Source organism: Desulfosalsimonas propionicica (assembly GCF_013761005.1).
Classification (GTDB): domain Bacteria; phylum Desulfobacterota; class Desulfobacteria; order Desulfobacterales; family Desulfosalsimonadaceae; genus Desulfosalsimonas; species Desulfosalsimonas propionicica.
The window spans coordinates 228754-286424 of record NZ_JACDUS010000001.1 but is presented as its reverse complement, the minus strand read 5'-3'; the positions used below and the strand labels follow the sequence as shown (position 1 = coordinate 286424).

Sequence of the window (57671 nt, the reverse complement as noted above, 5' to 3'; positions counted from 1 at the left end):
GGTCATGCGGTTCGGATTTGACAGCAACCACCGGTTCCGGGATGTGATGTTTTTCAGCGATATGGTCGATGTGTTTGGCGCCAGGGAAAAGGGGCTGGTGGATGAACTGGCTGCCGAAGACATGCTCATGGAACGGGCCAGACAGGTGGTCTCCCTGTGGATTGACAACCCGGGCCGCCCTTTTATGCGGATGAAGCAGATGCTGCGCGCGGATACGGTGCAGCGGATCCGCAGAAAACTGGCAGAGGAAAACTGGCAGGCGGAACTGAAGAATTTTTTCCGCGATGAGGTTCGTCAGACGTTAGAATTCGTTCAGGCCAGCATGAAATAGATGGCAACCATGATGGCGCCGTAAAAAGTTCAATATCTGCGTTACGCGCAATTTCTCAGAATTTCACGTACGGATAAGTACGCTGCATTCTATGAAATTGCGCAAGCCTTGATCTTGAACTTTTTACGGCGCCATCTATAATCAGACTCTTTACGGGTGCATCAACCATGACTGACCTGAAAATGGGTCCGCTTTTGTCCCTGGTGGAAAAACCCAGCCGGTACATGGGCGGGGAAATCAACGCGATTGTCAAGACCGGCGAAGACATCCGGCTCCGCATGGCTTTGGCCTTTCCGGATACCTACGAGATCGGCATGTCGCATTTCGGCATGCAGATTCTCTATGATCTGGTCAATGCCCGGCCCGAAGCATGTGCCGAACGCGTATTTGCACCGGGCGTTGACATGGCGGAACTGCTCAAATCCCGGCAACTTCCTTTGTTTTCCCTGGAAACCCGACGGCCCCTGGGCGAATTTGACATTGTCGGTTTTAGTCTTCTTTATGAGCTCAATTACACCAATGTGCTCATGATGCTGGATCTGGCCGGGATTCCCTTTTACGCCGACCAGCGGGGCAGCAATCATCCTTTTGTGATTGCCGGGGGACCCTGCACGGTCAACCCCGAACCCGTGGCCCTGTTTTTTGATGCCATGGTGGTGGGCGACGGCGAGGCCGTGCTGCCGGCCATGCTCGATGCCTGGGCCGACTGGAAAGATGCCGGCGCGGAGAATAAAACCGAATTGCTCAAGGCCTGGGCTGCCATTGAAGGCGTTTATGTGCCGGTCTTTTTTGCCGCGGCGTTTGATGCCAGCGGCCGCCAGAAAACCCGGCCCCTTTTGCCCGGATATGACAAGGTGCGCCGGGCCGTGATCCCGGACCTGGACTTGGTGGGCTTTCCGGAAAGTCCGGTGATTCCGTTTGGAAGGCCTGTACATGACCGGCTCAGGCTGGAAATCGCACGGGGCTGCACCCGGGGCTGCCGGTTCTGCCAGGCCGGGATGATCTACCGCCCGGTCCGGGAGCGATCCCCTGACACCCTGGCCGGGCTTGTGGAAAAAAGCCTTGGTTCAACCGGGTATGAGGATCTTTCCCTGCTGTCATTGAGCACGGGCGATTATTCCTGCCTGACCCCGCTGATGAAACATCTGGCTGCGCAATACCGGCGGCGGCACCTGGCTATCTCCATTCCCTCGTTTCGCGCCGGAACCCTGAATCCGGAAATGATGGAGCTGATCCGAAGCGTCCGCAAAACCGGCTTTACCATCGCCCCTGAGGCCGGCAGCCCCCGGCTGCGATCGGTGATCAACAAAAATATCAGCGAAGATGAAATCATTGAGACCGTGTCCACGGCCTTTGATCTGGGCTGGCAGCTGGTCAAGCTTTATTTCATGATCGGGCTGCCCACGGAAACCGATGCGGATATCGAGGCCATTGCCGAACTGGTGCGCCGGCTGCACAAGCTGCGTCCCAAAGGCCGGCGGGGGGGCAATATCAACGTAAGCGTGGCCACCTTTATCCCCAAGCCCCATGTCCCGTTTCAATGGGCCGGCCAGCTCGATGCGGCCACGGCCCGGGACCGGATGCAGTATCTGCGCCGACGGGTAAAGGGTCGCGGGGTGGAATTTAAATGGCAGGATCCGGAAACCAGCCGTTTGGAAGGTGTTTTTGCCCGGGGCGACCGGCGCCTGGCCCCGGTGCTGGCTGCCGCTTACCAAAGAGGATGCCGGTTTGACGGTTGGACCGATTCCTTTGACAAGGCGGCCTGGGATGAAACCTTTACCGCACAGGGCGTGGATCCGGAAGTTTACCTGCAGCCCGTGGACCTGGATGCCCCTCTGCCCTGGGATCATATTGATACCGGTGTTTCCCGGGATTTTCTGGCAGCCGAGCATCAAAAGGCCCTTGACGGTACCCCCACCCCGGACTGCAGGTCCGGGGATTGTCAGGGCTGCGGTGTGTGTGATTTTAAAACATGCCGGCCCATTGAGGCTTTTGAGAAAAAATGCGATGTTTCAGCGCCAGCCGCCCCGGCCCCGCCTTTGGCTGACGCAGAAGGGCCTTTTCACCGCGTCAGGGTGGTTTACAGCAAACTCGGACCGGCCCGGTATTTTGGTCAATTGGAGCTGGTCAGCATTTTTCTCAGAGCCCTGCGCCGGGCCGGGGTGGAGCCGGCGTATTCGGCCGGGTTTCACCCAAAACCCAAGGTGGCGTTTGGCGACGCCCTGCCAGTGGGCATGGAAAGTGAGGCGGAAAGCTTTTTCATGACCATTGCCACGGATTTTCCGTTGGAGCAGATTCCGGCGTCACTTAATCGGCATTTGCCCGAGGGCCTGCTGGCCGTCGGCTGCAGCCCGGCGCAAACCCGGGAGGTGCCGCAACGGCCCGGACCGGCGGTTTATCAGGTTACTTTGCCCTCCGGCAGCCGCTTTGACCACCAGGCATTTGAAGCGTTTACGGCAGCGCCTGCTTTCGAGGTGATGTTTTCCACCCGGAAAAAGGGGGATCAACAGGTGGATCTCAAGGCCGTGGTCACAGAATGCTTCCGGCTGCGCCCGGATCGACTTCAGCTTCGCATGGTTCAGCCTTCCGGGCTTACCCTTCGGCCGGGGCCGGTGGTTGCGTCCATTTTTTCCCTGCCTGATGCGGTTATGCATCAGGCGCGCGTTTTGAAACTGGCTGAACATGCCGGATGTACCGGGGATTTTACAGAACCGGGCAATATTTAAAGAGGTTTTTATGGACAAGGAACTGATCATCAATGCCCTGGGCCCCGAAATCCGGGTGGCGCTTATGGAAAACAACGCACTTGTGGAGATTTATGTGGAGCGCCAGGACGAGGCCAACATCTCCGGCAACATCTACAAGGGGCGGATCCAGCGGGTTCTTCCGGGCATGCAGGCGGCTTTTGTGGAAGCCGGATTAAAGCAGGCCGCCTTTATTTACGTGGATGAAGTGTTAAACGGCCGCAACCCGCCGCCCGAGGGAATGTACATCAAAAATGAGAATGAATATGCCGAGGAAGACGAAAGTCAGGCCGAGGAGGAAAGCGGTCCCATCTCCGGCCGCGGCACCGGCGCCGCCCCGGAGGGACGCCCGCCCATCGAGCAGATGCTCAAGGAAGGCCAGGAACTCTTGGTGCAGGTGGCCCGTTCGCCCATCGGCAGCAAGGGCGCCCGCCTGACCACCTATATATCCCTTCCCGGCCGGTTTCTGGTGCTGATGCCCACGGTGGATCATCTCGGGATTTCCCGCCGGATTGCTGACGAGGCCGAACGCACCCGCCTGCGTGAGCTTGTGGAATCCATGCGGACCCATCCCTACGGCTATATCGTCCGCACCGCTGCAGAAGGGGTTAGCGCAGATGTTCTTGCCCAGGACATGGAGTTTTTAAACAATCTATGGAATGATATTCAACAGCGCTATCAAGAGGTTTCGGCACCGTCCATGCTGCATCAGGAACTCACCGTCACCCTTCGCTGTGTACGGGATCTGCTGGCCCACGAGGCCGACCGGGTCATTATCGACGCGCCTGCGGTATACAAGACGGTTAAGCAGTTTATTCAAAAGTTCATGCCCCGTCTGAAAAACTCCGTGTCCCTGTATACCGGCGAAGAGCCCATATTTGATGCGTATAACCTGGAAGTCGACGTCCAGCGGGCCCTTAAGAAAAAGGTGTGGCTCAAGTGCGGCGGCTATATTGTCATTGAAATCACCGAGGCCCTGGTGGCCATTGATGTCAATACCGGCCGGTATGTGGGCAAACGCAATTTTGCCGAAACCATTCTCAAAACCAATCTTGAGGCGGTCAAGGAGATCGCCTACCAGATCCGGCTGCGCAACCTTGGGGGCATCATTATTCTTGATTTTATTGACATGGAAAGCAAGGCCGACCAGGAAAAGGTTTATAATACCTTAAAAGAAGCCCTGAGCCGTGACAAGGCCAAGACCAATGTGCTGCCCATGTCCGATATGGGGCTGATCCAGATGACGCGCAAACGCGTTGTCAAGTCCCTGCCGCGGATGATGTGCGAGCCCTGTTTTTATTGCGAAGGCGAGGGCATGCTCTTGTCCCGCAGAAGCATTTGTTATAATGTGTTTCGCGATGTCCGCCGCCAGGGCGCTGAAACCCGGCCTTCAAAGATCCAGATCAAGGTCCACCCCGTGATTGCCGATTTGCTGCTCGGCCAGGAAAGCAGCCTGATTTCCGATCTCGAGGAACAGGTCAACCGGCAGATCTGCATTTATCCCCAGCGGGATTATCATCTGGAACAGTACGAAATCACCGAGGTCCTGGAAGACGGATTGAATTGATTTGAATCTTGACAAAAATGGTTGTATTGCGCTAACAACCTTTTGATCCATATTTTTGGGTTTTAAACGGTATTTACGGCACCATCTGAAATCAGATTTTTTACGGTGCCATACGCTGCCATCACGGTATTGGCGCGATAAACACAAAAGATTTGCAAAAAAGGGTAAAAGAATGAAACGAACATATCAGCCAAGCAAAATAAAAAGAGCAAGAAAACACGGATTTTTAAAGCGGATGTCCACCAAGCAGGGTCAGCGTGTGATCAAAAGACGGCGGGCCAGGGGACGGAAGCGCCTGGCCGTTTGATGCAATCCTGCGGCAATGGCTTGCAGAAAACCGACAAACTGCTCAAGCGGGGCCAGTTTGTCTATCTTTCCAGGAAGGCAGACAGTGTTGCGGATCGTTTTTTTGTTGTGGCGTTTTGTGAAAATCACCTTGACCGGCCGCGGCTTGGCATTACTGTGACCCGGAAAATCGGCAATGCCGTCATGCGCAATCGCATTAAACGAATTGTTCGGCAATACTTCCGGACCAACCGCCACCGGTTAGGGGGCAACTTTGATATCAATGTGATTGCCAGAAAATCAGCTGCCGGCGCTTTGTCAAAAGAAATGTTTGCATCGCTGGAAAGGCTGTTTTGCAAGATCAGGGGGAGCTGCCATTAAATATTTTCTGCTGTTTTCCATCAGGCTTTATCAGTGCCTGCTTTCGCCGGTCATCGGTTCATGCTGCCGGTTTTATCCAACCTGTTCCGAGTATGCCTATGAATCCATCCGCCGGTTTGGTGCGATACGCGGCGGATGGCTGGCTTTGAAGCGGCTGGCCAAATGCCACCCCTTTCATCCCGGCGGCATTGACCCGGTTTTGGAGGCAGAAGACCAGACAGCTGCGCCAATCTGCACCGGCGGGCAGCAATCAGATTAATTGCGTTTCCACGGTAACCCGGGGGTTGTCAATGATCACCTGCCAGCCCTCTCTTGCCGCCTTGTAAGTCCTGCTGGACACATTGCCGCCATCTACAAGAGATCCGCAATCCCTTTTACCAGGGACGGGTCAGTCATTTTTTTCAGCCGCCGCGTGCGATTTCAGGAGTTGATATGGAACATATGCGTTTATTGCTGGCCATTTTTCTGACCATTATGGTCTTTGTGCTTTGGGAATTGCTGTTTGTGCCCGGCCAGCCCGTCCAGCCGCCGGAGCCGTCCGGTCAAAGCCGGAGCACAGAAAGCGTTTCCGATGACAGGGCTTCGGAGCCCCGTCCGGATTCCCGCCAATCCGGCAAATCCGACCCAACCCCGGCCGAGCTGCCTTCCCAGAGTTTCGGCTCCATAGTGGTTGAAAACAATCTGTATCGTGCCGAGATTTCAGAAAAAGGCGCTGCTATCAGCCGCTTTGTTTTAAGCCGGTACCGCCAGAGCATGGATGAGGACTCGCCCCGCAAGCAGCTGGTGCCGGAATCCAATTCCGTGGGCACTGCGCTGATCCGCTTTGCCGGCTCCGGCCTGGAGTCTCCTGAACAAGCTGTTTTTACAACCGATTCTGATAGCGATCATCTCCGGGTCACTGACCAGCCGGAAACCCTTTCCTTCTACTGGCAGTCCTCCCAGGGCCTGGTTATTGAAAAGCAGTACGTGTTTTACCCGGACAGCTATAAGATCGGCTTAAATATCCATCTGGTCAACGACGGCAGCGCTCCCCTGGCCCCTGAAATGATACTTGAGATGACCAATCCCCGCCCGGATGGCGGCACTTTTGTATTTGAAGGGCCTTTTGCCTATGTTGACGGCAGCCTTGAGGAGGTCAAACCCAAAAACCTCGATGAAGAGCAGGCTTTTTCCGGTAAAATCCGTTGGGCCGGCATTGAGGACAGGTACTTTATGACCGCGCTGGTTCCGGAAAATCCCGGGGAAAAACGTATCCGCATGAACGAGGATACCGACCGGCAGGTTCTGCGGGTGGGGTATATTGAGCCTATGCAGCGTCTAGGCGCCGGTGCCGGGCAATCCTATGAGTACCACCTGTTCATGGGTCCCAAGCGCATGTCGGAATTAAAGGCCTTTGGCTATGAACTGGACAAAGCCATTAATTTTGGATTTTTTGACATTATTGCCAAACCGTGTTTGTACCTGATGAACAAGATCCATGAATTCGGGGTGGCCAATTACGGGGTGGCCATTATTCTGCTGACCATGCTTTTCAAAATCATTTTCTGGCCCCTTGGCAACAAGAGCTATCGGTCCATGGCTGAGATGAAAAAATTACAGCCGCTTATGGCCGACATCCGGAAGAAGTACAAGGATGACAAGAAGAAAATGAACGAAGAGGTGATGCGGCTTTATAAAACCTATAAAGTCAATCCCATGAGCGGATGTCTGCCCATGGTTGTACAGATCCCCGTTTTTATCGCCTTTTACCGCATGCTTTACGAAGCTATTGAATTGCGGCATGCACCCTTTTTTCTCTGGATCAATGATCTTTCGTCCCCGGACCGGCTATTTCGGTTTGACATTTCCATCCCCCTTATGGCGCCTCCATACGGCATTCCGGTGCTGACCATCATCATGGGTGCCACCATGTTTCTGCAGCAGAAATTGTCGCCGCCTCCCGGAGACCCGTCCCAGGCCAGGATCATGATGATGCTGCCGTTGGTCTTTACCGTAATTTTCGTCAATTTTCCGTCCGGGCTGGTGCTATACTGGTTGACCAATAACGTACTGTCCATTGCCCAGCAGTATTACGTTACACGGAAAACCGTTTAATCGGAGGCGTTGGTTTAATGACTGAATACCATGATTTTGAAGAAAAAAGTGTGGAAAAAGCCGTTGAAAAAGCATGCATCGAACTCAACCGCAACCGGGATGAATTGAAATACGATATTATTTCTTATGGCTCCAGTGGTATCTTCGGGCTTGTAGGAGCCAAAAAAGCGGTGATCCGGGTTTCCGTTTCAGAGGCGGCGGCCGGTCCAATTTCTTCTGGGTCTGACGGGACCCATGATTCCCGGGAAGACAACAATCAGGAGGATGATTCGGTTTCCGCGCTTGTTGATGAGGCCTTTGGGCCTTCTGTGGATAACCGCCGGGAAGCCGTTTCCGAAACAGAAGAATCCGTCACTGAACCGGAGCAAGAGCAAGCCGCAAGCCCGGCAGCCAGTGCTGATCCCAAGGCCGACCCCGGGGTTGTGGCGGATTGGGTTCGGGGGTTTCTTGAGCAGATCATTGTATTGGTTTCCCCGGATTCGGAACTGGATTTGAAGGTTGACGCCGAGCTGATTCGCTTTGATATCAAGGGCGGTGATTCCGCCCGCCTGATCGGTAAGCGCGGGCAGACCCTGGATGCCATCTACTATCTCGTGGAAAAAGGTGTATACAAGCAATTTGGGCATAGTGTTCCCATTGAGATCGACGTGGAAGGCTACCTGGAGAAGCGTCGTTCCGAACTCACCAGCCTGGCTTCCAGGCTGGCACAAAAGGCCATGGACAGCGGAAAGCCCATGGTTATCAACCGGATTAGCGCCCAGGACCGGCGTGTGGTGCACTTAAGCCTGCGCGACAATCGTGAGGTTCGCACCCAGAGCGTGGGAAACGGGGATCTTCGGAAACTGCTGATCATGCCCAGGAAAAAAAACCAGGCCAAAAAATCCCGTCCCCGGTCTGAATAAGGTTTTGCCGGAACACAGATTTCCGTGCAAAAAGGATCAGCAGATGGACACCTCAACTATCGCAGCAGTGGCCACCCCTGAAGGCACTGGCGGTATCGGCATCATAAGGGTTTCCGGCCCGGAGGCTATCGCTGCAGTGACCGCTGTGTTCAGGCGGGCTCCTTTTGGTCAAAAAGCGTCAGGCAGCGATAAAACTGATGCCGGCGGTGGGTTTCAAAGCTGGCGGATGTATCTGGGTCATATTCTTGATCCGCACTCCGGAACCCTTGTAGATGAGGTGATTCTGGCTGTCATGCGTGCCCCGCATTCCTATACCCGTGAGGATGTGGTGGAAATCCAGGCGCATGGCGGATCCAGAGTCCTTGAAAAGATTTTAAACCTTTTGATTTCTCAGGGAATTCGCCCTGCGCAACCCGGCGAATTCACTCGCCGGGCATTTATTAACGGCCGCATGGATCTAACCCAGGCCGAGGCTGTTGCCGATTTGATCAGCGCCCGTTCCGACGCCACCCTGGATATGGCTGTGAGCCAGATGACAGGTCAGCTTTCAGATGTCGTCTCCTCCATCCGCCAATCTCTGGTTTCTGTGCTTGGGTCCCTGGAAGCCGCCATTGACTTTCCTGAAGCCGCAGGTGAAGAATTTGATGGCTCAGGGCAAAGCCTGCATCTTTCAAGAGAAGTTCTTCAACAGGTTAATCAATTGCGGGAAGCTTATGAAAGCGGGCGGTTTTTGCGCCAGGGGGTCCAGAGCGTAATCATCGGCAGGCCCAATGTTGGCAAGTCCAGTCTGATGAATTGCCTGCTCAATCAGCAGCGTGCTATTGTCACTGAAGTCGCCGGCACCACCAGGGACTGCATTGAGGCATATTTGACAACCCGGGGTGTTTCCGTTCTGGTTGCGGATACGGCCGGACTTCGGAAGGACCCGGATCCCATAGAGCGCCTTGGGATTGAAAAAACCCGGGAATACATGGCATCGGCGGATATTGTTTTGCATGTTCTGGATTCCGGCCGGCCTATAGACCATGAAGATGTCGTGATTTACGGGCAACTGACGGACAAATCCGTGGTGCTTGTGAAAAACAAGGCTGATTTGGCGGATCATGAAAAGGTTTTACGGCTACCGCCGGCCATGCAGCAGGCCTTCTGCATTGAGGTTTCTGCCTTACATGGCACCGGTATTGATGCATTAAAACAGCGCGTTGCAGATATGGTCTTTTCATCCGTGGCAAGGGTCGGGCATGGGTTTGTTCCGAACTGGCGGCAGAAATGCCTGCTCGACCAGGCTGCAGAAGCGGTTTCCAAAGTGATTTCCGGGCTGGAAAACTGGCGATTGCCTGAGCTGATTTCCATTGATTTGCATGATGCGCTTTCAGCCATAGATGAAATTACCGGCAAATATGTTGAGACGGATGTGCTTGATGAGATTTTCAGTCGTTATTGTGTGGGCAAGTAAAATTGATGGCGCCATCTGGAAACCGACTTTTTACGAGACCATCAAAATTCAATTGTTTCACGTGAAACAATTGAATCAACTCTGCACCCTGGCTTTTGCTTTTTCATAGATGCGTGCCGGTGTTTTAAAAGGAAGCCTATGGACAAGGTCTGTTCGTAAGCGACAGTGGCTTTTTTTAGAAAAAAATGCTGCAAATCTGAAAACTGTCCGCACCAAAAAAATAGACCCATCACACAGGGGTTGCTTTTTGACAAACATCAAAGGGTGTAAAAAGGTTCCAGGGAAGCCCAAGGGGGCGGTTTTTGCCGCTCAGGAGCAAAAAAAAATGACCCCCCCCTTGGGCTTCCTTCCTGACAAACATTGAACGCGGTAAAAAGTATTTAAGGAGGAGGATATAATAATGAAGTTTGACCCGGGTGAATTTTTTAAAACCTATGAAGGCCTGGCCCAAAAGGCGGATGAGGCTTTTTTGCGGATTAAGCAGGCATATCCGAGTGAAGTCGTTTGCGAGCCCGGATGCACGGACTGTTGTTTTGCGCTTTTTGATTTGACCCTTATAGAGGCCATGTACCTGAATCATCAATTTAACGTTAATTTTTCCGGTGAGGAACGCAGCAAGCTTCTTGAAAAAGCCAATCAGGCTGACCGAAAAATTTACAAGCGCAAGCGGGATGCCTATCGGCAAACGCAGAAAGGCGAAGATGAGACCCGTATTGTTGAAGAAATGGCAAAGGAACGGATTCGCTGCCCTTTGCTCAATGAATCGGATCGTTGTGATCTGTATCCGTATCGGCCCATTGCATGCCGGATTTACGGGGCGCCTTTGTCCATTGGCGGCCAGGGGCGTACCTGCGGAAAGACCGGATTTCAGGCGGGCCAGCAATATACCACCATCAACATGGATGCCATTCATGATCAGCTGATGCGGATTTCCGCGGAAATGGTTAAGGAAATGGGTTCCCGTCATGTGAAAATGGCTGACGTACTGGTGCCGGTTTCCATGGCCCTGATTACAGACTATAATGATGAATACCTGGGGATTGCTTCCGCAGAAGCCGATTCGGAACAGGAAGAATAAAATCGCGATTGGACGGGGAATGTTATGGATCTCAGTGAAAAGGAAAAAGACAGCCTGAAAAAGGCCATATTTGACAGTATGGCGCCAAGGCGCCAGAAACACATCATGAAAAAAGGCTATGAACGGTGGGATCCCTTTGCAGGGCCCAAGGATCCCCTGGACATGCGCATGGATCGCAGCCGCCGCACCATGAATGATTTGGTCCGCGAATTTTTTCAGACATGGGACATTTCCGACCACGGCCATGATTACAGAAAGGGGGCCATGGAGCTATGTCTCGGAATTATCAACGAGGACGAACGCTATCTGGGCATGTTTGATTTTGCATGCTGGTACCGGCAACTGCTGGACAGGGAAGGGTTTGAAAAGCAGAAAGACACCCCGGATATCCCGTAAGGTTTTTGGCCGACAGTGGTACGGGTTATTTCTGAACAAGCCATGCGATCACCGGAAGGCTTAAGGCAAGAAGAATCAGCAGTCCGGGAACGGAAAGATAGGGTGAATACCAGGGTTTTTTGTTAATCTTGGCCTGTTTTACTTCGGATAAAAACCAGTTGCCCAGAATTCCGGCTGCAAGCAGCATGGCCGCAGCTTTGATCAGTCCTGCAACAGTCAATTTGGACCCTCCTGTTTGGTTAAAATGGCTGCCTTTACTCCAAAAGGCAGCCATTTTCATTTAAAGTCCCGCTTTTGTCAAGTTTATTGATAAGGCAGTGGCTGCCTTTGCCAGTCCGGCCTTTTGCCCGTCAGCCGCAAAACGCCCGAAAATTTTTTTGCGAACAGGTATTTGGATTGCGTAAGCAGCCGGGTCAACCCTTGACCGAAAAAAATCAGCATCAGCATAGAAACACCTTGTTGTTTCACGTGGAACAATAACGGGTTTCAGTGTGATCAGATCCGGACGATCAGGAGAGTCATTTTCAGGAAAAGTAAAGTTCAGGAGAAAAAAAGCAATCTATCGAATGATGACCTTTTTGACATAACCGGCCATGAGAGTTTGGAACGCCTCCATGTCATCATCTGAAGAGACGCGCCCTTGTTCGTCAAAAAAACTCGGGTCAAGGACGTTTTTGTTCTGAACATGTTGAAAAGCGTGGAGGTCGGCTCCTGCAACCAATTCAGCAATGGATTTTAGCGTTTCCCGGGTAATCAGAGGGTGGACGCAGGTAGTCCGGAATTCGTGGGCAAGCCCGGATTCAATAATGATTTGAACAGAACTGCGTAGCGCAGCAGCGTCTGCCTGAACTGCTATATACTGGTTATAGAGTTCAGGATCGGTTTTGATATCCATGGCCAGATAATCCACAAGGCTGTTTTTCACAAGCTCCCGAATCACTTCCGGGCGGCTCCCGTTGGTGTCGAGTTTGACAAGAAATCCCATGGACTTGAGATCAGCGCAAAATCCGGCCAGGTCCGGGTGAAGGGTGGGTTCCCCGCCGGAAATGACCGCTCCGTCAAGGTATTTTTTCCGGGTGGCCAGAAAGTCCATGACATGGTTTCGGGAAAGATGCCGGGTGTCGGCGCCGGTGACTGCCAGTTCGGGGTTATGGCAGTACGGGCACCGGAAATTACACCCGGCCGTAAAAATCACGCAGCTGATGTGGGGCGGATAATCGATTAAAGAGTACTTGAGCAGGCCGCCTATATGCATTTCAGCCTCATCCGGTATAGGGCTTGGTTCTGTTTCCAACAAAGGCAATCCTTTTCCAGGTTTCAGGAAGCCACCTGAAAGGTCTGCCGCATGTTGAACTCGCACTGTTTGCCGTTGTTCCACTGGTGCACCGGCCGCAGGTACCCGACTACCCGGGAGTAGACTTCGGCCGGTTGATCACACGTGGGACATTTTTCGTGATAACCGCTGATGTAACCATGGCTCGGGCACACGCTGAAGGTGGGAGAAATGGTAAAATAAGGCATGTGAAAGTTTTCCGTGACCTTGCGCACCAGATTCTTTGCGGATTCAAACTGAACCATCTGCTCGCCGAGGAAAATGTGAAACACAGTTCCGCCGGTGTACCGGGTCTGCAGATCATCCTGGAGTTCCAGTGCTTCAAATACGTCATCTGTATAATTGACCGGCAGCTGGCTGGAGTTGGTGTAAAACGGATCCGCTCCCTGGTTAAATTCGGTTTCATTTGCGCACATCACGTCGGAAAAAGCCTTTTTGTCCAGCATGGCCAGCCGGTAGGCGGTACCCTCGCCGGGGGTTGCCTCAAGGTTGTAGAACTCCCCGGTGTCCTCCTGGAGCTGTTCAATGGTGCCGCGCATGTAATCCAGAACATCGACGGCAAACTGCCGGCCTTCATCAGTGCCGATATCGGTGCCGAGCAGGTTCATGCAGGCCTCGTTCATGCCGATTAACCCAATGGTGGAGAAATGGTTGGTCCAGTAAGATCCGGTTTGATCCTTGATGGCACGCAGATAAAATTTTGAATAAGGATACAGGCTCTGCTCGGTGAATTTTTCCAGAACCTTGCGCTTGATGGTCAGGCTCTGGGCGGCAATCTGCATCTGCTGATAAAGCCGGGAAAGGAAATCCTCCCGGTTTTGGGCAAGGTAGCCGATCCTGGGCAGATTGACCGTGACCACGCCGATGGATCCGGTCAAGGGGTTTGCTCCGAAAAGGCCGCCGCCGCGTTTTTTCAGTTCACGGTTGTCCAGACGGAGCCGACAGCACATGGATCTGGCGTCTTCCGGCGACATATCCGAGTTGACAAAGTTGGAGAAATAGGGAATCCCGTATTTGCCGGTCATTTTCCAGATATTGTCCAGATTGGGATTGTCCCAGTCAAAATCCGCGGTGATGTTGTAAGTGGGGATGGGAAACGTAAACACGCGGCCCTTGGCATCGCCTTCCATCATGACTTCGGCAAAGGCGCGGTTAAACGTGTCCATTTCCTCCTGGAACTGGCCGTATGTTTCCGGCTGCATTTGTCCGCCAAGGATCACGGGGGTGTCTTTTAACATTTTGGGGACGTTTAAGTCCATGGTGATGTTGGTAAACGGGGTTTGAAACCCCACCCGGGTGGGAATGTTGATGTTAAAGACAAATTCCTGAAGCGCCTGCTTGACCTCTCTAAACGACAGGTCATCATATCGGATAAACGGGGCCAGCAAAGTATCGAAATTGGATACGGCCTGGGCGCCGGCCGCCTCACCCTGAAGGGTGTAGAAAAAATTGACCACCTGCCCCAGGGCCGAGCGCAGGTGCTTGGGCGGGGCGCTTTCCACTTTGCCCGGAACGCCCATGAAGCCGACCTGTAAAAGATCCTGCAGATCCCAGCCAACGCAGTAGACCGACAGCAGACTCAGGTCATGAATATGGAGATCTCCGTTTTTGTGGGCATTGCGCACCTCGTGCGGATAAATCCGGTTCAGCCAGTACTCGGCGGTGACATCAGAGGAAATATAGTTGTTGAGCCCCTGGAGGGAGAAGCTCATGTTGCTGTTTTCCTTGATCTTCCAGTCCATTTTCTGGACGTAATTCTCAACGAGTTCCACATTTGCCCGGGTGGTGATATTGCGGATCTGGGCGTGCTGCTCCCGGTATAAGATATAGGCCTTGGCGGATTTGTGAAAAGGCGATTCAATCAGGACCCGTTCAACGATGTCCTGGATTTCCTCAACCTCCGGCGGGGACGGCAGCTGCATTTCATGGGCAAGGGTCAGGACGCGAAGCATTAGCTTCTTTGCCATTGCCTCGTCGAATTCGTCGGTGGCACTGCCGGCCTTGGCAATGGCTGCGGTGATTTTGGATGCATCAAAAGAAGCAACTCTGCCGTTGCGCTTCTTAATGTGTGTGAACATAGGTGATCCCCCTTTATGAATGCTTCGGATACATGAGTGAGCGTTGGTGATTAATAGGAATATATAACAATATATAGTTATGTGTCAAATAAAAAATCTATATATTGTATCTTGGCCGGATAACAGAAGATACACGGATTAATGAGGCGTTTCGGACTTATCAGGAGTGATCCAGATATAATCGGCAGCGCGGAGATCTTCGGCGTCATAGCCGGAAGTCGGCATGACGGTTTTAAATGGCGCAGCGGTGCGTTTAAAAGCGCGGTCCGGGATGCCGAACTTGTGGGTGATATGGCCGTTTCCGGCAAAAACAAGCATGAGCCGGTCTTTTAAGTGCCGGCTGACGGATTCAGCCATCACATCCTCCCAGACACACTGGGCCTGGTAGAAATGTTCAAAAGAATACCGGGTTGCGGCACGGCCGTGTTTGTCAAAAATATCCTGCACGTATTGCCGGTGATCGGAATCATCCAAAAAAATTGATTTCGGCAGGCGGGCGCGGTCATGGGCCAGCAGGGAGTCAATGCCGCCGGCGGCAACCCGGGAAGGGATGTGGAATTCAATGTTTAGGGCGTAAAGCGCAATCCGCTGCTCCCGAATATAATCCAACAGGGCCTTGTACAAATCATAGTCGAATTTCCAGTTGGCATACCAGTGTGTGTCTTCAATAAAGGCGGCCTCAGACAACTTTCCGCTGCTCCAGGCATCAAGGACGGGCTGATAGGGTCTGGAAAACATCTCCATGCCCACGACCAAGTCTGAAATCTGCTGATCAAGAGCTTTTAAAATTTTGAGCTGGGCCCGGTGATCGGCTTTGCGCGTATGCGTTTCACCCACATAGATGACACGGGCGGTTTCAATGTCCCGAATCAATGCTTCAAAGGAAACCGGTTTTCCGGTTTCTGCGGAAATGATGGTGCCGGGAAGATATTGGGATTTCGGCGAGGGCCGCCCGGGGCCACCGGCTGTTTGCGTGCATCCCCCGACGGCCATTGCCAGCAGGAAAACCGCAGCAAACCGGGTGACCATGGCAATCATGGCTTGATCCAGCAGGTCAGATGAGGTAAACGAAATCATATGCAATCCAATCAAAATCCTCTGTTTCGGAAAAACCCGGTGCCCTGGTACCGTAGCCGCGTGTTTTGCCTTGCAGCGGCGACAATCTTTCTTTTGCTCACACTAATGGGCCTTCTGGGCATTGCGGTGGCCCGCAGTCAGCCGGATTTTCATTCTTATGCCTGGGTGCCGGCCCTGCTCAGCGCTGCGGCCGGGCTGCTGTGCGTATTTATGAGCGTTCGTGCCTGGCAGGGGGGCGCCGCCGGCAAAGCGCGCGAACCCAGACGCGACAGTTCTCTTAAATGATATGTTCCAGATTTTCGTTTGGGCACTAGTTGTCCTGCTTTTCCATGAATTCGCCGAAATTCATTGTTTCATAACCATCTGTCTGTACGTATTTGAGCATCTGAACCATCTGTTCCGGTGGGATGTATCCGGGCTGGTTGCCAATGGGTTCGGCGTTGCTGTTTATAAACCAGTTTAACGGGAATTGTTTGACCCTGTAGGATTCGGCCAGATCCTGCTCCTGTTCGGCATTGACCCGCATGGCAATAAAGTTGGCGTTGATATAGCCGGCCACATCGGCATCAGAAAAAGTTTTTTCATCCATTAACCGGCAATAGGAGCACCAATCCGTGTAAAAATGAAGATATCCTTTTTTTTCGCTTTCCCTGATTTTTTTCATGCCGTCTTCATAGGAATACCAGTTGATTTCAGAGCCGCTGTTGCCGGTTTGCTCGGCGCCGGCCGGGATCACCGCCAGGGCAAAAAATCCGGCAATCAGGGCCATCATGCAAAGGGTGTGTATTTGTGTCATGCATTCTCCTTGTGTATTAGAAGCTTGTTTTGCTTGCTTTCAAAGCCGTCCCTGCCGTGTTTAGTGAACCCGGGACAATCGCTGAATCATTTCGTCGGGGTCAATAAATCCGGTTATCCGGTCGGCCTCCTGGCCGGTGTCATCAATGATCAGCACCGTGGGCACACCCTGAACGTTGAAATTACGGCTGGTCTTTCGGGCCTGCCGGTTTTCGGCACTGGTGAGATCTATTTCAAACACCCGGAAGTCATCCATGGCTTCCTGCACCCGGGGATCTGAAAAAGTCTGTTTATCCATTTCCCGGCAAGGCAGGCACCAGTCTGCATGAAATACCATAATCACTTTCCCCTCGTTTGCCAGAGCCTGCCGGAAGGCCGGTTCTGAGAAGGCCGGCCACTGGTCCTTGGCGCTTTCCGGCGGGATTAAGCCCAATAGGCTAAATCCCAGTACCAAAACGGCCAGACCGGTTTTCAGGCGGCGGAAAACAACAGCCGAATTGCCGGCCCGGTCGAAAAACAGCAAGTATCCGCAGGCAAAAATACCAAAAACCGGAAGAGCGTATTCCCGGGTTATGGGCGGCAACAGCGGGGCGGCAAAGTAGACGGCCATGGCCAGCAGAATCAGGCCGAAAATATGTCTGACCCCCTCCATCCAAACCCCGGAACGGGGAAGTTGCCGGATTTTTCCGGCAAACACGGCCAGAAACAGATAGGGAACCCCCAGACCCAGGGAAAGGAAAAAAAAGAGCAGAAATCCGTAAAACGGATCGCCGACAGCGGCCACGTATGCCATAAGTCCAAGCACGAACGGCCCGATACAGGGTGCGGCGATGATCCCCATGGTCAGACCCATGAGCAGGGCGCCGAAAAGACCGGTGCGCGACCCGGATGCCCGGGCTACCCATCGGTCCGGGAGTTTGAAATTATAGCAGCCAAACATGCCCAGGGCCAGAAAAATAAATATTCCGGCAATCGCCGCAATGACCGCAGGCTGCTGGAGCAGGCCTCCGAAAAACGCGCCGGAAAAGGCACTGATGATGCCTATGGCCGAATAGGTCATGGCCATACCCAGAACATAAACAAGTCCCAGGATAAACAGAGAAAATGTGCGGCCCTCGCTCTGGGCGCCAAAATAGCTGATGGTTATGGGAATGATGGGATAAACACAAGGGGTGAGGTTGAGCCCAAGGCCGCCGGCAAAAACCAGCAGCAGGCTGACGGCAAGGCCGGCAGAGGCGATGTCGGCAAAAATACCCGATCCCGCCATTGCGGCACTGCTGTCTGCAGGATCTTTTTTCGTGTTTCCGGCGACATCTGCGTCCAGTCCCTGCTGTTCCGGATTCCGGGCGGCAGACGGCCCGGTGACCTTGACCGTTATAACGTCCCGGGCCCTGGCCGGCGCAGCGCAGGCAGACTCGGAGCAGGCCTGAAAGACCAGCTCCAGGGGCACATCATAGGTTCCGGCTGTCACGGAATTTCGGGCTGCAAGCGTGGCGCTTATGAAAAAGGATTTGCCAAATACGCTCACGGGCTTGTCAGAAAACGCAAAATCGTGCTCTTTGGCCTCTGGATAAAAAATGTTTTCCAGGGCAAACATCCCGCGATGATCGGCCAGATGCAGTGCAGCAGCCACAAAATGGCTTTCACCGGGCTTGTTGGAATGAATATGCCAGTTATCCGCCATTTCAACCGCCAAAGCCACCTCGGTCCGGCCGCCGGCTGAAATTTCAATGGAAGAGCGAAGGGCCTTCGCCGTCAGCACGTCCGGCGCGGCATTTGCCGGGCCGGTGAAAATCAGGGCGGAAACAAGCAGTAATGCGCAAGAGAAGAATCTGGGTTTGAGCAAAATACGGGCCAGTTCCATGGTAAGTGTTGGGCACGGCATTGGAAAGCCGGATGCGTTTTCAAAACAAAGAATCAGTCGTTTCCGGACCGGCTCAGCTGCCGGGAGCGTTGAGCGGCGGCGATGACCGCTGAGACAATGGACCGCCTGACCTGGTGCCGGTCTAAAATCCGGATGGCGGCCTCGGTTGTGCCCCCTGGAGAAGTGACCTTGCTCCGGAGGGTCTCCGGGTCTTCCTTCCGGGCGCGGATCAGGGAAAGCGCACCTGAAACGGCACTTTCGGCCAGATCCGAGGCCGCATCGGCCTGCAGTCCGAGTTCGCAGCCGGCTTCAATCATGGCTTCAAGCAGGTAAAAAGCGTAGGCGGGCCCGGATCCGGACAGGGCCGTGACCGCGTCCATTTGTTCTTCATCCACCACCCTGACGTTTCCCATGGCGGAAAGCAATGTTTGGGCAATTTCCATGTCAGCGGCCCGGGCAGACCTGTTTGCGCACAAACCGGACATGCCGGCACCCACAAGGGCCGGGGTGTTGGGCATAACCCTTAGCACAGGCATGTTCTGGATCTCGGCATCGGTTTTTTGAGCGTAAATAAACTTTTCAATGCGCGCCAGCGGGATTCCGGCGGCAATGGATATAAACAGCCGGCGGCCGGCAGGAGTGTCAAATGCCCGGGCCGCGGCCAGTTCCTGCAAAACCGCGTCAATGACCTGGGGCTTGACGGCAAAGATGACAATGTCGCACCGGGAAACCAGATCCTTATTGTCTGAAGCCGTCTGAAGGCCGTATGCGGACTGCAGCTGCGCCATGCGGTTTTCATCCGGGTCGCTGATGAAAAGATTCCCCGGGATAACCAAACCGGCGCCGAGCACAGCGCCGATCATGGCTTCGGCCATGTTGCCGGCACCAATAAAACCGATTTTTTTTTTGATCTGTTGCATGCGCCTCTCGTTTTCAAAGTGGATCAGTTAACAGGTAAATGCATTTATAAGGGTGTTCCTTGATGTTGTCAATGACCGAAGATTTCGGGAAAGATCTTGACGAATGGTGCATATATATTTACATATGTTTCGGTACGACAAAAAAGTGCAAAAGCGAAAACCAGATCACCTACTTATATAAAGTGTGCGGCAAATGCTTATCTTTGGTAATTTTCTCGTTGGTTTGGCCACAGTTCTGCAGATCGTATTGACTGTATATATGTGGATTATTATCGCCCAGGCGGTGCTGTCATGGGTCAATCCGGACCCGTATAACCCGATTGTGCGGATCATCCGCCAGGTTACCGACCCGGTATTGTTCCAGATTCGCCGGCGCATTCCCACGGTGTTCGGCGGAATCGACTTTTCTCCCATTATTGTTTTGCTGGGCATTATTTTTCTTCAGGAGTTTCTGGTTAAAAGCCTGTTTCAACTGGGACGGATGATGTAGCTGTCCCGGTTTATTTAATTCAAAGGTTCCGGGAGTTTGCATGGCTAAGATTGATGCGTTTTTCAAGCTGATGAATGATCAGGGGGCCTCAGACCTCCACCTGGCGGCCGGCCAGCAGCCCGCCCTGCGCATCCGGGGGGAGATCGAGCGGGTGAAGTACAAGGCATTGAGCAATGATGACCTGCGCGCCATGGTCTATGAAATTACCCCGGAAGACAAGATCAAGGTATTTGAGGAAACCGGGGACATTGATTTTGGCTATGAAATCCCGGGCCTGGCCAGGTACCGGGCCAATATGTTCATGCAGCGAAACGGGGTGGGTGCGGTTTTCCGGCAGATTCCCACCAACATCATGACCGTCGAGCAGCTGGGCCTGCCCTCGGTGGTCTCCAGGCTGGCCACTTTGCCAAGGGGACTGGTGATTGTCACCGGCCCCACGGGCAGCGGAAAATCAACGACACTGGCCGCCATTATTGACGAGGCCAACCGGGTGCGCAAGGATCATATCATCACAGTTGAGGATCCCATCGAATTTGTGCACGAAAGCAAGGGCTGTATCATTAATCAGCGCGAAGTGGGCCAGCACACCAAATCCTTCAGCGCGGCCCTGCGCGGTGCCCTGCGTGAGGACCCGGACGTCATCCTGGTGGGGGAAATGCGGGACCTGGAAACCATTTCACTGGCCATTGAGGCGGCTTCCACCGGACACCTTGTTTTCGGCACCCTGCACACCTCCAGTGCCATGAAAACCGTGGACCGGATTGTTGAAGTTTTTCCGGCCCATCAACAGCCCCAGATTCGATCAACTCTTTCAGACGGTATCCGCGCGGTTCTGGCCCAGGTGCTGTTTAAGCGAATCGACCGCAAAGGCCGGAGCCCGGCCCTGGAGGTCATGATCGCCACCCCTGCGGTACGAAACCTCATCCGCGAGGCCAAAACCCATCAACTGGCTTCGTCCATGCAGACCGGCAAAAAATATGGTATGCAGATTTTAGACGATGCCATCATGGATCTGTACAACAAGGGGTGGATCAGCGGGGAGGACGCCTATGCCAAGTCCAATGAAAAAACCCGGTTCCGGCCGTTGATGAAAAATCCGCCAGCCGATTTTACAGAGGCGTGATACTCCCGGCTGATCTGCGTTACAAAACCAATCACATGAGGAAAAGAGGGTATGCGAAAGCCGGAAATGGATCATATCCTGACCACCATGCTCGATTCGCACCAGAGCGTGTCCGACCTGAATTTTACCGTTGGAAAACCCCTGCAGGTGGAATCCTACGGCGAGCTGGTACCCGTTGACATGAAGCCGCCGCTGCGGCAGCTCACCCCTTTTCAAACCGAGATGGTGGCCTTAAACCTCATCGGCAACAACCGGAGACTCACCGAAACCCTGATCCGGGAAGGCTCCTGCGACCTGTCCTATTCCCTGCCCGGCAAGGCGCGGTTTCGTGTCAATGTTTTTTCCCAGTCAGGTCACTACTCGGTGGTGCTGCGCCAGTTGGAAACGCGGGTGCCAACCATCCAGGAAATTGCCCTGCCCAGGTCCTTTTATGATATAGCGCAGGAGCGAAATGGCATTGTGTTTGTTACCGGTGCCACCGGTACCGGTAAAACCACATCCCTTGCGGCCATGCTCGAGGACATCAACAAGAACAAATCCGTCCACGTCATTACCCTGGAGGACCCGATTGAATTTGTTCATTCCCACAAAAAAGCCACTTTTAATCAGCGGGAACTCGGCCGGGATTTTGACTCCTTTGCCCATGGCCTGCGCGCTGCCCTGCGCCAGGCACCCAAGGTCATCCTGGTTGGCGAAATGCGCGACCGGGAAACCGTGGAAATCGGTCTGACAGCGGCGGAAACCGGCCATCTGGTGCTGACCACCTTGCACACCGTGGATGCCGGCCAGACCATAAACCGCATCCTGGGCATGTTCAGCACTGAAGAGGAAAATCAGGTGCGGATCCGGCTGGCCGACACCATGCGCTGGATCGTATGCCAGCGCCTGCTGCCCAAGGCGGGCGGGGGCCGGGTCGCCGCCTTTGAGATTCTGCGCACAAGCCTTCGGGTCAAGGATTCGATTCTAAACGGGGAAACCGAGGGCAAGACTTTCTATGAGATCATGGAAGCCGGAAACGCCTTTGGTATGACCACTTTTGACAACAATATCGTCAATCTTTTTGAAAAGGGGCTGATCACGGAAAATACGGCCCTTTCCTACGCTTCCCGCCGGTCTGTGGTGGGCCGGGGCATTGACCAGGTCAAAAGCGCAAGGGGCGAGGCCACCACCGACATTGAAAATCTCGAAATCGACATGGGATATAACCGGAAATAACCGTGCGCCCGGGCAAAAGCCAGCCGGGCTTGTCCGGCTGCGCACAAGGCATTGACCGCAACTGCGGCAAGGACGGCAAAGATGGAGATTACCTGCACTCACTGCCAGAAAAAAATTCAGATACCGGATGAAAAGGTCCCGGAAAACAAGCCTTTTTCTTTGCGCTGTCCGGGCTGTAAAAACAGATTTTCAGTGGACCCGGCCGCATCTGCCGATCCTGCCGCGGATGCCGGGTTTGAGGATGCCGAGACAGGCGGGGCAGACGAAGCGGATGAATTTGCCGTTTCCGGCGACGACTATGATGCCAGTGAAAAGCCCTTTGATTTTCTTGAGGAAGAGGGCCGCACAGCCATGCTTCTGGAAAACGACGCAGGCATTGTTTCGCAGGCGCAAAAGGTTCTGGAAGTCATGGATTATCATGTAACCGTGCCCGAAGACGTCCGTGATGCCCTGCGCAAAATGAAATACCATCAGTTTGACCTGATTCTGCTCAACGAAATCTTTGACAGCAGCAGTCCGGATGCCAACGGGGTGCTGATCTATCTCCAGCGCATGACCATGGACACCCGGCGCCAGATCTTTGTGGCCCTTCTCACGGAACGATACGATACAATGGACCGTATGGCGGCTTTTTTAAAAAGCGTCAATGTGGTCATTCATGTAAAGGATATCTCACAGCTCGATCGCATCCTGGCCCGGGCCATTAATGAAAATGAACTGTTCTATGCTGTTTTTAAGGAAAGCGCGAAAAAACTGGGGCAATACTGATTGATGGCGCCATCTGAAAACTTACTTTTTACGAAACCATCACTGATCGCTGGAAAAACAGATTGTTTATGTCACAAAAAGACGATAGCACAACCGCATACACCTGCAATGAATACCGTATGGAAATGATTCTGCTGGCACTGGAAAAGCAGATGGCCCGCCCGGATTTGACCCCTTCGGAGAAAGAATCGATTCAGAATGAAATCCAGCGGGTGAAAAAAGAAATGGATATGATCTGAGCCGGAGCCTGCCGGGCCCTGCTATAGCTGCTTGCTGATCAGCCGCAGGCCTTCCAGGGTCAGATCAGGTTCCACGGCTTCAATGGTTGCCGAAAGTTTGCCGAGCAGGGTGGCCAGGCCGCCTGTTGCAATCACCCGCGGACGCGGCGCCATCTCCTTTCGGATTCGCTTGACCATCCCGTCCACCAGTTCTGCATAACCGTATAACAATCCGGATTTCATGCTTTCAGCCGTTTCTTTTCCGATTACTGAAGCCGGCGGATCAAACAGTTCCACCCTGGGCAGCTTGGAAGCTCTCTGAAACAATGCCTCTGCGGAAATGCCGATTCCCGGAGAAATGGCGCCGCCCAGGTATTCCCCTTTTTCGGAAACGCAGTCAAAGGTGGTGGCGGTGCCGAAATCAATGATCACCAGGCTGGTGCGGTATTTTTCATACGCGGCCACGGCGTTGACCAGGCGGTCCGCGCCCACTTCCCGGGGATTTCGGTAACAGATGGGCATGTTCACAACCCCGGGACCGATCCAGTGCGGAGGGTGTTGAAGATACTTGCGGCAGTAGGCGTCTAAGGCCTGGATCATGGGCGGCACAACGCAGGAGATCACAGTTTTGTCAATATCGGTCAGTTGCAGCCCGTTTTGTGCAAAAAACCAGTCCATGTGCATGTGCAGCTCATCTTCAGTGCGTTTTGAGTCCGTGTGAAGACGCCACTGGGCGGCAATCTTGTCATCCCTGAAAATTCCCGCCACCGTGTGCGTGTTGCCCACGTCAAGTACCAGCAGCATGTTTGTTTTCCGATGTATTGGAGGTTTGCGGCAGAATCTGCACTGTAAAGACCTGGGGCTCCACCCGGAGCAAATCGGTTTTTCCCGGCAGCCGAATCTCCACGGGCAGCACATGGAGTCCCGGGCCCATGCCTTTTACGTTCATCCGGACGTCAATGTCTTTGGCTGAAAATTCGTTTGCAAAAAAAAGCCGGTTTCCGGAAAGTGTTATGGTGACCGTAGCCGGCCGGACAATGCTGGGATGCGTATTGTTCACCAATTCAACCGGAACATCTCTTATGGTTTTTTCAACCTTTTGTTTTTTAATCACCACCCGGACCCGGATCTGTGCGTTGTCTTCGCTGCCGGTTATTTCAATGTCTTCGGGCAGGTCCAGGGGCACTTTCTTTTCAATGGTTTCTGTGGCACCCGTGATGTCCAGGGTATGGGTCTGCAAGGCAACGATTTCGCGAATCCGGCTTTCAGGGCCCGTGACCGCGAGATGCTCGGGAAAGACCCTGGCTTCCGCAACTTCATAGCCAAAAGCCGGGCTCCCAGAATAGCGGGCCGCCACGGCAATGGTGGCAGTGATGGCTTCTTCAGGGGCAGAGGAAAAAGCGTTCTGGCTGAAAACAGGCATACAGGCGACCAGAATGACAAACTTCAGGATCGCGCGCCGAACTTGCCGTCCCGGCTGTAGATGCCGGTATGCCTTCATTGGTTTTCTTCTCCGGACGGGCAAACAACGGAACGGCAAATTGCATCGGCTATCCGCACCGCTGCCCGGGCCCGGGAAACATTGTGAACCCGAACAATGCCCGCGCCGTTAAAGATGCCAATAGCCACCGCCGCCTGGGTTGCGTTTTCAATATCCGGATCATCAGGGGCGGGTTCGGGCCCCTTTGTCTGTCCGAGGATTTTGCGGATAAACGCCTTTCTGGAAACGCCCAGCAGCAGAGGCGGACCAATGTCGTCAAACCGGTTGAGCTGGTGGAGGATCTGCAGGTTGTGGGCAACGGTTTTGCCAAAGCCCACGCCCGGATCAATGACAATCCGGTTGGCTTTCACGCCTGCCGCTTCTGCACGGCCAACCGCATCCATCAGAAAATCGCGGATTTCTCCGATGAGATGGTCATACACAGGATTTTTCTGCATGGATTTGGGCGTGCCTTTCATGTGCATGAGCACAAGTCCGGCACCCGTGTCAGCGGCCACTTTTGCCATGTCCGGGTCAAAGCGCATGGCGCTGATATCGTTGATGATTTCCGCGCCTGCGGCCACAGCCCGGCGGGCGACTTCCGCCTTGGTGGTGTCAATGGATACGGGCACGTCAATATTGCCGGCAAGGGCCCTTATCACGGGAAGAACCCGGTCGAGTTCCTCTTCAGCGGAAACCGGTTCGGAAAAGGGCCGGGAGGACTCCCCCCCGATATCGATAATATCGGCACCCTGTTGAATCATTTCACGGGCCCGCTCCAGGGCGTCTTCATAACGCAGAAATTTTCCCCCGTCTGAAAAGGAATCCGGGGTGACGTTTAAGATGCCCATGATGGCGGTTTTTTTGTCAAGATGCAGCCGGCGGCCACAAAAACAAAGTTCACGCCGGCTCATCGGTTTTCTCCTCCTCCTGCTGCTCCTTGCGGATTTCGGCTTCTGCCTCAGAGGCGCTTTTTTCGCTGGGATCAGACGGCAGCCGGATTCCCGGGCGCATTTCACGTATAAGTTCGTCGAGTTCCCTGCCCATGACGGTTTCCTTGTCAAGCAGCTGCTCTGCCAGGCGGTTTAAAATATCAACGTTGTCGGTGAGCAATTGTTTGGCCCGGCCATAGCCTTCCGTGACCAGCCCGGAGACTTCGGCGTCGATTTTTTTGGCTGTATCCTCGGAGTAATCGCGGTGCTGGGCAATTTCGCGTCCCAGAAAGATGTGGTCATCGCTCTGGCCGTAGGTCAGCGGACCGAGAACCTCGCTCATGCCCCAGGAGCGAACCATTTTCTGCGCCAGTTCAGTGGCTTTTTTGATATCATTGGCGCCGCCGGTACTGATACGGGAAAAAATCAGCTCCTCTGCCGCCCGTCCGCCCATGGCCACGGCCAGTTCGCTCATGAGTTGGTCCTTGAACATGAAATCGCGTTCCTCCGGCAGAAACCAGGTAAGACCGGCCGCTCTTCCACGCGGAATAATGGTGATCTTGTTGATGGAGTCGGTTTCCGGAGACAGGCGGGCTACCAGGGCGTGGCCGCCTTCATGATAAGCCGTTGTCCGCTTGTCTTCCTCCTTCATGACCTTGGATTTGCGCTCCAGGCCCATGAAAATTTTGTCCTTGGCCTCCTCGAAATCGATCATGGCCACTTTTTCCTTATCCTTCTTGGCTGCGATCAGGGCTGCCTCGTTGACCATGTTCTCAAGGTCTGCTCCGGAAAATCCCGGGGTTCCCTTGGCCAGGATTACGGGATCCACGTCCGCATCAGACGGGGTCCGCTTCAGGTGCACATTAATGATCTCGGTTCTGCCCTTGATATCGGGCATTGGCACCACAACCTGGCGGTCAAATCGCCCGGGTCTGAGCAGGGCGGGATCGAGCACATCAGGCCGGTTTGTTGAGGCAATCAGGATGACGCCTTCATTGGACTCAAATCCGTCCATTTCCACCAAAAGCTGGTTTAATGTCTGTTCACGCTCATCGTGGCCGCCGCCCAGGCCGGCACCGCGCTGGCGGCCCACGGCATCGATTTCATCAATGAAAATCAGGCAGGGGGCGTTTTTTTTGCCCTGGACAAACAGATCCCGCACCCGGGATGCGCCCACGCCCACAAACATTTCCACAAAATCCGAGCCGCTGATGCTGAAAAACGGAACTCCGGCCTCACCGGCAATGGCCCGGGCCAGAAGTGTCTTGCCCGTCCCCGGTGCGCCTACCATCAGGACGCCCTTGGGTATCCGGCCGCCAAGGCGGGTGTATTTTTTCGGATTTTTCAAAAATTCAACCAGTTCAGCCACTTCCTCCTTGGCCTCGTCAACGCCTGCCACGTCATCAAAAGTGATCTTGGCTATCTGGTCCGAGAGCATTCGGGCCCCGCTTTTGCCAAAGGAGAGGGCTTTTCCGCCGCCGCCCTGCATCTGGCGCATGAAAAAAATCCACACCGCGATCAGCAGGATCATAGGAAACCAGGAAACCAGCACCGAGACAAACCACGGGGTTTCCTGCTCGGGCTTGGCCTTGATGGAAACGCCCTGTTCCCGTAAAATGGGAATCAGTTCATTGTCCTGGGGCGCATAAACCAGGGAGGTGTCTCCGGTTTCATCGGTTACCGAAAGCTTGTCGCCCTGGATGGTAACACTGTCAACCCGGCCGCTGTCGACCATGGTGAGAAACTGGGAATAGCCGATTTCATTTTCCGTCTGCTGCTGTGTGCTGAAAATATTGTAGAGCATGATCATCATCAGCACGATGACGATCCACAGCGCCAAATTCTTGTTAAACGCGTTCAACTTAAAAATCCTTTCGGAAATCCGTTAGGTGTTGAAGGGTTGCCGGCTCGCCGGAAAGTTCAATTTTGAGAATGTTTGTGGTCTGTTCAGTGACCTTCACGCTTTGGTCAATACGCAGCCCCCCTACCCAGACAATGCCTTCGGGGCTTTGGACAATGGGAATGCGGCGGCGCTCATGACGGTTTATCTTGTTGTTTATAAAAAAATCCTTAATCTTCATACGGCCCTGCATACCCAGGGGAACAAACCGGTCCCCGGGACGCGCATTGCGGATGGTCAGGGGAAAACCCAACTTGTCGAGATCCATCCGGGCCGTTTTGCCGTTGTCTTTTAACGCCCTGGTATCGCCGTCATTTGTAGTGCATTCAAAGCGGATTTGTGCACCGGTTTCGGCAATCCGGATACAGGTGCCGGCACCGCGGAGTTGCCCGGCGTCCAGCCGATAGGCAAAATCCTCAGTCTCATATTGTCTGCCGGACAATGAAACGGATCTCAAGGATTTTTTTTCCCGGGTCAGCACAAGCCGCTTGTCATTGCGGAAGACCCGGATCCGGCCGGGCAGATGAAACTGCCGGTTACGGGTGCTGCCCTTGGCCGGTGATGAAAGAATCTGCTCCACATGTCTCCAGCTGATGCGCCGCAGGCTGCCCTTGATTTGCCTGAGGGCCATGCGCACAAGTCTTCGCCCGGCTGCCCGGGGTTGGCCTGCAAGCGTTTCTGCACACAGCACCACATACCCGGGGCCCTGTTCCAATAGCGCCTGCTCAAACACCGGGGTGACAATTCCGTTTATCCAGGCGTTTTCCGCTTGCATCACGTTTGCGAGCCGCCAGAGCGTTTCGCTGATTTGCGGATTGTAACTCTGAAGTTCCGGAAGCAGTCGGTTGCGGATACGATTGCGGGTAAACCGGTTGTCCTTGTTGGAGTCATCTTCCCGCCAGTCAATATGTTTTTCCTGCAGAAACGTTTCAATTTCATTGCGGGGCACCCGGATCAGCGGGCGGATGATCCGGCCGCGCACCGGAGAGATTCCGGTAAGCCCCTCCGGCCCGCTTCCGCGAAGCAGGTTGAGCATAACCTGTTCGGCTGTATCGTCTTTTTGATGGCCTAAGGCAATTTTGTCATATCCGCAAGTCTTTGCGATATCAAAAAAGAAGGCGTAACGCGCTTTGCGCCCGGCTTCTTCAAGGCTGATTTTTTCCCGCCGGCAGCGGCCCCGTACATCAGACTGCACCATATAATAAGGCAGATCCATGCTTCTGGCAAGGGCAGCGGTAAAATCGGCGTCCAGATCCGCGTCTTTTTCCCGCAGGCCGTGGTGCAAATGGGCAATGCCCAGGCGCCAGCCATGCTGACCGGCAAGGACGAACAGGGCATAAAGCAGCGCCGTGGAATCCGCCCCTCCGGAAAAGCCGATGAGCACGGATTGGCCCGGGGCAATCATTGAATAAAAATCAATCGTGTCTTTGACCTGCCGCACCAGCGCATCCGAGGCAGACACGGAGGGACGGCCGGGTTTTAACTTGTTCATGGTCAACCGATGCTCTAGTTCAGTGCGTTTCAATGACATTTGCCTAAAATATAATAACCCTGCTGAAAACACAAATAAATCCGACAAACATATCCACGATGGTGAAATTCTTTCTTGAAAACCGGGCTCACAGTCCTTATAGTGGTTGTTCCGGCTGGGATAGGCGGGGTGATAGCGGTGCCCTGTACCCGAAAACCGCTTTATGCGGGGCTGAATTCCCTCCCGAGCATATTGACCGGATGCCGTAAATCATTCAAGTCGGCCGCCGCGCAACAGACGGTTACGAACCTCGTCAGGTCCGGAAGGAAGCAGCGATAAGTAATGCCGGTCTGTGTCGCGGAACGTTCCCGGCTTTGCAATGATTTGCCCTTTCCGTTCCCATGCAGAGGAGGGTTCCCGGCCGGGATTTTCTCCCTGTTTTTCTCTTTCCTTCCGGTTTCCGGCCAATCTGTTCAAAAAAACATGCCTTGACAATCCACGAGCGTGACTTATTTTTCTGTCAAACTTCAGGCAGCCAAAGATTGCGGAAGCATTTGAGATTATTGAATGCAGCCTGAGACCGGAAAAACAACAACCAGGAAGCGTTTATAAAATACCACTGTATCGCACACGTACAAGGGGCGAAACATGTCTTTGACGCAAAAGCGGTCAATGCCCCGATATTCGGAGACAAACTCATGAGCAGGAAAAAAACGGAACAAGCCCGAAACAGTGAAGTCCGGGATGAGGATTTGCCCGACAGCGAGCCGGAAGATGAAACCGGGGAGGCGCAAGAGGCCCCCACGGAGGTGGATCAGTTGAAAAAGGAAGTGGCCGAGGCCCGTGCAGAAGCAGCAGAAACCTATGACCGGCTCCTGCGTTTGTCGGCTGAGTTTGAAAATTACAAAAAACGGATGCAGCGACAGGCTGAAGATCACAGGAAGTACGCCAATGAAAGCATTATCAAGGACCTGCTTTCCGTGGTGGACAACCTGGAACGCGCAGTCAACGCATCCCGGCAAAGCGACAGCCAGGCCGACGCCTGCATGTTAGAGGGTCTGGAAATGACCCTTAATGAAATCCGCAAGGTTTTGAAAAAATATCATGTGGAGCCGGTGGAGGCGGTGGGTCAGCCCTTTGACCCGACATATCATGAAGCTGTCATGCAGCAGCCCTCGGAGGACTATCCGGACAACACTGTCATTCAGGAAATGCAGAAGGGATACATGCTCCATGACCGGCTGATCCGGCCGGCCATGGTTGTGGTGGCCAAGGCACCGGCCTGACCGGGGCGGCTGGTGATCAAAAGCGTGTGTGAAAAAGGCGGGCGCACCTGGTAATCCATAAAATCTGAAATTAAAAATAAATACGCTAAGGAGGCATAAAAATGGGCAAGGTAATCGGAATTGACCTGGGAACAACCAATTCATGCGTGGCCATCCGGGAGCAGAATGAAACAAAGGTGATCACCAACCCTGAAGGCGGGCGCACAACACCTTCGGTGGTTGCGGTCAATGAAAGCGGTGAACGGCTGGTGGGTCAGATCGCAAAGCGTCAGGCCATCACAAACCCGGAAAATACGATTTTTGGTGTAAAGCGGCTGGTGGGGCGCAAGTTTGATTCAGACGCGGTCCAGAGAGATCTCAAGAATATGCCCTACACAATTGAAAAGGCCAGCAACGGCGATGTTCGGATTAAAATCCAGGACAACAGGTTCAGCCCTGCTGAGGTATCGTCCTATATTTTAGGCCACATCAAGCGCTATGCGGAGGATTATCTCGGTGAACCGGTTACGGATGCCGTGATAACGGTGCCGGCCTATTTTGATGACAGCCAGCGGCAGTCAACCAAGGATGCTGGAAAAATTGCGGGCTTAAACGTCCAGCGCATCATCAACGAACCCACTGCCGCATCCCTGGCTTACGGGCTGGATAAAAAATCCGATGAGAAGATCGTGGTTTTTGACCTGGGCGGCGGCACGTTTGACGTTTCCATCCTGGAGATCGGAGACGGCGTCTTTGAAGTTAAGGCAACCAATGGGGATACCCATCTGGGGGGCGACGATTTTGACCTGCGCCTGATTGATTATCTGGCAGATGAATTCCGCAAGGAAAGCGGCATTGATATTCGAAGCGACAAAATGGCCCTGCAGCGGTTAAAGGAAGCTGCGGAAAAAGCCAAAATGGAGCTTTCCACATCCATGCAGACCGATGTGAATCTGCCCTTTATCACTGCGGATGCAAACGGGCCCAAGCACATGAACGTCAAGCTGACCCGGGCCAAGCTTGAAGCCCTGGTGGAAGACCTGCTTGACAGACTGGAAGGTCCCTGCAAAACCGCCTTGAAAGACGCGGGAATATCGGCCAACGACATCAATGAGGTGATTCTGGTCGGCGGCATGACCCGTATGCCCGCAGTACAGGAGCGGGTCAAGAATATCTTCGGAAAGGAGCCCAACAAGGGCGTCAATCCCGACGAGGTGGTGGCCATCGGCGCGGCCATCCAGGGCGCGGTGCTTTCCGGGGATGTCAAAGACGTGCTGCTGCTCGATGTGACCCCGCTTTCGCTGGGTATTGAAACCCTGGGCGGCGTGATGACCAAGTTAATCGAGAAAAACACCACGATTCCGACGCGAAAGAGCCAGGTGTTTTCCACTGCCGAGGACAACCAGAGCGCGGTTACCATTCACGTACTCCAGGGCGAGCGGGAAATGGCCTCGGGCAACAAGACCCTGGGCCGGTTTGAGCTCACCGACATTCCAACGGCGCCCAGAGGCGTGCCCCAGATCGAGGTGACCTTTGATATTGATGCAAACGGCATTGTGCATGTGTCTGCCAAGGACAAGGCCACCGGCAAGGAGCAGTCCATCAGGATTACAGCCTCTTCCGGACTGACCCAGGAGGAAATCGATCAGTTGGTAAAGGATGCCGAAAGCCATGCCGAGGAGGACAAGAGGCGGCGTGAACTGGTCGAAGCCCGCAACAACGCCGACGCCCTGATTTATTCCACTGAAAAGTCGCTCAGGGAACTCGGCGACAAGGTGGATGCGGAAACCCGTCAGCGGGTTGAAGAGATCTCGGGCCGGCTGCGCAAGGCCATGGAAGGCGAAGACAAGGACGAGATCAACAAGATCGCAGAAGAGCTGCAGCAGGCCTCTCATAAACTGGCTGAAAGCATGTATCAGCAGGCTTCCCAGGCAGGCGGCGGCGAGCAGGCTGGCGGTGCCGGTGCCGAAGCCGGCCAGGGCCAGCAGCAGGGTGCAGCAGATGAAGACGTGGTAGACGCTGACTATGAAGAGGTCAATGAGGACAAGAAATAACGTGACGGGTTTTTAAAAAATAAAAATCCGCGCGATAATCATAATCACCCGGTCTTTGCCCGCTGCGGCAGGGACCGGGTTTTTTTGTGCCCGTTGCCGGAGGCGCCCGCCATATGCAGCGGACCATGAATCAGGTTGACTTTTGCGTTGTTTCTGCTAATAACACGGCTTGCAATATTCAAAAAAATACCGTCGCCGCAGGTCTTTTTTATACCATTTACGGATTGTTATCATACACATAAGAAAAATTTATGCAGCTCACCGAGATACTGGCCAGAAATGCCCGTCTGTACGGCGATGAAATCGCGTTGATCGAGCGGGAGCCTGAAAAAAAACGTCGTGTTGAAATGACCTGGAAGCAATTTTACCACCAGGCCAACGCCTTTTCCCGTGTGCTGCGGGACCGGTTCGGTATTGAAAAAGGTGATCGGGTGATTCATCTGATGATGAATTGTATCGATTGGCTGCCGGTCTATTTCGGCATCCTGAGGGCCGGCGCAGTTGCCGTTCCCCTTAATTTCCGGTTCGAGGCCGCAAATATTGCCGGATGCACGGCATTGAGCGGGGCAAAGGCAATGGTGCTGGGCCCGGAATTCATCGACCGGATTCGTGCAGTGAAATCAGAGCTGGACCGGCATGTCTCCCACTATATTTATGCCGGCCCCCCGGAGCTGTGCCCGGAGTTTGCAGTACCCTACAATGAGATCCTACGGGGGGTGGATGTTTCCGAACCCATGGTTTCCATATCTTCCTGCGACGGAGCGGGCATTTATTTCACTTCCGGCACCACGGGTGATCCCAAGGGGGTTTATCTGCTTCACCGGCAGCTGGAGTTTTCCTGCTACGTGGAAAACCGGCATCACAACCAGACCCACAGAGACAATTTCCTATGTATTCCGCCCCTGTACCATACAGGCGCCAAAATGCACTGGTTTGGCAATTTTATCGTGGGGGCCCGGGCCGTGATTTTAAAGGGCGTCAGTCCACGGGCCGTCCTGGAGGCGGTGTCTGAAGAGCATATCACCATTGTCTGGCTGCTTGTTCCCTGGGCCCATGATATCCTTGTGGCCCTTGAAAACGGGGATTTGCAGCTATCTGATTACAAACTGGACCAATGGCGCCTGATGCATATCGGCGCCCAGCCGGTGCCCCCGAGCCTGATTGAAAAATGGCAGCGGTTTTTCCCGGCCCAGGACTATGATACCAACTACGGCCTCACTGAGGCCACGGGCCCGGGATGCGTGCACCTGGGCCTGGAGAAAACCCACAAGGTCGGGGCCATCGGCCGGGCCGGTTTTGATTGGGAATGCCGGGTGGTCGATGACCAGGAAAACCCGTTGGAATACGGGCATGCCGGGGAATTGCTTGTCAAGGGCCCGGGCGTGATGGAGCGGTATTATGGCAACGCCGAAGCCACGCAAAATACATTGAAAGACGGATGGCTGCACACCGGAGATATTGTTCGTCAGGATGCCGAAGGGTTTTTCTGGCTTGTGGACCGGAAAAAGGACGTGATCATCACGGGCGGGGAAAATATTTTTCCGGTGGAGATAGAAAATTTTCTCATGGGCCATGAAGCGGTTTTGGATGCAGGTGTTATCGGGGTGCCCGATCATCGGCTCGGGGAGGTGGCAGCCGCCGTGATTTCCGTAAAGCCGGGCAGACAGGTCTCCGAAGAGGAGATCAGGGACTTCTGTGCTGCCATGCCTCGCTACAAGCGGCCCCGCCAAATCTTTTTTGATAAGGTGCCCCGAAATCCCACCGGAAAGATTGAAAAACCCCGGCTTCGGAAAAAATATGCCAAATCCTTGATGGAACTGTAAAAGTCCAATATCTGCGTTACGCGTAATTTTTCATAATTTCACGTACGGATAAGTATGCTGCATTCTTCAAAATTGCGCAAGCCTTGATCTTGAACTTTTTACGGCCCCATCTCAAATCAGACTTTTACGAGCGTATCAACCCTTATAACGCTTCGGACTTCCCGGTCTTTTCTGTATCCTCACGGATCAGGGTCCGGGCAATCTGCAGGTCGTAGGCCCGGCCGGGATCAAAACTGTCTTTGGAAAACATGGAAGCCGCCTGGCAGACAGCCTCGTAATCCACCCACTCGTGCTGGTCCCACAACGAGGGGTCATCTGCGTGCCACATCCGGAACTGAACGCTGTGTCCGTTTTGGCGGACATACATGCGAACCCGCTTGTTTTGGGGAAACGGATAGTAGTAAAGACCGTTGTCATCTTTCATTGCACCAAAATCCTTTTATACGTCCAGGCGTGCGGCCCCGGTGTCCAGGGTGGCAAAATAGTCGGCCATGGTTTCTGCCCGGCGGATGCGCTCCACTGAGCCGTCGCTTTTGAGCAGCAGCTCCTGGGGCCGGAGCTGGGCATTGTAGTTAAATCCCATGGAATGGCCGTGGGCGCCGGTGTCGTGGATGATGATCAGGTCATCCATGTCGATTTTGGGCAATGGGCGCTGGATTGCGAACTTATCGATGTTTTCGCAAAGAGAGCCCACCACGTCCACCACTTCAACCGCATGGGTGTCTTTGGATTTGCCCAGCACATCAATGTGATGATAGGCTCCGTACATGCCAGGCCGCATGAGCGCGGACATGCAGGAATCCACCCCGATGTATTTGCGGTAGATGTCCTTGCGGTTAATGGCCCGGGTGACCAGCACCCCGTGGGGTCCGGTCATGTATCGCCCGCTTTCCATATACAGGGCCGGCGCCCGGCCCTTTCGGTTCTTGTATTGTTGGTAGACCCCGATGATCTGATCGGCCATGGCCGTCAGGTCCAGGGGCGGATCATCAGGGTGATAGGGGATGCCCAGGCCGCCGCCCATGTTGATGAATTCAAACTCGATATCCAGGGCCGCAGACAGATCGTCGACCATTTCCAGCAGCATTTGAACGGTTTCCACCATGTATGCGTGATTGCGCTCATTGGAAACCAGCATGGTATGCAGGCCGAAACGCCTTGTTCCTTTGTCGCGCATGATTCTGTAGGCATCCTCGATCTGGTCCGTGCTCACCCCGTACTTGGCCTCCACGGGATTGCCGATGATTTCGTTTCCCGTGCGACCGGGGCCGGGGTTGTAGCGAAAGCTGATCAATTCCGGGACATCGGCAAGTTTGTCGATCAGGGTGATGTCATCAAGGTTTAAGATGCTGCCGCCGTGGTCCGCAGCGGCCTGAAAATCGCTGTATGTGGTGTTGTTGGAGGTAAACATGATCAACCCGCCCCGGGCGCCAGTCTGCCGGCTTAACACCAGTTCCGGAACCGAGCTGCAGTCAAAACCAAAGCCCATATCCGCCATGATCGCCAGAATGCTCGGATTGGGAAGCGCCTTGACTGCGAAAAACTCCTGAAACGTCGCCGGCAGAGGTGAGAACCGGGTTTTTAATTCCTGGGCGGTTTGTCGGATGCCGGTCTCATCGTAGATATGAAACGGGGTGCCGAAATGCCGGGCGATTTGCGGCAGCCCCGGAAAAAGGCGATTTTGAAATTCCTGTGACATGGGCATGGTTTCGTCTCCTGTTGCTGTCAGACTTGACGGCTTCGTAAAAGTCCAATATCTGCGTTACGCGCAATTTCTCAGAACTTCACGTACGGATAACTACGCTGCATTCTTCGAAATTGCGCAAGCCTTGATCTTGAACTTTTTACAAAGCCGTCTAAAAGCGACTTTTACGAGTCCATCAGACTTTGCGTATGAAAAAATCGGTTTGATGAAACGACTGCCACCATACAGGTCTTTGGGGGGTTTTTCAAGAGCCGGTAACCGTATCCCGGGAATCTGCTTTTCAGGTATGAGTCAGGTGTTTTCAGTCAAAGATACATTATATTGTGCTTTTCTGAGACATGTCTCTCCATATGGTGTGGCATACGTAAAAATCAAATAATTTGCTTGACATAACAACAATTTAAATGGAATGTAGACACAATCTGTTATTCGAAAAAAGTCTATTTTTAATTCAAATCACGTGAACAGATATAGGTGAAAGGCTTGAACAAAAATCGGTTCCCCGGTTATTTCATCCACAAATCGCCTAACCTGCCGGCTGTTTCAGCACAGCGTTGTTTTCACCCGAGTTCTTTATTTTCTCCATTTGTTTATTCCAAAAGAGGTTTTTTGTTTTCGGCCGTTGCCGGAGCAGCGGATTTTTCGGCGGATGCCGGATGTCAGGCATTCCTGAACCCAAGTCAACTACAGACGAGACGCATATGATTTTAGGGAAGAAAAATCAACTTGTGGGATTGGATATCGGTTCCCGCTCCGTTAAGGTTGCCGAGGCCGTGGAGTCCAAAAAGGGGTGGCTGCTGAAAAAATTCGGTGCCATTGAGGTGGCGCCCGGAGCCATTGAGGACGGAATGATCAAGGATCCCGAGACCGTTGCCGAGGTCATACGGGAGCTTTTTCAGTTATACAACATCGGGCAGAACAATGTGGCCATTTCCATTGGCGGCTATTCGGTGATTGTGAAAAACATTACGATTCAGAACATGCCGGAAGACCAGTTGTATGAATCTTTGAATTTCGAAGCCGAGCAGTATATCCCCTTTGACATTAATGATGTCAATCTTGATTTCCAGGTTCTTGGCGAAAACGAAAACAATCCCAACCAGATCAATGTACTGCTGGTGGCGGCAAAAAAAGAGATGATCAATGACTATGTCAATCTCATGGAGATGGCCGGTTTAAACCTTTGTATCATCGACATTGATGCCTTTTGCCTGCAGAACATCTATAACCTCAATTATCCCCAGAGCACTGAAAGTACTGCCCTGATCGACATCGGGGCCAGCAAGACATCTTTGAATATTTTAAAGGAAAACAACTCGGTTTTCTTGCGCGATGTGTCCTTGGGCTGCAACCAGATCAATCAGAAAATTGCCTCCCTGGCCGGCTGTTCCCTGGCCGATGCCGAGGCATTGAAGCTGTCGGAAAATCCGGACCGGATTTCGTCATCAGATCTCCAGGAAATCATTTCGTCGGTGGTGTCCGACTGGTGCAACGAGATCCGCCGGGCCCTGGATTTCTTTTATTCCACCAACCCGGAGGACCAGATTCGTCAGATTATGCTAAGCGGAGGCGGGGCCAACATCAAGCAATTTCGGGATCTGCTGGCGGTTCAGGCTTCAGCTGACGTCCAGGCCATTAATCCATTTGAGCATTTTGAGATCAAAAGCGATCAGCTTGATGCCGGTTACCTGAAACAGATTGCACCCCAGGCCGCCATTTCCATGGGGCTTGCCATCAGAAGAGTGGATGACAAATGATACGAATCAATCTATTACCGTTTCGTGCAGCCCGGACCAAGGAAAATATCCGCCGCCAGGTTTCGGTTTTCCTGCTTTCCGTGGTCCTTTTGCTGTTGGTTTTATTTGCCGTCAACATGTTCATGGGCAACCGGGTGGATGCCCTGGAAACCAGGCTGGCCAATCTCAATGAAGACATTGATCATTATTCCCGGCAAGCCCGCAAGGTGGATGTGCTGAAAAAGGAACTGGCGGAGCTGGAGCAGAAAATTTTAATTATCGAACAGCTCAAAAGTCACCGGACGAAACCGCCCCGGCTGTTGGCCGATCTTACTGAACGGGTGATTCCGGATCGCATGCAGATCCAGAAAATGAATTATAACGGATCTGAGCTGATGTTAAACGGAATCGCCATGGACAATGAAACCATAGCCGTTTTCATGAGCCGCCTGGAGCGATCCGATAAAATCAGGGATGTGACACTGGAAAACGCAAAGCAGACAACCCAGTACGACGTGGAAATGAAGAGCTTTGGAATAAAATGCAAGATGGCCGATGCCAGTGCCGTTGCCAATGAAAAGGCGAAAAAATGAAGAAAAAATCCATACCCCGGGAAGGCATGGAGCCGTTATTTCGGAAAATCAGCGAGCTTACCAGAATGCAGCGCATAGCAACCTGTGTGGGCGTTGTGGTTGTGCTGGTGGGACTATGCGGTTATTTTCTGTTTCTGCCAAAATATCAGCGCATAAATGATCTCAGGGAAGACATCAAAAGCGCCGAACAGGAACTGGAGATAACCAAAGCCAAGGCCGCCCGGTATCCGGCCGTAAAAAAGGAGCATGAAGCGGCCCAGGCTTCATTTGAACTCGCAGCCCGGGCGCTTCCGGACAAGGAGGAGATTCCTTCCCTGCTGACCGGAATTTCCCAGGCGGGAAAGGCTTCCGGATTGAAATTTCTGCTTTTCGCCCCCCAAAAAGAAAATGTCAAAGACTTTTACGCTGAAATTCCCGTCAAGATGGAATTGTCAGGGGGGTATCATGATCTGGGCGCCTTTTATGACAGGCTTGCCCGGATATCGCGGATTGTCAATGTCAGTGATTTTTCGGTGAGCAGTGATTCGGGCGGACCGTTGCGGATATCCTGTACGGCGGTGACTTACAAATTTATCGATCAGCCGGCAGAAAAGGATGCAAACCAGAAAAAGAAGAAAAGATAACATGATGTCAAAGCCGAACATATGGATCGCAGCGATGATGTTTTTCCTGGTGCCCGGATTGATGGCACTGGGCGGAAAACCGGAAACGCCGGACGAGGATGTATCCCGGAGCCGGTCAGTGAAAATCGAGCGTCAGGAAAAGGCAAAAGACAAGGGTTCTGAAAAAGCCCTATCTGATGCCGGTGAGGCTGAAGCTGAAAAACCGGTTTCATCGCTGCCCGAAGAGGTTGAAGCCGGCGCTGACAGTGACAGCGAAGATGCTGCCGCAGATACAGACGGCACCGGGGCGCAAGCCGGTGAAGAAGAGCTCGGGGATCTGATGATAGACGAGCAGGAAGGGCTCTTTCGCAACGAGGAAAGGCTCTATACCCGTAAAGGCCGGGTGGACCCCTTTGAACCGTTTATGCGGGGATCATCCGGGCAGGATTCCGGAGAAGAAGACGATGGTGCTGAACTCCAGCGCCGAAGGCCCCAGACACCGCTGGAAAGAATTGCTTTGAGCCAGTTAAAGCTTACGGCCATTCTCAGGCTGGCATCGGACAATGATGCCATTGCCATGGTGGAGGATCCCTCAGGCAAGGGTTATGTGGTGAAAAAAGGTACCTGGATCGGCGATCAGGGCGGTCGGGTTGCAGAGATCCGGTCTGATCGAATCATTGTCCAGGAGCAGTATAAAGATGTTTTCGGTAAAATCGCCGAGCGCGAGATTGAAAAGAAACTTCAGCAATAACCCGGAGAAAAAACATGGATAGTTGTCGCACAAAGTCAAGGATCATCCGGCGGGTTTCTCTGATGATGGGCCTTTTATTATTGCTTGCCGGCTGTGCAACCGGGCCGTCGCCTCAGCAGGACCCGGAGGCGGAGCAGCCGTCAGGCATGACCACCATCGAACAGTTAGCAACGGTGAGCCGGCCGGAATCAGCTGAAATTCAGATTCAGACCTCCGGGGAGGTCGATTACACTTCTGTCAAGCAGTTGGAGCCCCTGGGTGTTATTTTTTATTTCCCCCAGGCGCAGCTCGGAGACCTTGACAGGCAATATCAGCCTGAAGACAAAGCCATAGATGCGGTTTTGCTTTCAAGTTCCGAAGACCGCAGAAACGTGCGGGTTGAGGTGCAGCTGACCCGGGATATGAATTATACGGTGGACAAGCAGGTTGCGGGTTTAACCATTCAGTTTGATAAAAAGGATCTACCCGACAACCCGGCCGGATCCGAAGCTGCTTCTCAGATTTCGGATCAGACCCGGGATCAGGACCAGCAGCCAAGGCTCCCGGAGACCGGCTATGACAAGAGGTCTGTGCCTGAGCGCAAAACGAATTCAGACAGCTCAAAGAAAACCGCAGAAGTTTATAAGGATATTGCCACGGTAAAAGACATTCATTTTGCCAGCGGTGAATCCGGGGCTTCTGTTATTACCATACGCACGTCCCGGCCAGTCAATTATGATTTGGTCCGGGCGCGGGATCAACTTCTGAAGCTGCGCCTGACCCGTTCGGCCCTTCCCGATCATGTGGACCGGCGCCCGCTTATCACCACCCGGTTTGACAGCGCCGTTGATCGTGTTATCCCTTATGCGGTGCCGGACAAAAAGGACCTGGTGGAGATGCTTATTGAACTCCGGGAAGCTGTTCCCTACCGGGTGGCGCAGGAAGGCCGCGAGTTGATGATTCACTTTGAAGCCTCCTCGGTGGGGCCAAGGCCTTATCCCGTGGCGGATCTGCCTGAATGGCAGCAGGTGCTTGAAGAGGTCCTTACGGAAGAAGCCATTGCCGGGGCCGGGCTGTCATCCGCTGCCGAAGCTGCCAGAAAGGCCGAAAAACAAGTTGATTGGCTGTTTGAAAAGGATGAATACACGGGTGAAAAAATCGCTCTGGATTTTTATGAAACCGATATCAAAAATGTATTCCGGATTCTTCAGCAGGTCAGCGGGAAAAATTACGCCATAGACCCGGATGTGCAGGGCAAGGTCACCATCAATATGGAAAAACCAGTGCCCTGGGATCAGGTCCTGGATCTGATATTAAAGCAAAACCGGCTCGGCAAGGTGGAGCGGGATGAAATTATCCGGATTGCCACCCTGGAGACCCTTCGCCAGGAGGAGGAAGCCCGGCGGCAAAGAATTGAGGCGTATAAAAACCGCATTGAGCAGGAAAAAGCCATGGAGCCGCTGGTCACGGAATATATTCCAGTCAGTTACGCCAGCGCCCAGGGCGAAGTGCTGCCCCATATTGAGGATGTTTTGTCGGACCGGGGCAAGGCCAATGTGGACAACCGCAACAATCAGTTGATTATCACCGACACCATGGAGCGCATTGACAAGGCCCAGGAGGTGATTTCAAAAATCGACAAAGTCACGCCCCAGGTGGAAATCGAAGCCCGGATCGTGGAGATCAACGAGGATTTCCTAAAAGACGTGGGCACTACATTCAGTGCGACCAAGGCATCAGCTGATGCCGGATTTGGCGGCAGTTATTTACACAATATAGCCATGAATCATCCCAGCACAAGCACCACCTCGGGAATCGGATTCAGCCTTTCGCGGCTCTCGGGCCTGACCCTGGATGCCCAGTTAAATGCCCTGGAAGAAGAAAACAACGTAAAAATCGTCTCCGCACCCAAGATCGTGACCCTGGACAACAAAAAGGCCACCATCAAACAGGGCTTTGAAATTCCCTATCAGACAGTGGAGGACGACGAGGTCAAAATTGAATTCAAGGAAGTGGACCTGCGCCTGGATGTTACCCCCCATGTGACGCCGGACCAACGTGTTTCCCTCCAGATCTTTGTGACCAAAAACGAAATTGCCGAGCTCACGCAGGAGGCGCCGGCGCTTTCCACCAACGAGGCGGTCACCGAGCTGCTGGTGGAAGACGGGGATACCATCGTGATCGGCGGCATCAAAAAAGACACCACAACCAAAAGAAAAACCGGTTTTCCCATCCTTAAAGACATTCCCATCCTGGGCTGGATGTTTAAGCGCGATGTCCAGCAAAGTGAGAAAAGCGAGCTGCTTATTTTCATGACCCCCAGGATTGTGCAGCTTGAGCAGCGCAAAATGACGGCAACGGCTTCAGATGATAATTAACATGGAGAAACAGACATCGCATGGATGTTTGTCCAGGCAGCTGTGCCATGTCGGGCGGCCACGGGTGCTGTGAAATACAGGCATTGAAAAACCGGGTTATATGATTATTGTTGTAATTGATGGCTCTGGTCCATCAAAGAAGATTTGAAAAATTAAAAAAGGGGACAGGGCAAAGCCGTGTCCCCTTTTCCCGGTTCAACAATCCACGAGCTATGGATATCATTGATGAAAACATTTCTTTTTATCGCCATTTTTATCGGTGTCTGGGTGGCGCTGCAGGTCTGGATCCTGCCCAAAATGGGCGTTTCCACATGAATGCGCGATGCCTGCCAGGTGGCGGGCGCAGACAAGGAGGCCGGGGAGCAGACATCAGCAGAAGATGCGGAGCAAAAACGGCTTCAATCCAAACAACCATGATCATGAGCGCATAAGGGAGCAAAACACATGGCACGCGGCGTCAACAAAGTCATTCTCGTCGGCAACCTGGGACGTGACCCTGAAATTCGGTATACCCAGGACGGCCAGGCAGTGGTGAATTTTACCCTGGCCACTTCCATGGAATGGCGGGACAAGGCCACTGGGGAAAAACGGGACAAAACAGAATGGCACAGAATCGTGGCTTTCCGGAAACTGGCGGAAATCTGCGGTGAATATTTGTCCAAGGGCAAGCAGGTTTATATTGAAGGCCGCCTTCAGACACGCTCATGGGAGCAGGACGGGGTCACCAAGTACATTACGGAGGTGGTGGCCAGTGATATGCAGATGCTGGGTTCCAAAGGCGATAGTGGCGGCGGAGGAGGATACAATTCCGGGCCTGCTTATGATGACCAGCCGGCATCGCCACGAGGCGGAGGCGCCGGAGACGCGGAGGATGATATTCCGTTTTGACAACAGCGATTTTTTTGTCATAAAAGCCGGTCCGCAGGCGGGTTTGGGAAAAATCGCCTGCAGGCCGGCTTTTTGATTTGAAACAGGGGCAAAAACAGTTTTTTTATTTTTTTTCGTTGTTGTTGTCCTGCCGGGGCTCTTCAATTTGTTCTTGTTCGGCCGGAGTCTCGTCGCCGGAAACCGATTTTTTGAAATTGCGGATTCCTTTTCCGATGCCCGAGCCGATTTCCGGGAGTTTGCCTGCTCCGAACACAATCATAATGATCACCAGAACAACAATGAGTTCCGGCATGCCGATGCCAAACATGGAAGATGGCCTCCTTTTTGCGGTTTCCGCAGGGACTTTGTCCGCGGTGGATGAATTGATTTTTGATAATAGGCAATCCCGCCTGTCCTGTCAATTGCTTAATGCGTTCTCAACAATGGGTTTAACGGGTTTGTTTTGATTTCCGGTAAGCAATAGCCCTTGTCAATGATTTTGAAATGCGGTATACAAATAAATTTTAAATATTAACCAAAGGGTAGGAATCTGCAATGAAAAACGATTTTCGCCCCGCGGGCTTTCCGGCCTGGATCGGAAGCCTGCCCATGGATGATCATGAAAAAGCAGCGGAGCTGATGTTTGAATACACTCCGGATATTCCGCTGTGGGTGCAATTGCCCAAATTTGCCGCCGAAGGCATGGTGGCCCAGTTTTCCAAGGGAATGCCGGGCCTGACGCGCCAGAATGACAAGATTTTCGTGGATTCGGCGGATGAGCGTTTCGATGACGCCCTTCTGGGTTTCTACGAGGCCTACATGGAAGTGACCGAAGGCGGCGGCGACATCGCGGAATCACGTTTCGCCATCCACGAAGATGATGCCCCCGGGTTTTACGTGTTCATGCGGGAACTCGACCGCGGCCGGTGTTCGCCCGCAGCTGTAAAGGGCCAGGTAACCGGACCCTTTACATTCGGCACCGGCCTGGTGGACAAAGAAGGGCGGGCCGCCTTTTACAACGAGCACATCCGGGATGCAGCGGTCAAGCTTATTGCCATGAAAGCCCGGTGGCAGGTCAACCAGCTGAAAAAATACGGACTGCCGGTGATCCTGTTTCTCGATGAACCCGCCCTTGCCGGCTTTGGGTCCTCTGCATTTATCAGCGTGTCGCGCGCGGAAATCGATGCCTGCTTTTCCGAGGTCATTGAAGCCGTGCATGCCGAAGGCGGTCTTGCCGGGGTGCATGTGTGCGCCAATGCCGAGTGGCCCGTGATTCTGGAATCGGATGCGGATATCGTCAGTTTTGATGCGTACTCTTATTTTGACAAATTTATTTTGTATGCCGACGCCATCCGGTCGTTTTTAAATGAAGGCCGGATTCTTGCCTGGGGAATTGTGCCCACCGGGGATACCGAAGCCATTGCGTCCGAAACCCCGGAGTCTCTCTATTCCCTGTGGCAAGACCAGGCCGAACGCATTGAAGCACTGGGTTTTGAAAGGGATCAGGTGATCGCGCAATCTCTGATTACGCCGAGCTGCGGCACCGGTTCGCTTTCCCTGGAGAATGCCATGCGGGTCATTGACATGAACCGGCAGGTCTCAGAGAAAATACGCGGCAGCCGTTAACCTCTGGCTGTGAAAATCAAGATAAGGCAGGATTGAGTAATTATGACGAAACAATTACAGGAAAAAGATCAGTTCAGCGGTGCAAAACGTTACGTCCTGGACCCGGAGTTGGCCAGAATTGTTAATATTTCCAGGTCCCTGGAAATGCCCCTGCTGTTAAAGGGCGAGCCCGGAACAGGAAAGACCATGCTGGCCTATGCCATTGCTGAAAGTCTGCACATGCCGCTGATCGTGTTAAATGTCAAATCCAATATGAAGCTCATAGACGGTCTTTACCAGTATGATACCCTCACCCGGCTCAATGACAGCCGTTTTGGCGACTCTACCCGGGATGTGAGCCGGATCGAGGATTACATCAAGATGGGCAAGATCGGCCAGGCGTTTACAGCCGAAGAACGCACTGTCTTGCTGATTGATGAAATTGACAAGGCCGATACGGACTTCCAGGATGACATGCTTGATGTGCTCGATCAAATGGAATTTGACATTATTGAAATTGACAAAACCATCCGGGCCCGGCACAGGCCGGTGATTATCATCACCTCCAACGCCAAGAAGGATCTTTCCGACCCATTTCTGGGCCGGTGCAATTTTCATCATATTGCCTTTCCGGATCCTAAGATGATGCGCAAAATCATTCATGTGCATTTTCCGGAGATTGATTCAGACCTGATGGATCATGCCATCAACACCTTCTATCAACTCCGGGAAATCGACATGGTGGAAAAAAAGCCCGCAACCCGGGAGTTGATCAACTGGATCCGGGCCCTTTCAGCGGACCCGGACTTCAAGCCCAAGCAGTTGGCCAAGGGAGAGCTGCCCTACCTGGGGGTGTTGTTTAAAAAGAGCCAGGATTATCAGTATGCAGCCAATCAGGTGCAGCGCAAAAAACGGTTCTAGAGGCGGGATGCCATGTTTGTGGAGTTTTTTTATAAGCTCAAGGATGCGGGCGTGCCGGTCACGCCCACGGCCTTTTTGACCCTGCACAAGGCCCTGGCAAACGGGCTGATTTTTTCCCTTTCGGATTTTTACACCGCCTCCCGGGCGATTCTGGTCAAAAGTGAGCGGTATTTTGACCTGTTTGACCAGATTTTTGCCCATTATTTCGAGGGTGCGGAATTGCCGGACATGGAGGGCTTTGAGCTTGACGAGATCGCAAAGGCCATGCTGGACCAGTGGCTGACCGACCCGCAGTCCGTGGCCGATGCCCTGGGGATCAATGCCGCGGATCTGCAGAATCTGTCACCTGACGAGCTGATTGAATATTTCAAGGAACGCTTAAAAGAACAGACCGAGCGGCATGAAGGCGGAAACCGATGGATCGGCACCGGCGGGACCTCCCCGGTGGGTCATTCCGGATATCATCCGGGCGGTTTGCGCGTGGGCGGCGAATCCCGCAACCAGTCGGCCATCAAGGTGGCCAATGAAAGACGGTACAAGGATTATTCCCGCATGGGGCCCCTGACCCAGTCATCCATGGGCGAGGCCTTAAAGCGGCTTCGCAATCTGGTGCCCGCCGGACCCAAAGACCAGCTCAATATAGACGAAAGCATTTATCAGACCATGAAAAACGCCGGCGATATCCAGATCGTATTTGACCGGCGCTTAAAAGACCGGCTCAAGGTGATCCTGGCCATTGATAACGGCGGCTACTCCATGGATCCATATGTGCACGTGGTCCGGACTCTGTTTAATTACGCCCGCTCCCAGTTCAAGGAGTTGAAAACCTATTTCTTCCACAACACCATTTATGACACGGTATGGGAGGATCCGGCCCGGTATCGCAAGCCCAAGCCGGTGGCCGAATTTGTGAGAAATGATCCGGACACGCGCCTGATTCTGGTGGGCGATGCCAGCATGGCCCCTTATGAATTGATGGCCAGGGACGGCTCCATTTACGTCCACGAGCGCAGCGGCAAGGCCAGCATTGAACAGTTGCGGTTTCTGGCCGAAACCTTCCCGCACAATGCCTGGTTAAATCCCGTGCCCGCCCGCATGTGGCCCTACACCCGGACCATCAACGCCATTGCCCAGATTTTTCCCATGTATGAACTAAGCATTGACGGGCTTGAACAGGCGGTAAACCAATTGATGGCCGCCTAAAACAGGAGGATTTTTCAATCATGTATCCGGCAGCAACTTCGCGCAGATTTACGGCAATGATCATCTGCCTGACGATTTTCACAATGCTGGCCGCGGCTGCAGCTGCGGCAGAGGCCCGGCGCATGGCCGTTTCCGTGGATGTGGCCAACACCCGTTCCGGGCCCGGCACCGAGCATGAAAAACTTTGGCAGATGGAACTCTATACCCCCCTGGAAGTTATTGAGACCCAGGGGGATTGGTATTTTTTTAAGGATTTCGAAGGCACCCGGGCCTGGATTCACAAGGACCTTTTGGCAGACATCAAAACCGTGATCACAAAAAAGGGTGTGATCAACATCCGCACCGGCCCAGGTACCAGTAATGACGTGGCTTTTCAGGCTGAAAAAGGCGTTCCCTTCAAGGTTTTGGAAAAAAAGGGGGATTGGATCCATATCCAGCATGCTGACGGGGAAAAGGGCTGGATCTACAGAGGCCTGGTGTGGTAGATGTCCGGATTGTCAGGTATTTTTTAAGTTAACGGAAAGGACTTGAATATGACCATCTCATTTGAGCCGGACCGCAGCGCCATTGTGTGCGTGGGTTCGGCGCTCGTGGATATGCTGGCCGGGGAAGATGACAGTTTTCTTGAAACCGTTGGTGCTGCCAAGGGCGGCATGACTTTGGTGGAGCAGACCTTTATTGACGATCTTGTATCCAAAACCGCCAACCCCCCCACTGTGGTCAGCGGCGGATCGGCCTGCAACACGGCCGTTGGGGTCGGATGCCTGGGCGGTGCCGCCCGTTTCGTGGGCAAGCGGGGAGAAGATGAACTGGGCGACGTGTTTGAATCCGACCTGGTGGCCCAGCGGGTGGAGCCGTATCTGTTCCGGTCCGCATCGCCGACCGGCCGTGTGTTGTCGGTGATCACCCCGGATGCCCAGCGCACCATGTTTACCTATTTGGGGGCGTCTGCGGAGATGCAGCCCGGGGAAATCACCCGGAAATGTTTTGACGGTGCGGCCATCGTGCACGTGGAAGGCTATCTGCTGTTTAATCCGGAGTTGATGATGGCGGTTTTAAAAGCCGGCAAGGCCTCGGGGGCGCGCATCAGCCTGGATCTGGCCAGTTTCAACGTTGTGGAGGAATCCAGGGAATTGCTAAACGATATCGTGGCCGACTACATTGATATCCTGATTGCAAACGAGGATGAGGCCTTTGCCTATACCGGCATAAAAGATGAAGCATCCTCCCTTCAGGAGCTGGGCCGGAATACGGAAATCGCGGTGTTAAAAACCGGGCCCAGGGGAAGCATGATCCTGTATAAGGGAGAGATCACCCGGGTTGAAGCGCTGGGCGATGGATGCGCGGTTGACACAACAGGGGCCGGAGACCTCTGGGCTGCCGGTTTTCTTTTCGGCCTGGTTAATGGCTATTCCTTTACAAAAAGCGGAAACCTTGGTTCGGCCTGCGGGTACGAAGTTTGTCAACTGGTGGGTGCCAAGGTCGAGGAAGCAGGCTGGCAGCGCATCAAGCAGCTGTTGCCGGAAAATACCGAAAATATTTGACAAAGAGTGATGCAACATGGCTGAAAAAAACACCGGGCCGGCAGATACCGGGCATTCAGAGCTGCCGGATGATCCCCTGCAGCAGTTTTTAAAAAAGATTGCAGGTGTTGTCCGCATCTACCAGAAGCAACTGATCATCGCCGGAGCCGGACTGTTATGCCTGATTTTGGTGCTCTCCGGCGTGTTCTATTTCCTGGCACAAGCGCAGAACAACGCTTCGGCACGCCTGCTGGAAATTACCCGGCAGGCCGGGGCCATTGATTCGGAGCAAGGCCCGGAAGCCTACGAGGGCATCAAGGACCGTTACGCGTCCCTGATTGAAGATTACGGGTATACGGACGCCGGTGAAATGGCCCTGCTCCGGTATGCGGCATTGTGCCTGGAGATCGGAGAGCCCGATCGCGCCTTGTCATTGTATGAGAGTGCCTGGAAAAAGCTGAAAAATAATGACCGGTTTAATTTTCTGGTGCTAAACGGCATGGCCCACGCCCATGCGGCCATGGCAGACAATGAGCAGGCGATTTTTTATTTTCAGCAGGTACTGGAAAACCAGAGCACGGTCCTTGATGATCAGGCCCTGTTTAATCTCGGGCTGCTTTACGAGAAAACGGGAGCGCCGGAAAAAAGCCGGCAGGCCTTTGAGCAGCTTGTTTCCGAGTATTCGGATTCCATGTTCGCCGACGCAGCCCGGGCCAGGATTTCCGGCTGACACAGGCCATACCGGCGTTGGGCATTTTCAACCATTTTTCACGGAAAATGCCGTACCATGACCTTCCAGGCCGAATCAGAGAATCAAACCCTTTCCGGCCAGATTGAGCGGGTGACCTATACAAATCCGGAAAACGGCTATACCGTGGCCCGGATGCGGGTCCGCGGCCGGCGGGAGCCGGTGACCGTGGTGGGTCGGTTCACGGATCCGGCGCCCGGAGAAGCCCTGGAAATAACCGGCTTCTGGAAACTTCATCCGACTTACGGCGAACAATTTGAGGTTCGCTCCCATCGCAGCATTACCCCCTCCACAATCAACGGCATTCGCAAATATCTGGGCTCCGGCATGATCCGTGGAATCGGTCCGGTCATGGCGGAACGGATTGTGGACCGGTTTGGCAAGTCCGCACTGGACGTGATTGAAAACCATCCTGAAAAACTCCGGGAAGTTGAAGGCATTGGCGAAAAACGCATTGAGATGATTCAGACCGCCTGGGCCGAGCAGCGCGAGATCCGCAACGTCATGGTTTTTCTCCAGTCCCACGAGGTCAGCGCGGCCTGGGCTGTGCGCATTTTCAGGCAATACGGCCGGGATGCCATTGATGTGGTCACCGCCAACCCCTATCAGCTGGCAACCGATATTTCCGGCATCGGGTTTTTGACAGCCGACCGGATCGCCTCCCGCCTGGGTTTTGAAAAGCAGGACCCTCTGCGCATAAAAGCCGGGATTTTGTATGTACTCAATCAGCTGGCAGAAGACGGGCATGTGTTTTATCCCCGGGGCCTGCTTGTGGAAAAAAGCATGGAAATTCTGGAGGCGGCAACAGAGCGCATTTCCGATGCCATTGCAAAAGCAGCCGGAGACCGGGATCTGGTCATCGACGATGATGGGCAAATACGTCCTGAAGCAGACCCGGCGGTTTACCTAAAGCGGTTTTTTGTTTGCGAAACCGGCATTGCCGGCCATTTTGTCCGTTTGCTTGGCGCGCCCAAGGCGGTTCGTTCCATTGATGCACCCAGGGCCCTGCAATGGGTCCAGAATCGGCTTGATTTTGCTTTGGCGGAAAAGCAGCAGCAGGCGGTGAAATGTGCGGCACAAAACAAGGTCATGGTGCTCACCGGCGGGCCGGGCACTGGAAAGACCACCATTATCCGGGCCATGTTAGAGATTTTTAGCCAGCTTTCAGCAAAGATCATGCTGGCCGCTCCCACGGGCCGGGCTGCCAAGAAAATGAGCGAGGCCACCGGCTATACGGCGGTGACCATTCACCGGATGCTTTCCTTTAATTATCAGGCCGGGGGATTTCAGAAAAACCAGGACAATCCGCTGAAATGCGATCTGCTCATTATCGACGAAGCCTCCATGATTGACACGGTGCTCATGTATCATCTGGTAAAGGCCGTGCCTCCTGCCGCCACCCTGGTGATGGTGGGCGACGTTCACCAGCTGCCGTCTGTGGGGCCGGGAAACGTGCTGGCAGATATTATCACATCCGGGGCTGTGCCGGTAGTGCGTTTAACCGAGATTTTCCGCCAGGCCCGCAAAAGCCAAATCATTGTAAACGCCCACCAGATCAACAGCGGCCGGATCCCGCAGATGGATGCAAGCCGCGAGGACACTGATTTTTATTTCATCGGGCAGACGGATCCGGAAAAAGTTGTTGACACCATTGTGGAATTGGTGTCAAAACGCATACCCCGGCGATTCGGGTTTGATCCTGTCACCGAAATTCAGGTCCTGAGTCCCATGCACCGGGGCCAGGCCGGTACGGCGGCGTTAAACGGCGTGCTCCAGGAAGCCTTAAATCCCGGCAATCCCCAGATCACCAGCGGGAGCACGGTGTTCCGGCTTTATGACAAGGTCATGCAGACCCGGAACAATTATGACAAGCAGGTGTTTAACGGGGATATGGGGCGCATTACCGGCCTGGACGAGGAAACCCGGCAGGTTCAGATTGATTTTGAGGACCGGCGCATCAGTTATGCGTTCACTGAGCTCGACGAGGTGGTGACCGCGTATGCTGTATCCGTGCACAAGGCCCAGGGCTCTGAGTTTCCTGCAGTGGTCATGCCGCTTTTGACCCAGCATTACATGATGCTCCAGCGCAACCTGGTCTACACGGCAGTTACCCGGGGAAAGGCTCTGGTGGTAATGGTTGGAGCCAAAAAGGCCATGGCCATTGCCGTGAAAAACAATACCCCGGCCAGGCGGCATACCGGGCTGGCCGTGCGGCTGGCTGCGGCCTGCGGCAGATACCAGGGAAATCATTTCGACAAGGAGCAACTGCGGTGAAAATCATCATAGTGGGTGCCGGCGAAGTGGGATATCACATTGCCAGCCGGATGGCCTTTGAAAACAAGGAAGTGGTTGTAATTGATCGAAATACAGAAGCCATCAAGCGTCTTTCAGACAACCTGGACGTGGAGGCGGTTAACGGCTCGGGCAGTAGCCCGCGGGTGCTCAAGGCTGCGGGCATAAAGGATGCGGAAATCCTGCTTGCGGTCACAGACAGTGATGAAACCAACCTTGTGGCCTGCATGATGGCTGATGTGATCTCGCCTACCACAAAAAAGCTGGCCCGGATCCGGGAAGGCGATTTTGACGATTATCACCAGGTGTTCCATGATCAGGCCCCCCACATTGACACAGTGATCAACCCGGAAATCGAGGTGGTCAAAAGCATCGAGCAGTTTCTGCGCATCCCCGGGGCCGTGGATGTCAGTGATTTTGCCGACGGAATGCTCAAATTTGTGGGACTTTATCTGGATGCCGGCAGCCGTCTGGCAGGCATCCGGTTAAAGGAAATCCCGGAAAAAATCGAGCCCCGAATCCTGGTAGCGGCTGTGGTCAGAAACGAGGAACTGGTCATTCCGGGCGGGGATTTCCGGCTAAGCGCCGGGGATCTGGTTTATTTTATCAGCGAGGAAAAGGGGTTGGTGCCCATTATAAAGGCATTTGACAAGCAGGCCCGGCCCGTTCGCCGAACCCTGATCGTGGGTGGTGGCCGCATCGGCACCCGGCTGGCAGAGATCCTTGAGCGCGGGGGTATACAGACAAAGATCATCGAACGCTCGGCTGCGCGATGCAGCGAACTGGCTGCGGAAATGAAAAAGGCTGTTGTCATCCAGGGAGACGGCTCAGACCAGCGGCTGCTCATCGAGGAAAACATCCGGGAAATGGATGCGGTGGTAACCCTGACCAATGACGAGGAAACCAATATCCTGGTCTCTCTTCTGGCCAAACGCATGGGAGCGGGCAAAACCATTACCAAACTAAACAAGTTCAGCTATTTTCCGCTGATGCCGGCAATCGGCATCGAACAGGTGGTCAGTCCCAGGCTTTCAGCCATCAATACCATTCTCCAGCATATCCGCCGGGGCAAGGTTTTGTCTGTGCGCACACTGACAGACGAGCAGGCCGAAGTGCTGGAAGCCGAAGCCCTGGAAACATCCGATATTGTGGGAAAACCACTTCGTAAAACTTCCCTTCCCAAAGGATCTCTGGTCATCGGCATCATCAGAAACGGCCAGGTGATCATTCCTTCGGGCGACAGCTTGATCGAACCCGGCGACCGGGTCATCATTTTTGCCAAGCGCCAGGTTATTTCCAAAATTGAAAAGATTCTCACCGTGAAACTGGAGTTTTTCTAAATGCGATGGGGTTTCGTGTGCCAATACACGGGAATCCTGGTTTTTTTTCTGGGTCTGACCCTGATACTGCCCGCCGGAGTGGGGGCATTTTACGCAGACGGCAGCACCGGCGCCTTGCTGATGTCTGCGGCCGTTGCCGGGGCGTGCGGCATGGCCTTGTTTTTAATATTCTGGCAGCCCAAGACCGAGTATATCAGCCAGCGTGAAGGCATGGCCATCGTTGCCCTGGGGTGGACGGCCATTGGATTTTTCGGGGCGCTTCCCTTTTATTTCTCAGGGTTTTTCCCGGTTTTTGCCGATGCCTTTTTTGAGTCCGTATCCGGGTTCACCACCACGGGTGCTTCGGTCTTAACCGATATTGAGGCCGTACCAAGGGGGCTGCTGTTCTGGCGCAGCTTTATCCAGTGGCTCGGCGGCATGGGCATTATTGTTTTGACCATTGCCATTCTGCCCTTTCTGGGCGTGGGCGGATTTCAGCTCTACAAGGCAGAGGTGCCCACGCCCATGCCAGACAAGCTAAAACCCCGGATCAGCGATACAGCCAAGCTGCTGTGGAAAGTTTATGTCCTGTTTTCCGTGCTTGAGGTGATTTTGCTGCTGGCCGGCGGGATGACGATCTATGACGCGGTCTGCCACACCTTTACCACCATGCCCACCGGCGGATTTTCCACAAAAGGTCTGTCTATCGCCCATTATGACAGCCTTTATATCGACATCGTGATTATGGGCTTCATGGTGATTGCCGGAATCAATTTTTCCCTGCACTACCAGATGCTCAGGGCCCGGCCCCTGGCCTACTGGCGGGATCCGGAATGCCGGTTTTATCTGTTGACCCTGGTTGTGCTGATTCTTGTGGTGAGCTTTTTCATTAACGGGCAGGTCTATGAAAGCTTCGGGGAAAGTTTCCGTTACGGCGCTTTTCAGGTGATATCCATTTTGACGACCACCGGCTATGCAACGGCCGACTATAACCAGTGGCCGGCAGTGGCCCAGCTTATTGTGCTGACCTGCATGTTTTTCGGGGGCTCTGCGGGTTCCACCGGCGGGGGCATGAAGATGATGCGCATCATGCTTTGCGTGAAGTTTTGCTACAAGGAGCTTTTCAACCTGGTGCATCCCCATTCGGTTTCCTATGTGAAAATCGGCGGAAAACCGGTGTCCGGCGAGGTCATCAGCAGTGTCCTGGGTTTTCTGGCCCTGTACATGGGCATTTTTGTGCTCTGCTCCATTGTGCTGGCATCCATGGGCGTGGATTTTGTCACCTCGTTTTCAGCCGTGGCCGCATCCATCGGCAATATCGGCCCGGGCCTGGCAATGGTGGGACCGGTGGGCAATTATGCCGAAATTCCCTACTTTGGCAAATGGCTGCTTTCCTGGTGCATGCTTCTGGGGCGACTGGAAATTTATACAGTGATTATTTTTCTGGTGCCGGAATTCTGGCGCAAATAGAGCGTTGCATCGAAACCGGTCAAAAACCATTTGCAAAAAAACGGTTTCAGCTTAAATTTTATCATTGACAGGTTCTGCCGGAATCGATACAAGAAATACTTTATTAGCCGCTGGACTGGGGCCGTTAACTCAGTTGGTAGAGTATCTGCCTTTTAAGCAGAGAGTCGTTGGTTCGAGTCCAACACGGCCCACCAGATCCATATTGAATATGCTTGCGTCCCCATCGTCTAGCCCGGTCCAGGACACCGGCCTTTCACGCCGGCGACAGGGGTTCAAATCCCCTTGGGGACGCCAACAATTTCAAGAGGCTTGCCAAAACCGTAAACCTGCTCTCATGGATGGAACTGTTTCCGGACACGGTTTCGCTTTCGGCCTCTTGTTTCATATATCGCCTGAAAGGGACCATTCACCCTTTCAGGCGCTTTTTTTTATTTTTTTCCGCCTCATTCAATGCAGCGGTTCTCCGCCGGCCCTCCATGGATTTGCACCTGCCAAAAATCATCAACGCCTGGGTTGCGATTTGATTTTTTTCGTTCAAGGGCTATGGTTAAATAAACATGTTCGGATTTTTAAACCAGGAGCGCCACCAATTTCATTTGGAGGAGTGACATGCTGTTGTTTTCACGTGAAACAAAAAAATATGAGCGCGTTGCTGTTATATGCGCGGTTGTCCTTTTGGCTTGGACGGTCACCCCGGGCAATGCGGAAAACCTCTTTGAAAAAGGGCTTAAAATTTTTTCCGGTTCAGGCCAGCAAAACGGAGAAAAATCTGCATCCACTGCCGGGGCCCTGACTGCCAATGAAATCAGTGAGGCTTTTAAACAGGCCCTGACCAAGGGCGCCAGAAAGGTTGTTGCGCAGTTGGGTCAGGAAGGCGGGTTTAATGCGGATCCGGATGTGCATATTCCCCTGCCGGAACAATTTTCGGTTGTTCAGACAACCCTGGAAAAAGCCGGGATGTCCTATTTGGCCGATGACCTGGAATTAAAGCTCAACCGGGCTGCGGAAAAAGCCGCACCTGAAGCAAAGGCGCTTTTTTTAGACGCCATTGCAGACATGACTTTCGAGGATGTCAAACAGATCTACAACGGCCCCAAAGATTCGGCCACCCGGTATTTCAGGGGCAAAATGGCCGATCCCCTGGCTGAAAAAATGCGCCCGGTAATCCAGGACAAGCTCTCAGAGGCCGGGGCGGTTCAGGCCTATGACAAGTTGATGACCAAGTATCAATCCATGCCTTTTGTTCCGGATGTCAAGGCCAACCTCACCGACTATGTCACTGAAAAGGGCATGGACGGGATTTTTTATTACATGGCCGATGAAGAAGCCGCCATCCGCGAGGATCCCGCCAGACAGACCACTGATTTGTTAAAGCGGGTTTTCGGTTCCAGTTGAGCTCGCTGGAACGGGTCGCTCAAAGAGTTAAAACCCCGCACACAGGCGCTTCCCAGTCCAGCTGGGTGTCGTGCCGGAGCCGGGCGTCGATTTTTTCCGTCATAAAGGCCGGAAACGGTGCAGAGCGCCGTTGTTTCAGATCCGCGTGAGTGCCCAGGGACTCAAAGCTTGAGGCCACTTGGGCTGTGGTTTCGTTGATCATAAAGTGCATGAAATGAAAGCGTTTGTCCGTGCGGCCCAGCACCCGAGTGTGCACGCACGCAGTCTGCCCTGCGCGGATTTCGCTGAAATATTGGATAAACTGCCGTAAGGCAAAAGCCCCGGCATTTTGGGTCTGAAAATAGTCCGGGGTCATGCCGATGGTTTGAAAAAAATCCCAGGTGGCCTGGTCATAAAGAGCCATGTACCAGCGAACGTTCATGTGGCCCATGGCATCGAGATAGGCTTCCGGGATGACTTCCCGGTGATGCCGGGGCAGGGCTGTAATCTGGGCCAGGCTCGCCCGGCACCCGTTTTGCGGGCCGGTGATGCCGCAGTTGTTATCCGTGTGCGGGGTCATGGAAAGCTTCCTTTGTTTTTCCTGAATTGATTTTTTGGTTCTATTGCGCAAAAGCTTCTAATTCCTCCCAGCGCTGGTAGGCTTCAGCGATCCGGGCTTCCACTGTCTCAAGCCGCTTTTGATGGGCCAGAATGGTCTGTTTGTCCTGCTTGTAGAAATCCGGTCCGGCCATGGCGGACTGAAGGCTGCTTTGTTCGGCTTCCAGGGCTTCAATGGTTTCAGGCAGGGCCTTTAATTCTTTTTTTTGATTGAAGTTCAGTCCCCTGGATCTGGAAGCTCCGGGGGTTTTCCGGGGCCGGGGCTTTTGGGCTTTGCCGGCGGGCTCCGGGTCTTCGGGAACTGGCCGCTGGGCCAGCCAGTCATCATATCCCCCGGCATATTCGGTTACTTTTCCATTGCCCTCAAAAACCAGGGTGCTTGTCACCACATTGTTTAAAAACTGCCGGTCATGGCTGACCATCAAAAGGGTGCCCTCAAAGTTGACCAAAAGCTCTTCGAGCAGTTCCAGGGTTTCGGCATCCAGGTCATTGGTGGGTTCGTCAAGCACGAGCAGGTTGGCGGGCCGGGTAAAGAGCTTTGCCAGCATCAGCCGGTTTCTCTCCCCTCCGGAAAGCACATGGACCGGTGTGCGGCAGCGCTCGGCGGAGAAAAGAAAGTCCTGTAGATAGCCGACCACATGCCGCCGCCGGCCGTTGAACACAATATAATCATTGTCTGTGGAGATATTTTCCATGACGGTTTTCTGCTCATCCAGGCGGGTCCGGAGTTGGTCAAAATAGGCGGGCTGCAGGCGGGTGCCGTGGTCAACGGTGCCAAAATCCGGGGCAACCTCGCCCAAAAGCAGGCGGATCAGGGTTGTTTTGCCGATCCCGTTGGGCCCGATAATGCCGATTTTATCCCCCCGCATGATCATGGTGGAAAAGTTGTCCACAATCGGGGAAATGCCGAAGGTATGGGTCAAAGCTTTGGCCCGGATAACCAGTTTTCCGGTTCGCTCAGCCTCCTGGGGCTCCATGCGCGCCTGGCCCGTGGCGGCCCGGCGTTGGCGCACCGTTTCCCGCATTTGCTGCAGGGCGCGCACCCGGCCCTGATTGCGCGCGCGCCTGGCCTTGACCCCCTGCCGGATCCAGGCTTCTTCTTCGGCGCGTTTTTTATCAAAATTTCGCTGCTGCCGGGCTTCTGCATCAAGTTCGGCCTGGCGGCGCATCAGAAAGGTCGGGTAGTCGCAGGCATGGGAGATTATCCGGCCCTGGTCAATTTCCATGATCCGGGTTGCGATCCGCTGCAGAAAAGCGCGGTCATGGGTGACAAAAAGCAGTGTTTTGACATGGCGGAGCAGAAATTCTTCCATCCAGACAATGCTGTTGATGTCCAGGTGATTGGTGGGTTCGTCGAGCAGCAGCAGATCCGGGTCCCGGGTCAGGGCCCGGGCAAATAAAACCCGGCGCTTCATGCCTGCCGACAGGTCTGCAAAATCCGCGTCCGGATCCAGGCCGGTGCGGGACAAAATGCTTTCCACCTGCTGCTGCGGCGCCCATTGGTTATTTCCCATGCCGCGGGCCACAACCTCAAAAATGGTGCCTTTAAAGCCTGCGGGCACTTCCTGTTCCAGGGCAGCCACCCGGGTGCCCTGCTGACAGACAATTTCTCCGGTTTCCGGCTGGATCTGCCCGGCAATGATCCGCAGCAGGGTTGATTTTCCCGCCCCGTTGCGTCCCAAAAGCCCCACCCGCTCGCCTTTTTCAATATTGCCGCTTATCCCGTCAAGCAGGTACGGCCGGCCAATGCCCCAGCTGACCTCCTGAATGCTAATTAATGCCATATAAATGATGCTTCCTTATTTATCCGATTGAAGGCCGGCAGTACACAGCCCTCATTCTGTTCCGGGCCCTGCGGGTGATGATTTTGCCCAAAGGCAGAGGGGGTTGCTTATCACGCCTCAAAGACGATGCCCTTGCTGCGGATTTTTTCAATGATATTGTTGA

Annotated in this window: 54 protein-coding genes, 2 tRNA genes and 1 other RNA gene (2 of these 57 only partly in view); 39 read left to right on the top strand and 18 right to left on the bottom strand. The window is 53.6% G+C overall.

Annotation, left to right across the window (positions count from 1 at the left end; translation table 11 throughout):
* The 11 genes from HNR65_RS01275 to HNR65_RS01225 form a co-directional block, all read left to right on the top strand.
* Window positions 1-331, top strand: partial view of an enoyl-CoA hydratase/isomerase family protein gene (locus HNR65_RS01275; protein ID WP_181549632.1) — the 3' portion only. It extends 443 nt beyond the left edge of the window; 331 of the gene's 774 nt are visible here — the last part of the coding sequence; its start codon lies beyond the left edge, outside the window; its stop codon occupies window positions 329-331.
* Window positions 332-498: 167 nt separating this feature from the next.
* The gene (locus HNR65_RS01270) at window positions 499-3057 is read left to right on the top strand and encodes a TIGR03960 family B12-binding radical SAM protein (protein WP_181549631.1); all 2559 of its coding nucleotides are present in this window, start codon (window positions 499-501) and stop codon (window positions 3055-3057) included.
* 10 nt (window positions 3058-3067) lie between these two features.
* A complete protein-coding gene (locus HNR65_RS01265) occupies window positions 3068-4642 on the top strand; it encodes an Rne/Rng family ribonuclease (RefSeq protein WP_181549630.1) in 1575 nt (524 codons plus the stop codon).
* 172 nt (window positions 4643-4814) lie between these two features.
* Window positions 4815-4949 (top strand): 50S ribosomal protein L34, encoded by a 135-nt coding sequence (rpmH, locus tag HNR65_RS01260; RefSeq protein ID WP_181549629.1) that lies wholly within the window; start codon window positions 4815-4817, stop codon window positions 4947-4949.
* Complete coding sequence (gene rnpA, locus HNR65_RS01255) at window positions 4949-5308, top strand: ribonuclease P protein component (protein WP_181550047.1); 360 nt, start codon at window positions 4949-4951, stop codon at window positions 5306-5308. The genes rpmH and rnpA overlap by 1 nt, the downstream gene beginning before the upstream one ends.
* Window positions 5259-5567 carry a membrane protein insertion efficiency factor YidD gene (gene yidD / locus HNR65_RS01250; RefSeq protein ID WP_353740024.1) on the top strand — a complete coding sequence of 103 codons (309 nt, stop codon included), beginning with the start codon at window positions 5259-5261 and terminating at the stop codon, window positions 5565-5567. Before rnpA ends, yidD begins: the two co-directional genes overlap by 50 nt.
* 173 nt (window positions 5568-5740) lie before the next feature.
* Window positions 5741-7402 carry a membrane protein insertase YidC gene (gene yidC, locus HNR65_RS01245; RefSeq protein ID WP_181549628.1) on the top strand — a complete coding sequence of 554 codons (1662 nt, stop codon included), beginning with the start codon at window positions 5741-5743 and terminating at the stop codon, window positions 7400-7402.
* A 17-nt stretch (window positions 7403-7419) separates the two neighbouring features.
* Window positions 7420-8304 carry an RNA-binding cell elongation regulator Jag/EloR gene (gene jag, locus HNR65_RS01240; RefSeq protein WP_181549627.1) on the top strand — a complete coding sequence of 295 codons (885 nt, stop codon included), beginning with the start codon at window positions 7420-7422 and terminating at the stop codon, window positions 8302-8304.
* Window positions 8305-8347: 43 nt separating this feature from the next.
* Window positions 8348-9760: a tRNA uridine-5-carboxymethylaminomethyl(34) synthesis GTPase MnmE gene (gene mnmE, locus HNR65_RS01235; protein WP_181549626.1), complete on the top strand. Its 1413-nt coding sequence runs from the start codon at window positions 8348-8350 to the stop codon at window positions 9758-9760.
* Between the two features lie 400 nt (window positions 9761-10160).
* Window positions 10161-10838, top strand: a complete 678-nt coding sequence (locus HNR65_RS01230; protein ID WP_181549625.1) for a CxxCxxCC domain-containing protein — start codon at window positions 10161-10163, stop codon at window positions 10836-10838.
* Between the two features lie 24 nt (window positions 10839-10862).
* Window positions 10863-11234 (top strand): hypothetical protein, encoded by a 372-nt coding sequence (locus HNR65_RS01225; protein ID WP_181549624.1) that lies wholly within the window; start codon window positions 10863-10865, stop codon window positions 11232-11234.
* A 25-nt stretch (window positions 11235-11259) separates the two neighbouring features.
* On the opposite strand, the gene HNR65_RS01220 is transcribed toward HNR65_RS01225, so the two are convergent.
* The 4 genes from HNR65_RS01220 to HNR65_RS01205 all read right to left on the bottom strand — a co-directional run bounded on the left by HNR65_RS01220 (window position 11260) and on the right by HNR65_RS01205 (window position 15722).
* Complete coding sequence (locus HNR65_RS01220) at window positions 11260-11454, bottom strand: hypothetical protein (protein ID WP_181549623.1); 195 nt, start codon at window positions 11452-11454, stop codon at window positions 11260-11262.
* A gap of 339 nt (window positions 11455-11793) precedes the next feature.
* A complete protein-coding gene (locus HNR65_RS01215) occupies window positions 11794-12528 on the bottom strand; it encodes an anaerobic ribonucleoside-triphosphate reductase activating protein (protein ID WP_232364602.1) in 735 nt (244 codons plus the stop codon).
* 23 nt (window positions 12529-12551) lie between these two features.
* Window positions 12552-14645, bottom strand: coding sequence for a ribonucleoside triphosphate reductase (locus HNR65_RS01210; protein ID WP_181549622.1), 2094 nt, complete (start codon window positions 14643-14645; stop codon window positions 12552-12554).
* A gap of 138 nt (window positions 14646-14783) precedes the next feature.
* The gene (locus HNR65_RS01205; protein ID WP_181549621.1) at window positions 14784-15722 is read right to left on the bottom strand and encodes a ChaN family lipoprotein; all 939 of its coding nucleotides are present in this window, start codon (window positions 15720-15722) and stop codon (window positions 14784-14786) included.
* Here HNR65_RS01205 and HNR65_RS01200 point away from each other — a divergent pair, their 5' ends adjacent.
* Window positions 15723-16007 (top strand): hypothetical protein, encoded by a 285-nt coding sequence (locus HNR65_RS01200; protein WP_181549620.1) that lies wholly within the window; start codon window positions 15723-15725, stop codon window positions 16005-16007.
* Between the two features lie 25 nt (window positions 16008-16032).
* On the opposite strand, the gene HNR65_RS01195 is transcribed toward HNR65_RS01200, so the two are convergent.
* Genes HNR65_RS01195 through proC form a run of 3 tightly spaced genes read right to left on the bottom strand, consistent with a single transcriptional unit; the run spans window position 16033 to window position 19301 of the window.
* Window positions 16033-16518, bottom strand: coding sequence for a thioredoxin family protein (locus tag HNR65_RS01195; RefSeq protein ID WP_181549619.1), 486 nt, complete (start codon window positions 16516-16518; stop codon window positions 16033-16035).
* A 60-nt stretch (window positions 16519-16578) separates the two neighbouring features.
* The gene (locus tag HNR65_RS01190) at window positions 16579-18402 is read right to left on the bottom strand and encodes a protein-disulfide reductase DsbD family protein (protein WP_181549618.1); all 1824 of its coding nucleotides are present in this window, start codon (window positions 18400-18402) and stop codon (window positions 16579-16581) included.
* A 32-nt stretch (window positions 18403-18434) separates the two neighbouring features.
* Window positions 18435-19301, bottom strand: a complete 867-nt coding sequence (proC, locus tag HNR65_RS01185; RefSeq protein WP_181549617.1) for a pyrroline-5-carboxylate reductase — start codon at window positions 19299-19301, stop codon at window positions 18435-18437.
* 193 nt (window positions 19302-19494) lie between these two features.
* Here proC and HNR65_RS01180 point away from each other — a divergent pair, with 193 nt between their 5' ends.
* From HNR65_RS01180 to HNR65_RS01160, 5 genes are all read left to right on the top strand, one after another.
* Window positions 19495-19791 (top strand): YggT family protein, encoded by a 297-nt coding sequence (locus HNR65_RS01180; protein ID WP_181549616.1) that lies wholly within the window; start codon window positions 19495-19497, stop codon window positions 19789-19791.
* A 40-nt stretch (window positions 19792-19831) separates the two neighbouring features.
* Window positions 19832-20914, top strand: a complete 1083-nt coding sequence (locus tag HNR65_RS01175) for a type IV pilus twitching motility protein PilT (RefSeq protein ID WP_181549615.1) — start codon at window positions 19832-19834, stop codon at window positions 20912-20914.
* Between the two features lie 51 nt (window positions 20915-20965).
* Window positions 20966-22129 (top strand): type IV pilus twitching motility protein PilT, encoded by a 1164-nt coding sequence (locus HNR65_RS01170; protein ID WP_181549614.1) that lies wholly within the window; start codon window positions 20966-20968, stop codon window positions 22127-22129.
* 81 nt (window positions 22130-22210) lie between these two features.
* Window positions 22211-22897, top strand: coding sequence for a zinc-ribbon domain-containing protein (locus tag HNR65_RS01165; protein WP_181549613.1), 687 nt, complete (start codon window positions 22211-22213; stop codon window positions 22895-22897).
* A 68-nt stretch (window positions 22898-22965) separates the two neighbouring features.
* The gene (locus tag HNR65_RS01160) at window positions 22966-23136 is read left to right on the top strand and encodes a hypothetical protein (protein WP_181549612.1); all 171 of its coding nucleotides are present in this window, start codon (window positions 22966-22968) and stop codon (window positions 23134-23136) included.
* Between the two features lie 21 nt (window positions 23137-23157).
* Here HNR65_RS01160 and HNR65_RS01155 read toward each other — a convergent pair whose 3' ends face one another.
* Genes HNR65_RS01155 through tilS form a run of 5 tightly spaced genes read right to left on the bottom strand, consistent with a single transcriptional unit; the run spans window position 23158 to window position 28919 of the window.
* Window positions 23158-23919: a type III pantothenate kinase gene (locus HNR65_RS01155; RefSeq protein WP_181549611.1), complete on the bottom strand. Its 762-nt coding sequence runs from the start codon at window positions 23917-23919 to the stop codon at window positions 23158-23160.
* Window positions 23903-24616: a CdaR family protein gene (locus HNR65_RS01150; RefSeq protein ID WP_181549610.1), complete on the bottom strand. Its 714-nt coding sequence runs from the start codon at window positions 24614-24616 to the stop codon at window positions 23903-23905. The genes HNR65_RS01155 and HNR65_RS01150 overlap by 17 nt, the downstream gene beginning before the upstream one ends.
* Complete coding sequence (folP, locus tag HNR65_RS01145; protein WP_181549609.1) at window positions 24613-25509, bottom strand: dihydropteroate synthase; 897 nt, start codon at window positions 25507-25509, stop codon at window positions 24613-24615. Before folP ends, HNR65_RS01150 begins: the two co-directional genes overlap by 4 nt.
* The gene (gene ftsH, locus HNR65_RS01140; RefSeq protein ID WP_181549608.1) at window positions 25496-27388 is read right to left on the bottom strand and encodes an ATP-dependent zinc metalloprotease FtsH; all 1893 of its coding nucleotides are present in this window, start codon (window positions 27386-27388) and stop codon (window positions 25496-25498) included. Before ftsH ends, folP begins: the two co-directional genes overlap by 14 nt.
* A 1-nt stretch (window position 27389) precedes the next feature.
* A complete protein-coding gene (gene tilS / locus HNR65_RS01135; protein ID WP_181549607.1) occupies window positions 27390-28919 on the bottom strand; it encodes a tRNA lysidine(34) synthetase TilS in 1530 nt (509 codons plus the stop codon).
* A 154-nt stretch (window positions 28920-29073) separates the two neighbouring features.
* Here tilS and ffs point away from each other — a divergent pair.
* From ffs to HNR65_RS01115, 4 genes are all read left to right on the top strand, one after another.
* An RNA gene (gene ffs, locus HNR65_RS01130) (signal recognition particle sRNA large type) lies at window positions 29074-29319 on the top strand.
* A 277-nt stretch (window positions 29320-29596) separates the two neighbouring features.
* Window positions 29597-30184, top strand: coding sequence for a nucleotide exchange factor GrpE (grpE, locus tag HNR65_RS01125; RefSeq protein WP_181549606.1), 588 nt, complete (start codon window positions 29597-29599; stop codon window positions 30182-30184).
* Between the two features lie 101 nt (window positions 30185-30285).
* Entirely contained in the window at window positions 30286-32217 is a 1932-nt protein-coding gene (gene dnaK, locus HNR65_RS01120) for a molecular chaperone DnaK (protein WP_181549605.1), read from the top strand.
* Window positions 32218-32468: 251 nt separating this feature from the next.
* The gene (locus HNR65_RS01115) at window positions 32469-34040 is read left to right on the top strand and encodes a class I adenylate-forming enzyme family protein (protein WP_181549604.1); all 1572 of its coding nucleotides are present in this window, start codon (window positions 32469-32471) and stop codon (window positions 34038-34040) included.
* Between the two features lie 142 nt (window positions 34041-34182).
* Here the strand turns inward: HNR65_RS01115 and HNR65_RS01110 are convergent, their stop codons facing one another.
* Window positions 34183-34464, bottom strand: coding sequence for a hypothetical protein (locus HNR65_RS01110; RefSeq protein ID WP_181549603.1), 282 nt, complete (start codon window positions 34462-34464; stop codon window positions 34183-34185).
* A 15-nt stretch (window positions 34465-34479) separates the two neighbouring features.
* On the bottom strand, window positions 34480-35745 hold the full coding sequence (locus HNR65_RS01105; RefSeq protein WP_181549602.1) for a diaminopimelate decarboxylase: 1266 nt from the start codon (window positions 35743-35745) through the stop codon (window positions 34480-34482).
* A gap of 701 nt (window positions 35746-36446) precedes the next feature.
* Here HNR65_RS01105 and pilM point away from each other — a divergent pair.
* From pilM to ssb, 6 genes are all read left to right on the top strand, one after another.
* On the top strand, window positions 36447-37502 hold the full coding sequence (gene pilM / locus HNR65_RS01100) for a type IV pilus assembly protein PilM (protein ID WP_181549601.1): 1056 nt from the start codon (window positions 36447-36449) through the stop codon (window positions 37500-37502).
* A complete protein-coding gene (locus tag HNR65_RS01095; protein WP_181549600.1) occupies window positions 37499-38074 on the top strand; it encodes a PilN domain-containing protein in 576 nt (191 codons plus the stop codon). Before pilM ends, HNR65_RS01095 begins: the two co-directional genes overlap by 4 nt.
* On the top strand, window positions 38071-38697 hold the full coding sequence (locus tag HNR65_RS01090; RefSeq protein ID WP_181549599.1) for a type IV pilus inner membrane component PilO: 627 nt from the start codon (window positions 38071-38073) through the stop codon (window positions 38695-38697). The genes HNR65_RS01095 and HNR65_RS01090 overlap by 4 nt, the downstream gene beginning before the upstream one ends.
* Before the next feature lies 1 nt (window position 38698).
* A complete protein-coding gene (locus HNR65_RS01085) occupies window positions 38699-39427 on the top strand; it encodes a pilus assembly protein PilP (protein WP_181549598.1) in 729 nt (242 codons plus the stop codon).
* Window positions 39428-39441: 14 nt separating this feature from the next.
* Complete coding sequence (locus HNR65_RS01080; protein ID WP_181549597.1) at window positions 39442-41784, top strand: type IV pilus secretin PilQ; 2343 nt, start codon at window positions 39442-39444, stop codon at window positions 41782-41784.
* A gap of 444 nt (window positions 41785-42228) precedes the next feature.
* The gene (ssb, locus tag HNR65_RS01075) at window positions 42229-42672 is read left to right on the top strand and encodes a single-stranded DNA-binding protein (protein WP_181549596.1); all 444 of its coding nucleotides are present in this window, start codon (window positions 42229-42231) and stop codon (window positions 42670-42672) included.
* A gap of 103 nt (window positions 42673-42775) precedes the next feature.
* On the opposite strand, the gene tatA is transcribed toward ssb, so the two are convergent.
* Window positions 42776-42979 carry a twin-arginine translocase TatA/TatE family subunit gene (gene tatA / locus HNR65_RS01070; protein WP_181549595.1) on the bottom strand — a complete coding sequence of 68 codons (204 nt, stop codon included), beginning with the start codon at window positions 42977-42979 and terminating at the stop codon, window positions 42776-42778.
* 227 nt (window positions 42980-43206) lie between these two features.
* Between tatA and HNR65_RS01065 the strand changes: the two genes are divergently transcribed.
* The 12 genes from HNR65_RS01065 (at window position 43207) to HNR65_RS01010 (ending at window position 55127) form a co-directional block, all read left to right on the top strand.
* Complete coding sequence (locus HNR65_RS01065; protein ID WP_181549594.1) at window positions 43207-44277, top strand: uroporphyrinogen decarboxylase/cobalamine-independent methonine synthase family protein; 1071 nt, start codon at window positions 43207-43209, stop codon at window positions 44275-44277.
* Between the two features lie 42 nt (window positions 44278-44319).
* Window positions 44320-45177, top strand: coding sequence for an AAA family ATPase (locus HNR65_RS01060; RefSeq protein ID WP_181549593.1), 858 nt, complete (start codon window positions 44320-44322; stop codon window positions 45175-45177).
* Between the two features lie 12 nt (window positions 45178-45189).
* A complete protein-coding gene (locus HNR65_RS01055; protein WP_181549592.1) occupies window positions 45190-46380 on the top strand; it encodes a vWA domain-containing protein in 1191 nt (396 codons plus the stop codon).
* A 20-nt stretch (window positions 46381-46400) separates the two neighbouring features.
* Window positions 46401-46865: an SH3 domain-containing protein gene (locus HNR65_RS01050; RefSeq protein WP_232364601.1), complete on the top strand. Its 465-nt coding sequence runs from the start codon at window positions 46401-46403 to the stop codon at window positions 46863-46865.
* Between the two features lie 48 nt (window positions 46866-46913).
* Window positions 46914-47924, top strand: a complete 1011-nt coding sequence (locus tag HNR65_RS01045) for an adenosine kinase (RefSeq protein WP_181549591.1) — start codon at window positions 46914-46916, stop codon at window positions 47922-47924.
* A gap of 16 nt (window positions 47925-47940) precedes the next feature.
* Complete coding sequence (locus HNR65_RS01040) at window positions 47941-48633, top strand: tetratricopeptide repeat protein (RefSeq protein ID WP_181549590.1); 693 nt, start codon at window positions 47941-47943, stop codon at window positions 48631-48633.
* 57 nt (window positions 48634-48690) lie between these two features.
* Window positions 48691-50925, top strand: a complete 2235-nt coding sequence (gene recD2, locus HNR65_RS01035) for an SF1B family DNA helicase RecD2 (protein ID WP_181549589.1) — start codon at window positions 48691-48693, stop codon at window positions 50923-50925.
* Complete coding sequence (gene trkA, locus HNR65_RS01030) at window positions 50922-52283, top strand: Trk system potassium transporter TrkA (protein ID WP_181549588.1); 1362 nt, start codon at window positions 50922-50924, stop codon at window positions 52281-52283. The genes recD2 and trkA overlap by 4 nt, the downstream gene beginning before the upstream one ends.
* Window positions 52284-53732, top strand: coding sequence for a TrkH family potassium uptake protein (locus tag HNR65_RS01025; RefSeq protein WP_181549587.1), 1449 nt, complete (start codon window positions 52284-52286; stop codon window positions 53730-53732).
* 118 nt (window positions 53733-53850) lie between these two features.
* Window positions 53851-53926, top strand: a tRNA-Lys gene (locus tag HNR65_RS01020).
* Between the two features lie 22 nt (window positions 53927-53948).
* Window positions 53949-54026, top strand: a tRNA-Glu gene (locus tag HNR65_RS01015).
* 381 nt (window positions 54027-54407) lie between these two features.
* A complete protein-coding gene (locus tag HNR65_RS01010; RefSeq protein WP_232364600.1) occupies window positions 54408-55127 on the top strand; it encodes a DUF4197 domain-containing protein in 720 nt (239 codons plus the stop codon).
* A gap of 19 nt (window positions 55128-55146) precedes the next feature.
* Here the strand turns inward: HNR65_RS01010 and HNR65_RS01005 are convergent, their stop codons facing one another.
* From HNR65_RS01005 to HNR65_RS00995, 3 genes are all read right to left on the bottom strand, one after another.
* Window positions 55147-55686, bottom strand: a complete 540-nt coding sequence (locus HNR65_RS01005) for an acyl-CoA thioesterase (RefSeq protein WP_181549585.1) — start codon at window positions 55684-55686, stop codon at window positions 55147-55149.
* A 40-nt stretch (window positions 55687-55726) separates the two neighbouring features.
* Window positions 55727-57508, bottom strand: coding sequence for an ATP-binding cassette domain-containing protein (locus HNR65_RS01000; protein ID WP_181549584.1), 1782 nt, complete (start codon window positions 57506-57508; stop codon window positions 55727-55729).
* A gap of 110 nt (window positions 57509-57618) precedes the next feature.
* Window positions 57619-57671, bottom strand: partial view of a hypothetical protein gene (locus tag HNR65_RS00995; protein WP_181549583.1) — the 3' end only. It continues 163 nt past the right edge of the window; the window shows 53 of its 216 coding nt (coding positions 164-216); the start codon falls outside the window, past its right edge; it ends in the stop codon at window positions 57619-57621.

Bases quoted from the DNA above. Each gene is read 5' to 3' on its own strand.
- rpmH (WP_181549629.1), top strand. From the start codon at position 4,815: ATGAAACGAACATATCAGCCAAGCAAAATAAAAAGAGCAAGAAAACAC.
- HNR65_RS01115 (WP_181549604.1), top strand. From the start codon at position 32,469: ATGCAGCTCACCGAGATACTGGCCAGAAATGCCCGTCTGTACGGCGAT.
- HNR65_RS01160 (WP_181549612.1), top strand. From the start codon at position 22,966: ATGTCACAAAAAGACGATAGCACAACCGCATACACCTGCAATGAATAC.
- HNR65_RS01045 (WP_181549591.1), top strand. From the start codon at position 46,914: ATGACCATCTCATTTGAGCCGGACCGCAGCGCCATTGTGTGCGTGGGT.
- HNR65_RS01230 (WP_181549625.1), top strand. From the start codon at position 10,161: ATGAAGTTTGACCCGGGTGAATTTTTTAAAACCTATGAAGGCCTGGCC.
- HNR65_RS01225 (WP_181549624.1), top strand. From the start codon at position 10,863: ATGGATCTCAGTGAAAAGGAAAAAGACAGCCTGAAAAAGGCCATATTT.
- HNR65_RS01190 (WP_181549618.1), bottom strand. From the start codon at position 18,402: ATGCCGTGCCCAACACTTACCATGGAACTGGCCCGTATTTTGCTCAAA.
- HNR65_RS01205 (WP_181549621.1), bottom strand. From the start codon at position 15,722: ATGATTTCGTTTACCTCATCTGACCTGCTGGATCAAGCCATGATTGCC.
- HNR65_RS01175 (WP_181549615.1), top strand. From the start codon at position 19,832: ATGGCTAAGATTGATGCGTTTTTCAAGCTGATGAATGATCAGGGGGCC.
- HNR65_RS01165 (WP_181549613.1), top strand. From the start codon at position 22,211: ATGGAGATTACCTGCACTCACTGCCAGAAAAAAATTCAGATACCGGAT.
- HNR65_RS01095 (WP_181549600.1), top strand. From the start codon at position 37,499: ATGATACGAATCAATCTATTACCGTTTCGTGCAGCCCGGACCAAGGAA.
- tilS (WP_181549607.1), bottom strand. From the start codon at position 28,919: ATGAACAAGTTAAAACCCGGCCGTCCCTCCGTGTCTGCCTCGGATGCG.
- HNR65_RS01210 (WP_181549622.1), bottom strand. From the start codon at position 14,645: ATGTTCACACACATTAAGAAGCGCAACGGCAGAGTTGCTTCTTTTGAT.
- rnpA (WP_181550047.1), top strand. From the start codon at position 4,949: ATGCAATCCTGCGGCAATGGCTTGCAGAAAACCGACAAACTGCTCAAG.
- pilM (WP_181549601.1), top strand. From the start codon at position 36,447: ATGATTTTAGGGAAGAAAAATCAACTTGTGGGATTGGATATCGGTTCC.
- HNR65_RS01200 (WP_181549620.1), top strand. From the start codon at position 15,723: ATGCAATCCAATCAAAATCCTCTGTTTCGGAAAAACCCGGTGCCCTGG.
- HNR65_RS01090 (WP_181549599.1), top strand. From the start codon at position 38,071: ATGAAGAAAAAATCCATACCCCGGGAAGGCATGGAGCCGTTATTTCGG.
- proC (WP_181549617.1), bottom strand. From the start codon at position 19,301: ATGCAACAGATCAAAAAAAAAATCGGTTTTATTGGTGCCGGCAACATG.
- HNR65_RS01060 (WP_181549593.1), top strand. From the start codon at position 44,320: ATGACGAAACAATTACAGGAAAAAGATCAGTTCAGCGGTGCAAAACGT.
- HNR65_RS01040 (WP_181549590.1), top strand. From the start codon at position 47,941: ATGGCTGAAAAAAACACCGGGCCGGCAGATACCGGGCATTCAGAGCTG.
- grpE (WP_181549606.1), top strand. From the start codon at position 29,597: ATGAGCAGGAAAAAAACGGAACAAGCCCGAAACAGTGAAGTCCGGGAT.
- recD2 (WP_181549589.1), top strand. From the start codon at position 48,691: ATGACCTTCCAGGCCGAATCAGAGAATCAAACCCTTTCCGGCCAGATT.
- jag (WP_181549627.1), top strand. From the start codon at position 7,420: ATGACTGAATACCATGATTTTGAAGAAAAAAGTGTGGAAAAAGCCGTT.
- HNR65_RS01085 (WP_181549598.1), top strand. From the start codon at position 38,699: ATGATGTCAAAGCCGAACATATGGATCGCAGCGATGATGTTTTTCCTG.
- HNR65_RS01150 (WP_181549610.1), bottom strand. From the start codon at position 24,616: ATGAAGGCATACCGGCATCTACAGCCGGGACGGCAAGTTCGGCGCGCG.
- HNR65_RS01155 (WP_181549611.1), bottom strand. From the start codon at position 23,919: ATGCTGCTGGTACTTGACGTGGGCAACACGCACACGGTGGCGGGAATT.
- HNR65_RS01195 (WP_181549619.1), bottom strand. From the start codon at position 16,518: ATGACACAAATACACACCCTTTGCATGATGGCCCTGATTGCCGGATTT.
- HNR65_RS01180 (WP_181549616.1), top strand. From the start codon at position 19,495: ATGCTTATCTTTGGTAATTTTCTCGTTGGTTTGGCCACAGTTCTGCAG.
- HNR65_RS01055 (WP_181549592.1), top strand. From the start codon at position 45,190: ATGTTTGTGGAGTTTTTTTATAAGCTCAAGGATGCGGGCGTGCCGGTC.
- HNR65_RS01080 (WP_181549597.1), top strand. From the start codon at position 39,442: ATGGATAGTTGTCGCACAAAGTCAAGGATCATCCGGCGGGTTTCTCTG.
- HNR65_RS01065 (WP_181549594.1), top strand. From the start codon at position 43,207: ATGAAAAACGATTTTCGCCCCGCGGGCTTTCCGGCCTGGATCGGAAGC.
- HNR65_RS01265 (WP_181549630.1), top strand. From the start codon at position 3,068: ATGGACAAGGAACTGATCATCAATGCCCTGGGCCCCGAAATCCGGGTG.
- HNR65_RS01170 (WP_181549614.1), top strand. From the start codon at position 20,966: ATGCGAAAGCCGGAAATGGATCATATCCTGACCACCATGCTCGATTCG.
- HNR65_RS01000 (WP_181549584.1), bottom strand. From the start codon at position 57,508: ATGGCATTAATTAGCATTCAGGAGGTCAGCTGGGGCATTGGCCGGCCG.
- yidC (WP_181549628.1), top strand. From the start codon at position 5,741: ATGGAACATATGCGTTTATTGCTGGCCATTTTTCTGACCATTATGGTC.
- HNR65_RS01005 (WP_181549585.1), bottom strand. From the start codon at position 55,686: ATGACCCCGCACACGGATAACAACTGCGGCATCACCGGCCCGCAAAAC.
- folP (WP_181549609.1), bottom strand. From the start codon at position 25,509: ATGAGCCGGCGTGAACTTTGTTTTTGTGGCCGCCGGCTGCATCTTGAC.
- HNR65_RS01105 (WP_181549602.1), bottom strand. From the start codon at position 35,745: ATGCCCATGTCACAGGAATTTCAAAATCGCCTTTTTCCGGGGCTGCCG.
- HNR65_RS01025 (WP_181549587.1), top strand. From the start codon at position 52,284: ATGCGATGGGGTTTCGTGTGCCAATACACGGGAATCCTGGTTTTTTTT.
- HNR65_RS01270 (WP_181549631.1), top strand. From the start codon at position 499: ATGACTGACCTGAAAATGGGTCCGCTTTTGTCCCTGGTGGAAAAACCC.
- dnaK (WP_181549605.1), top strand. From the start codon at position 30,286: ATGGGCAAGGTAATCGGAATTGACCTGGGAACAACCAATTCATGCGTG.
- HNR65_RS01110 (WP_181549603.1), bottom strand. From the start codon at position 34,464: ATGAAAGATGACAACGGTCTTTACTACTATCCGTTTCCCCAAAACAAG.
- tatA (WP_181549595.1), bottom strand. From the start codon at position 42,979: ATGTTTGGCATCGGCATGCCGGAACTCATTGTTGTTCTGGTGATCATT.
- mnmE (WP_181549626.1), top strand. From the start codon at position 8,348: ATGGACACCTCAACTATCGCAGCAGTGGCCACCCCTGAAGGCACTGGC.
- HNR65_RS01050 (WP_232364601.1), top strand. From the start codon at position 46,401: ATGTATCCGGCAGCAACTTCGCGCAGATTTACGGCAATGATCATCTGC.
- ssb (WP_181549596.1), top strand. From the start codon at position 42,229: ATGGCACGCGGCGTCAACAAAGTCATTCTCGTCGGCAACCTGGGACGT.